Origin of the sequence: Pseudomonas sp. NPDC077451 (assembly GCF_044543345.1) — a bacterium.
Classification (GTDB): domain Bacteria; phylum Pseudomonadota; class Gammaproteobacteria; order Pseudomonadales; family Pseudomonadaceae; genus Stutzerimonas.
The window spans coordinates 113,442-164,845 of sequence record NZ_JBITVX010000010.1; the positions used below are offsets into that span (position 1 = coordinate 113,442).

Annotated in this window: 61 protein-coding genes, 4 tRNA genes and 1 rRNA gene (1 of these 66 only partly in view); 6 read left to right on the plus strand and 60 right to left on the minus strand. The window is 57.8% G+C overall.

Features of this window, described 5'->3' with window-relative positions:
• Positions 1 to 158, minus strand: partial view of a hypothetical protein gene (locus ACIGHL_RS16390; protein ID WP_128120949.1) — the beginning only. Its footprint begins 184 nt before the window's first position; 158 of the gene's 342 nt are visible here — the first part of the coding sequence; it begins with the start codon at positions 156 to 158; its stop codon lies beyond the left edge, outside the window.
• Positions 159 to 264: 106 nt separating this feature from the next.
• On the opposite strand from ACIGHL_RS16390, the gene ACIGHL_RS16395 reads away from it, so the two are divergent.
• From ACIGHL_RS16395 to ACIGHL_RS16410, 4 genes are all read left to right on the plus strand, one after another.
• Positions 265 to 855, plus strand: coding sequence for a DUF2796 domain-containing protein (locus ACIGHL_RS16395; protein WP_128120950.1), 591 nt, complete (start codon positions 265 to 267; stop codon positions 853 to 855).
• 70 nt (positions 856 to 925) lie between these two features.
• On the plus strand, positions 926 to 1,633 hold the full coding sequence (locus ACIGHL_RS16400; RefSeq protein WP_128120951.1) for an ABC transporter ATP-binding protein: 708 nt from the start codon (positions 926 to 928) through the stop codon (positions 1,631 to 1,633).
• Positions 1,634 to 1,636: 3 nt separating this feature from the next.
• Entirely contained in the window at positions 1,637 to 2,902 is a 1,266-nt protein-coding gene (locus ACIGHL_RS16405) for an ABC transporter permease (protein WP_128120952.1), read from the plus strand.
• A gap of 8 nt (positions 2,903 to 2,910) precedes the next feature.
• The gene (locus ACIGHL_RS16410; RefSeq protein WP_128120953.1) at positions 2,911 to 3,423 is read left to right on the plus strand and encodes a DUF3299 domain-containing protein; all 513 of its coding nucleotides are present in this window, start codon (positions 2,911 to 2,913) and stop codon (positions 3,421 to 3,423) included.
• Positions 3,424 to 3,688: 265 nt separating this feature from the next.
• Here the strand turns inward: ACIGHL_RS16410 and ACIGHL_RS16415 are convergent, their stop codons facing one another.
• Genes ACIGHL_RS16415 through ACIGHL_RS16440 form a run of 6 tightly spaced genes read right to left on the minus strand, consistent with a single transcriptional unit; the run spans position 3,689 to position 8,567 of the window.
• Entirely contained in the window at positions 3,689 to 4,780 is a 1,092-nt protein-coding gene (locus ACIGHL_RS16415) for a tetratricopeptide repeat protein (protein ID WP_128120954.1), read from the minus strand.
• Between the two features lies 1 nt (position 4,781).
• Entirely contained in the window at positions 4,782 to 5,492 is a 711-nt protein-coding gene (locus tag ACIGHL_RS16420) for an energy transducer TonB (protein ID WP_216706982.1), read from the minus strand.
• The gene (locus ACIGHL_RS16425; RefSeq protein ID WP_128120956.1) at positions 5,492 to 5,905 is read right to left on the minus strand and encodes an ExbD/TolR family protein; all 414 of its coding nucleotides are present in this window, start codon (positions 5,903 to 5,905) and stop codon (positions 5,492 to 5,494) included. Before ACIGHL_RS16425 ends, ACIGHL_RS16420 begins: the two co-directional genes overlap by 1 nt.
• 10 nt (positions 5,906 to 5,915) lie before the next feature.
• Positions 5,916 to 6,461: a MotA/TolQ/ExbB proton channel family protein gene (locus ACIGHL_RS16430; RefSeq protein ID WP_128120957.1), complete on the minus strand. Its 546-nt coding sequence runs from the start codon at positions 6,459 to 6,461 to the stop codon at positions 5,916 to 5,918.
• Positions 6,454 to 7,800: a MotA/TolQ/ExbB proton channel family protein gene (locus ACIGHL_RS16435; protein WP_128120958.1), complete on the minus strand. Its 1,347-nt coding sequence runs from the start codon at positions 7,798 to 7,800 to the stop codon at positions 6,454 to 6,456. The genes ACIGHL_RS16430 and ACIGHL_RS16435 overlap by 8 nt, the downstream gene beginning before the upstream one ends.
• Positions 7,797 to 8,567, minus strand: a complete 771-nt coding sequence (locus ACIGHL_RS16440) for a DUF3450 domain-containing protein (protein WP_128120959.1) — start codon at positions 8,565 to 8,567, stop codon at positions 7,797 to 7,799. Before ACIGHL_RS16440 ends, ACIGHL_RS16435 begins: the two co-directional genes overlap by 4 nt.
• A 198-nt stretch (positions 8,568 to 8,765) precedes the next feature.
• Between ACIGHL_RS16440 and ACIGHL_RS16445 the strand changes: the two genes are divergently transcribed.
• Positions 8,766 to 9,452, plus strand: coding sequence for an OmpW/AlkL family protein (locus tag ACIGHL_RS16445; protein WP_046163951.1), 687 nt, complete (start codon positions 8,766 to 8,768; stop codon positions 9,450 to 9,452).
• Positions 9,453 to 9,525: 73 nt separating this feature from the next.
• Here the strand turns inward: ACIGHL_RS16445 and ACIGHL_RS16450 are convergent, their stop codons facing one another.
• The 4 genes from ACIGHL_RS16450 to ACIGHL_RS16465 form a co-directional block, all read right to left on the minus strand.
• Positions 9,526 to 10,455, minus strand: coding sequence for an NAD-dependent epimerase/dehydratase family protein (locus ACIGHL_RS16450; protein WP_128120960.1), 930 nt, complete (start codon positions 10,453 to 10,455; stop codon positions 9,526 to 9,528).
• Positions 10,448 to 11,332 carry a sugar nucleotide-binding protein gene (locus ACIGHL_RS16455; protein WP_128120961.1) on the minus strand — a complete coding sequence of 295 codons (885 nt, stop codon included), beginning with the start codon at positions 11,330 to 11,332 and terminating at the stop codon, positions 10,448 to 10,450. Before ACIGHL_RS16455 ends, ACIGHL_RS16450 begins: the two co-directional genes overlap by 8 nt.
• 10 nt (positions 11,333 to 11,342) lie before the next feature.
• A complete protein-coding gene (locus ACIGHL_RS16460; protein ID WP_216706983.1) occupies positions 11,343 to 11,843 on the minus strand; it encodes a single-stranded DNA-binding protein in 501 nt (166 codons plus the stop codon).
• 165 nt (positions 11,844 to 12,008) lie between these two features.
• Positions 12,009 to 13,376, minus strand: a complete 1,368-nt coding sequence (locus ACIGHL_RS16465; protein WP_128120962.1) for an MFS transporter — start codon at positions 13,374 to 13,376, stop codon at positions 12,009 to 12,011.
• Positions 13,377 to 13,507: 131 nt separating this feature from the next.
• Here ACIGHL_RS16465 and uvrA point away from each other — a divergent pair, with 131 nt between their 5' ends.
• Positions 13,508 to 16,345, plus strand: a complete 2,838-nt coding sequence (gene uvrA, locus ACIGHL_RS16470) for an excinuclease ABC subunit UvrA (protein ID WP_128120963.1) — start codon at positions 13,508 to 13,510, stop codon at positions 16,343 to 16,345.
• A 483-nt stretch (positions 16,346 to 16,828) separates the two neighbouring features.
• Here uvrA and rplQ read toward each other — a convergent pair whose 3' ends face one another.
• The 49 genes from rplQ to rrf form a co-directional block, all read right to left on the minus strand.
• Positions 16,829 to 17,215: a 50S ribosomal protein L17 gene (gene rplQ / locus ACIGHL_RS16475; protein WP_025240355.1), complete on the minus strand. Its 387-nt coding sequence runs from the start codon at positions 17,213 to 17,215 to the stop codon at positions 16,829 to 16,831.
• Positions 17,216 to 17,260: 45 nt separating this feature from the next.
• On the minus strand, positions 17,261 to 18,262 hold the full coding sequence (locus ACIGHL_RS16480) for a DNA-directed RNA polymerase subunit alpha (protein ID WP_019339960.1): 1,002 nt from the start codon (positions 18,260 to 18,262) through the stop codon (positions 17,261 to 17,263).
• A 22-nt stretch (positions 18,263 to 18,284) separates the two neighbouring features.
• Complete coding sequence (gene rpsD / locus ACIGHL_RS16485; RefSeq protein ID WP_045430555.1) at positions 18,285 to 18,905, minus strand: 30S ribosomal protein S4; 621 nt, start codon at positions 18,903 to 18,905, stop codon at positions 18,285 to 18,287.
• A 17-nt stretch (positions 18,906 to 18,922) separates the two neighbouring features.
• Positions 18,923 to 19,312, minus strand: coding sequence for a 30S ribosomal protein S11 (rpsK, locus tag ACIGHL_RS16490; RefSeq protein ID WP_014854207.1), 390 nt, complete (start codon positions 19,310 to 19,312; stop codon positions 18,923 to 18,925).
• 30 nt (positions 19,313 to 19,342) lie between these two features.
• Positions 19,343 to 19,699, minus strand: coding sequence for a 30S ribosomal protein S13 (rpsM, locus tag ACIGHL_RS16495; protein WP_073301056.1), 357 nt, complete (start codon positions 19,697 to 19,699; stop codon positions 19,343 to 19,345).
• Between the two features lie 131 nt (positions 19,700 to 19,830).
• On the minus strand, positions 19,831 to 19,947 hold the full coding sequence (gene rpmJ / locus ACIGHL_RS16500; RefSeq protein ID WP_014854209.1) for a 50S ribosomal protein L36: 117 nt from the start codon (positions 19,945 to 19,947) through the stop codon (positions 19,831 to 19,833).
• Between the two features lie 30 nt (positions 19,948 to 19,977).
• Positions 19,978 to 21,306 carry a preprotein translocase subunit SecY gene (gene secY, locus ACIGHL_RS16505; RefSeq protein ID WP_046164402.1) on the minus strand — a complete coding sequence of 443 codons (1,329 nt, stop codon included), beginning with the start codon at positions 21,304 to 21,306 and terminating at the stop codon, positions 19,978 to 19,980.
• Positions 21,307 to 21,741, minus strand: a complete 435-nt coding sequence (gene rplO / locus ACIGHL_RS16510; protein WP_045430567.1) for a 50S ribosomal protein L15 — start codon at positions 21,739 to 21,741, stop codon at positions 21,307 to 21,309.
• 3 nt (positions 21,742 to 21,744) lie between these two features.
• Positions 21,745 to 21,924, minus strand: coding sequence for a 50S ribosomal protein L30 (gene rpmD, locus ACIGHL_RS16515; RefSeq protein WP_003281818.1), 180 nt, complete (start codon positions 21,922 to 21,924; stop codon positions 21,745 to 21,747).
• Between the two features lie 2 nt (positions 21,925 to 21,926).
• Complete coding sequence (rpsE, locus tag ACIGHL_RS16520) at positions 21,927 to 22,427, minus strand: 30S ribosomal protein S5 (RefSeq protein ID WP_019339966.1); 501 nt, start codon at positions 22,425 to 22,427, stop codon at positions 21,927 to 21,929.
• A gap of 3 nt (positions 22,428 to 22,430) precedes the next feature.
• The gene (gene rplR / locus ACIGHL_RS16525) at positions 22,431 to 22,781 is read right to left on the minus strand and encodes a 50S ribosomal protein L18 (protein ID WP_019339967.1); all 351 of its coding nucleotides are present in this window, start codon (positions 22,779 to 22,781) and stop codon (positions 22,431 to 22,433) included.
• Positions 22,782 to 22,791: 10 nt separating this feature from the next.
• The gene (gene rplF / locus ACIGHL_RS16530; RefSeq protein WP_128120964.1) at positions 22,792 to 23,325 is read right to left on the minus strand and encodes a 50S ribosomal protein L6; all 534 of its coding nucleotides are present in this window, start codon (positions 23,323 to 23,325) and stop codon (positions 22,792 to 22,794) included.
• Positions 23,326 to 23,337: 12 nt separating this feature from the next.
• Positions 23,338 to 23,730: a 30S ribosomal protein S8 gene (gene rpsH, locus ACIGHL_RS16535; RefSeq protein ID WP_003281824.1), complete on the minus strand. Its 393-nt coding sequence runs from the start codon at positions 23,728 to 23,730 to the stop codon at positions 23,338 to 23,340.
• A gap of 185 nt (positions 23,731 to 23,915) precedes the next feature.
• Entirely contained in the window at positions 23,916 to 24,221 is a 306-nt protein-coding gene (gene rpsN, locus ACIGHL_RS16540; RefSeq protein WP_046164401.1) for a 30S ribosomal protein S14, read from the minus strand.
• Positions 24,222 to 24,234: 13 nt separating this feature from the next.
• Entirely contained in the window at positions 24,235 to 24,774 is a 540-nt protein-coding gene (gene rplE, locus ACIGHL_RS16545; RefSeq protein ID WP_019339970.1) for a 50S ribosomal protein L5, read from the minus strand.
• Positions 24,775 to 24,793: 19 nt separating this feature from the next.
• Positions 24,794 to 25,108 carry a 50S ribosomal protein L24 gene (gene rplX, locus ACIGHL_RS16550; RefSeq protein WP_019339971.1) on the minus strand — a complete coding sequence of 105 codons (315 nt, stop codon included), beginning with the start codon at positions 25,106 to 25,108 and terminating at the stop codon, positions 24,794 to 24,796.
• Positions 25,109 to 25,119: 11 nt separating this feature from the next.
• Complete coding sequence (gene rplN, locus ACIGHL_RS16555) at positions 25,120 to 25,488, minus strand: 50S ribosomal protein L14 (protein WP_003289207.1); 369 nt, start codon at positions 25,486 to 25,488, stop codon at positions 25,120 to 25,122.
• Between the two features lie 23 nt (positions 25,489 to 25,511).
• Positions 25,512 to 25,778 carry a 30S ribosomal protein S17 gene (rpsQ, locus tag ACIGHL_RS16560; protein WP_025240347.1) on the minus strand — a complete coding sequence of 89 codons (267 nt, stop codon included), beginning with the start codon at positions 25,776 to 25,778 and terminating at the stop codon, positions 25,512 to 25,514.
• A 2-nt stretch (positions 25,779 to 25,780) separates the two neighbouring features.
• Positions 25,781 to 25,972, minus strand: a complete 192-nt coding sequence (rpmC, locus tag ACIGHL_RS16565) for a 50S ribosomal protein L29 (RefSeq protein WP_003289209.1) — start codon at positions 25,970 to 25,972, stop codon at positions 25,781 to 25,783.
• Positions 25,972 to 26,385 (minus strand): 50S ribosomal protein L16, encoded by a 414-nt coding sequence (gene rplP, locus ACIGHL_RS16570; RefSeq protein ID WP_003176421.1) that lies wholly within the window; start codon positions 26,383 to 26,385, stop codon positions 25,972 to 25,974. Before rplP ends, rpmC begins: the two co-directional genes overlap by 1 nt.
• A 12-nt stretch (positions 26,386 to 26,397) precedes the next feature.
• Positions 26,398 to 27,084, minus strand: coding sequence for a 30S ribosomal protein S3 (gene rpsC / locus ACIGHL_RS16575; protein ID WP_046164400.1), 687 nt, complete (start codon positions 27,082 to 27,084; stop codon positions 26,398 to 26,400).
• Positions 27,085 to 27,097: 13 nt separating this feature from the next.
• Positions 27,098 to 27,430, minus strand: a complete 333-nt coding sequence (gene rplV / locus ACIGHL_RS16580) for a 50S ribosomal protein L22 (RefSeq protein WP_007924194.1) — start codon at positions 27,428 to 27,430, stop codon at positions 27,098 to 27,100.
• A 13-nt stretch (positions 27,431 to 27,443) separates the two neighbouring features.
• Entirely contained in the window at positions 27,444 to 27,719 is a 276-nt protein-coding gene (gene rpsS / locus ACIGHL_RS16585; protein WP_021209376.1) for a 30S ribosomal protein S19, read from the minus strand.
• A gap of 16 nt (positions 27,720 to 27,735) precedes the next feature.
• The gene (gene rplB, locus ACIGHL_RS16590) at positions 27,736 to 28,557 is read right to left on the minus strand and encodes a 50S ribosomal protein L2 (protein ID WP_128120965.1); all 822 of its coding nucleotides are present in this window, start codon (positions 28,555 to 28,557) and stop codon (positions 27,736 to 27,738) included.
• Positions 28,558 to 28,571: 14 nt separating this feature from the next.
• Positions 28,572 to 28,871, minus strand: coding sequence for a 50S ribosomal protein L23 (gene rplW, locus ACIGHL_RS16595; protein ID WP_021209378.1), 300 nt, complete (start codon positions 28,869 to 28,871; stop codon positions 28,572 to 28,574).
• Positions 28,868 to 29,470: a 50S ribosomal protein L4 gene (gene rplD / locus ACIGHL_RS16600; protein ID WP_046164399.1), complete on the minus strand. Its 603-nt coding sequence runs from the start codon at positions 29,468 to 29,470 to the stop codon at positions 28,868 to 28,870. Before rplD ends, rplW begins: the two co-directional genes overlap by 4 nt.
• A 12-nt stretch (positions 29,471 to 29,482) precedes the next feature.
• Positions 29,483 to 30,118: a 50S ribosomal protein L3 gene (rplC, locus tag ACIGHL_RS16605; protein ID WP_045430590.1), complete on the minus strand. Its 636-nt coding sequence runs from the start codon at positions 30,116 to 30,118 to the stop codon at positions 29,483 to 29,485.
• Between the two features lie 81 nt (positions 30,119 to 30,199).
• Positions 30,200 to 30,511, minus strand: coding sequence for a 30S ribosomal protein S10 (gene rpsJ / locus ACIGHL_RS16610; RefSeq protein ID WP_003186070.1), 312 nt, complete (start codon positions 30,509 to 30,511; stop codon positions 30,200 to 30,202).
• Between the two features lie 148 nt (positions 30,512 to 30,659).
• Positions 30,660 to 31,853, minus strand: coding sequence for an elongation factor Tu (gene tuf / locus ACIGHL_RS16615; protein ID WP_025240334.1), 1,194 nt, complete (start codon positions 31,851 to 31,853; stop codon positions 30,660 to 30,662).
• 30 nt (positions 31,854 to 31,883) lie between these two features.
• Positions 31,884 to 33,986, minus strand: coding sequence for an elongation factor G (fusA, locus tag ACIGHL_RS16620; protein WP_128122054.1), 2,103 nt, complete (start codon positions 33,984 to 33,986; stop codon positions 31,884 to 31,886).
• Positions 33,987 to 34,016: 30 nt separating this feature from the next.
• Positions 34,017 to 34,487: a 30S ribosomal protein S7 gene (gene rpsG / locus ACIGHL_RS16625; RefSeq protein ID WP_045430600.1), complete on the minus strand. Its 471-nt coding sequence runs from the start codon at positions 34,485 to 34,487 to the stop codon at positions 34,017 to 34,019.
• 97 nt (positions 34,488 to 34,584) lie between these two features.
• On the minus strand, positions 34,585 to 34,956 hold the full coding sequence (rpsL, locus tag ACIGHL_RS16630; RefSeq protein WP_003291416.1) for a 30S ribosomal protein S12: 372 nt from the start codon (positions 34,954 to 34,956) through the stop codon (positions 34,585 to 34,587).
• Positions 34,957 to 35,096: 140 nt separating this feature from the next.
• Entirely contained in the window at positions 35,097 to 39,296 is a 4,200-nt protein-coding gene (gene rpoC, locus ACIGHL_RS16635; RefSeq protein WP_216706984.1) for a DNA-directed RNA polymerase subunit beta', read from the minus strand.
• A 65-nt stretch (positions 39,297 to 39,361) separates the two neighbouring features.
• Positions 39,362 to 43,432 carry a DNA-directed RNA polymerase subunit beta gene (gene rpoB, locus ACIGHL_RS16640; RefSeq protein ID WP_128122055.1) on the minus strand — a complete coding sequence of 1,357 codons (4,071 nt, stop codon included), beginning with the start codon at positions 43,430 to 43,432 and terminating at the stop codon, positions 39,362 to 39,364.
• A 220-nt stretch (positions 43,433 to 43,652) separates the two neighbouring features.
• Positions 43,653 to 44,021: a 50S ribosomal protein L7/L12 gene (gene rplL, locus ACIGHL_RS16645; RefSeq protein ID WP_128122056.1), complete on the minus strand. Its 369-nt coding sequence runs from the start codon at positions 44,019 to 44,021 to the stop codon at positions 43,653 to 43,655.
• Between the two features lie 79 nt (positions 44,022 to 44,100).
• Entirely contained in the window at positions 44,101 to 44,601 is a 501-nt protein-coding gene (gene rplJ / locus ACIGHL_RS16650; RefSeq protein ID WP_128122057.1) for a 50S ribosomal protein L10, read from the minus strand.
• 209 nt (positions 44,602 to 44,810) lie between these two features.
• Positions 44,811 to 45,506 (minus strand): 50S ribosomal protein L1, encoded by a 696-nt coding sequence (gene rplA / locus ACIGHL_RS16655; RefSeq protein ID WP_128122058.1) that lies wholly within the window; start codon positions 45,504 to 45,506, stop codon positions 44,811 to 44,813.
• Complete coding sequence (rplK, locus tag ACIGHL_RS16660) at positions 45,506 to 45,937, minus strand: 50S ribosomal protein L11 (RefSeq protein ID WP_019342057.1); 432 nt, start codon at positions 45,935 to 45,937, stop codon at positions 45,506 to 45,508. The genes rplA and rplK overlap by 1 nt, the downstream gene beginning before the upstream one ends.
• Positions 45,938 to 46,048: 111 nt before the next feature.
• Positions 46,049 to 46,582, minus strand: a complete 534-nt coding sequence (nusG, locus tag ACIGHL_RS16665; protein WP_019342058.1) for a transcription termination/antitermination protein NusG — start codon at positions 46,580 to 46,582, stop codon at positions 46,049 to 46,051.
• A 9-nt stretch (positions 46,583 to 46,591) separates the two neighbouring features.
• Positions 46,592 to 46,960, minus strand: a complete 369-nt coding sequence (gene secE, locus ACIGHL_RS16670; protein WP_128122059.1) for a preprotein translocase subunit SecE — start codon at positions 46,958 to 46,960, stop codon at positions 46,592 to 46,594.
• 42 nt (positions 46,961 to 47,002) lie between these two features.
• A tRNA-Trp gene (locus ACIGHL_RS16675) sits at positions 47,003 to 47,078 on the minus strand.
• A 52-nt stretch (positions 47,079 to 47,130) separates the two neighbouring features.
• A complete protein-coding gene (gene tuf, locus ACIGHL_RS16680) occupies positions 47,131 to 48,324 on the minus strand; it encodes an elongation factor Tu (protein ID WP_025240334.1) in 1,194 nt (397 codons plus the stop codon).
• 83 nt (positions 48,325 to 48,407) lie between these two features.
• A tRNA-Thr gene (locus ACIGHL_RS16685) sits at positions 48,408 to 48,483 on the minus strand.
• A 26-nt stretch (positions 48,484 to 48,509) separates the two neighbouring features.
• Positions 48,510 to 48,583: transfer RNA gene (locus ACIGHL_RS16690), tRNA-Gly, on the minus strand.
• Positions 48,584 to 48,608: 25 nt separating this feature from the next.
• Positions 48,609 to 48,693: transfer RNA gene (locus ACIGHL_RS16695), tRNA-Tyr, on the minus strand.
• Between the two features lie 139 nt (positions 48,694 to 48,832).
• Positions 48,833 to 49,495: an SPOR domain-containing protein gene (locus ACIGHL_RS16700; protein WP_128122064.1), complete on the minus strand. Its 663-nt coding sequence runs from the start codon at positions 49,493 to 49,495 to the stop codon at positions 48,833 to 48,835.
• Between the two features lie 10 nt (positions 49,496 to 49,505).
• Positions 49,506 to 50,246 (minus strand): type III pantothenate kinase, encoded by a 741-nt coding sequence (locus ACIGHL_RS16705; protein WP_128122065.1) that lies wholly within the window; start codon positions 50,244 to 50,246, stop codon positions 49,506 to 49,508.
• Positions 50,236 to 51,201, minus strand: a complete 966-nt coding sequence (gene birA / locus ACIGHL_RS16710; RefSeq protein WP_128122066.1) for a bifunctional biotin--[acetyl-CoA-carboxylase] ligase/biotin operon repressor BirA — start codon at positions 51,199 to 51,201, stop codon at positions 50,236 to 50,238. The genes ACIGHL_RS16705 and birA overlap by 11 nt, the downstream gene beginning before the upstream one ends.
• Before the next feature lie 114 nt (positions 51,202 to 51,315).
• Positions 51,316 to 51,404 (minus strand): 5S ribosomal RNA (rrf, locus tag ACIGHL_RS16715); the annotation flags it as partial.

Sequence of the window (51,404 nt, forward strand, 5' to 3'; positions counted from 1 at the left end):
CAATGAGGATCGACGGTAGCCTTGTCGGCGGGTTGCGACGGGGCAGCCGTAACCTGTGCAGCGGGCATCTGACGTGCCAACTGCGCCCAGTCGTGATCGTCCATTTCAATGCTGAGGTCCACTGCTAGATCGCCCACATGGCCGCGAATTCGAACCATCGCCACTCTCCTGAAAAACTAGATCGCATGCTCCCATGGGAGGTGAAGGCTGGCCAGACGTTACGCACGTTTGTTATAACGTAACCCTAAACCATAGGAGATCACCATGCGCCGTCTGCTGCTTGCCCTGCCCTTCGCCTTACTGCCCGGTTTTGCTCTGGCTGCTGAACACGATCACGACCATGCGCACCACGACAGTCTCAGCGCCCACGAGCATGGCGCTGCGGAACTGGATGCGGCGCTGGACGGCTCCACGCTGGAAATCGAGCTGCGCAGCCCGGCGATGAATCTGGTGGGCTTCGAGCATGCGCCGAGCAGCGAAGCGGACACGCGCAAGATTGCCGACGCTCGCAAACAGCTGGAACAACCGAACAGCCTGTTTGGCCTGCCTGCAGCAGCTGGCTGCACCCTGGCTGAAACTGAGCTCGAAAGTCCGCTATTCGAAGGCGAGGCCCATGACCATGGCGAAGAGCACGAGCACGAGCACGAGCACGACGAAGATCATGAAAGCCAGCACAGCGAAATTCACGCGCACTACCGCTTCGATTGCGCCACGCCCCAAGCGCTGCAGGTGCTCGATCTGCAAGGTTTGTTCAAGGCGTTCCCCGGCACTCAGAAAATTCAGGTACAGCTGATCGGTCCAAAGGGTCAACGGGGCGTGCAACTCACCGCGGACCAGCCGCGCGCGACGTTCTGATCCGATCCCGTCTGCCGCCGCCTGGCCCGACGCAGTAAACTCACCGGCTCGCCTGATACGGATCATCTCGATGACCGCACCGCTGCTCGAACTGCACCAATTGGGTTTCGCCTGGCCGAGCCAGGCGGAGCTGCTCGACATCCCCAGCTTCACGCTGGCGCGCAACCAGAGCCTGTTTCTCAAGGGTCCGTCGGGCAGCGGCAAGACGACCCTGCTCGGACTGATTGGCGGCGTACAGAAAGCGCAACGCGGGACGGTTCGCCTGCTCGGCAGCGATCTCGCGGCGCTCTCTGCCGGTGCACGGGATCGCTTCCGGGTCGATCACACCGGCTACATCTTCCAGCAGTTCAACCTGCTGCCCTTTCTTTCGGTGGCCGAAAACGTCGGCCTGCCTTGCCATTTTTCCAGGACAAGAGCCGAGCGCGCCCGCCAGCGGCATGGCAGCGTTGCGCAAGCGTCGGCAAGCCTGCTCCAGCATCTTGGCATTCCGAAAAGCCTGCTCGATCGACGTGCCGAAGCGCTGTCGATTGGACAGCAACAGCGCGTCGCCGCGGCGCGCGCACTGATCGGGCAGCCGGAACTGGTGATCGCCGACGAACCCACCTCTGCCCTCGACGCCGATAGCCGAGAAGCTTTTTTGCAGTTGCTGTTTGCCGAATGCGAACAGGCCGGCTCGAGCCTGTTGTTCGTCAGCCACGATCAAAGCCTGGCGCCACTGTTCGACCGTAGCCTCTCATTGGCAGACCTCAATCGCGCCGCTCGCGCCCCGGAGTTATAGGCCATGTACCTGTTGCGTCTGGCCTTGGCGAGCCTGAACAACCGCCGTTTCACTGCGCTGCTCACCGTATTCGCCATTGCGCTCTCGGTATGCCTGCTGCTCGCCGTAGAGCGGGTGCGCACCGAAGCCCGCGCCAGCTTTGCCAGCACCATCAGTGGCACCGATCTGATCGTCGGCGCCCGCTCCGGCTCGGTGAATCTGCTGCTGTATTCGGTGTTCCGTATCGGCAATGCCACTAACAACATTCGCTGGGAGAGCTTCGAGCATTTCGCCGAGCATCCGCGAGTCAGCTGGGCGATACCCATTTCGCTGGGCGATTCCCATCGCGGTTATCGAGTGATGGGCACCAGCGGCGCCTATTTCGAACATTACCGTTACGGTCGCAAACAGCTCCTACAACTGGCGCAAGGTCGCCCGTTCGCCGAGGACCCGTTCGACGTGGTGCTGGGCGCCGAAGTGGCCGAGGCGCTGAAATACAAGCTGGACGACAAGTTGGTGCTGGCGCACGGCGTCGCCACGGTCAGCCTGGTCAAACATGACGACAAGCCCTTTCGTGTAGTGGGCATCCTCAAACGCACCGGCACGCCGGTGGACCGCACGCTGCATATCAATCTGGCGGCCATGGAAGCGTTGCATATCGACTGGCAGAACGGCATGCCAGCCCGTGGCGCTGCTCGCATCGATGCGGAGCAGGCGCGCCAGATGGATCTGCAACCCAAACAGATCACCGCGTTCATGCTTGGCCTCAACAGGAAGATCGCGACCTTCACCCTGCAACGCGAAATCAACCAGTTTCGCGGCGAGCCGCTGCTGGCCATTCTGCCCGGCGTGGCGCTGCAGGAGCTCTGGAGCCTGATGGGCACCGCTGAACAGGCACTATTCGTGGTGTCCTTGTTCGTCGTGCTGACCGGATTGATCGGCATGCTCACCGCCATTCTCACCAGCCTCAACGAGCGGCGCCGGGAGATGGCGATCTTGCGTTCGGTTGGTGCGCGGCCTTGGCATATTGCCGGCCTGCTGGTGGTCGAAGCTTTCAGCCTGGCACTTGCGGGTGCACTGTTCGGGCTCTTGCTGTTGTATGTCGCCATTGCGGTCGCGCAAGGGCCGCTGCAAAGTCACTACGGTCTTTATCTGCCGCTGGCGCTGCCAAGCGCCTATGAGTGGTCATTGCTGGCGGGCATACTGCTGGCTGGGCTGTTGATGGGCTGTGTGCCGGCGTGGCGCGCCTATCGGCAGTCGCTGGCCGACGGCCTGTCGATCAGACTATGAGGAATTCCATGTCTCGCCTGCTGCTTGCCACCCTGCTCGCCCTCGCGGCGCCCTTCGCGGTTGCCGATGTTCGTGAGCTGCAATGGTCGGACCTGATCCCGGCAGACGCGCCGCCACCACCACCGCCGGTGGCGCTTCACGACATGTCGCAACTGGCCGATGCGCTCGCTGCGGAAGCGGGTCCGGCAGCGGCTCAGCAATCGCCGGCCGAGCCGGTCATCAAAGAGCTAGATGGCGTTCAGGTCAAGCTGCCCGGCTACATTGTGCCGCTGGACATGAGCGAGGATGGGCGGGTGACGGAGTTTCTGCTGGTGCCCTACTTCGGCGCCTGTATTCACGTGCCGCCACCGCCTTCCAACCAGATCGTGCATGCCACCAGCGAGCTTGGCGTAAAGGTGGACGAGCTGTACCAACCGTTCTGGATTGAAGGCCCGTTAAAAGTCGAACACGCCACCAGCGAACTGGCCGATGCCGGCTATCGCATGGAAGCGCAGAAGATCTACCTCTACGAGCTCGAATAAGGCAGCGGAACCCAGCCTGATCGGCAAGCTGAGCGGCATCGAGCAATACCCCTCCTGACACCAGTTTCTTTCATGCTGGGATCTGATTGCCAAGGATATGGCAGCGGCCAACAACCGTTAACCAAGCTGACGGCGATGCGTGTTATTTGTGCCGAACCGCTCTGTGTCGATCAGCGCTCTATGTCCAGAACGCATACACACGCGCTAGGCCTGATTGGCGCGAAGTTGCCTGGACACCCCTACTCAAACCGTCCAGACAACCCGATCAACGAGTACTGGCGACCTGACGCTGCCGCTCGAAGCTGAGCTCGCCTTCGGCCCACTCACGCCAGGAACGAACCTTGCGCCGTTCGGCGCCTGCGCGCTCGGCCTGTTTCAGCGCATCGAGACCAGCCTGCCAGTGGGCTTGCTCCAGTTCCAGCTGAGCAACGTTCAGCCAGAACTTGGCGCTACCGGATTGAGCCGCGAGATCGCGGTAGATCTGCGCCGCTTCCGAACGCTCGCGTGCCTGCCACCAGAGCATGCCCAGACGCTCACGCCGCTTAGCATCGCTGGCTAGAAGGCGTGACTCAAGCATGCCCTGCAGCAGCTTTGCACCTTGCCAGGGCTGGCCAGCGGCACCGGCAAGCAATACCAGATTGTCCAGCTCGGCTTCGCTGAAGCGCAGCCCCTTGGCATGGGCCGCACGCAGGGTTGCCAACGCCTTGTCCTCATCGCCGGCCATCTGCTGCAAGCCTGCCAATTGCCGCCAGCTCTTGGCCTGATTCGGATGGCGGGCGAGAAGCCTGCTCTGCCAGCGCTCTGCTGTCTCGTAACGCTTCAGCTCAGCGTTACCGGCTACCAGAAACTGCAACCAGGTGTCGGCCGCGTTGGGGTTGGACTGGACATAGCGTTCGGCCAGTGGCAATGCCTTGGCATGTTGCCCGAGCCCCTGATAAGCCTGCACCAGCATCTGCAGGACTTCTTCGCTTGCATTGGCGGGTGAGCCCAGCAGGCTGACGACCTTGGCATAGCGGCGTCCGACCAGGTTGAGTTTCGCCAGATTGAGCCGCTCGTTGGGCAGTATCGACTCGTCAAGCTTGCCACTGGCGATCGCCTTGTCGAGCAGTTCCAGCGCTTGGCGATTGTTGCCTTCAGCCCAGGCCAGATAGGCACGGCTGCGCCACAACAGTGCTTCCTCTGCGCTGCCCGGTTTCGCCTCGGCCTGTTTGAGCGCTCGGTGGGCAGCGCCGTAGTCCCCCTTCTCCTGCGCGCTTTGAGCACGTTCCAGCGCTTTGAACACCGAGGGATCGACGCTCTGCGCCGCTTGAGCCGATACAGCAAACAACAACGAGATCAATAACAGCAAACGGGGCATGTCAGCGTTCTCCTTGCAGGCGGAAATGCAGGGTTTTAACGGCTTCGCGCGATACGGCAGAACCGTTTTCGGTACGCGGTGCGAAACGCCAGCGGGCAGCAGCACGACGGGCCTCGCGATCGAACACGTTCGGCGGCGAAGCCTCCATCACGCGAATATTTTCGACCTTACCGGCGGCGGTGATGGTAAACGCGAGTTTTATATGGCCCTCAATACCGCGCTGACGCGCCCTATAGGGATATTCGGGACGCACATCATTGAGCGGCATGACCTCCTGCTCAGGTCCGGATTGCGATGCCGTCTCGTCCGCTGACGGCGCTGCTGGTGCCGGCGGTGCTGCTGGAGCAGACGCGGCCGTAAGTCCTGCGAGGCTGGGCGCGGGCGCGCTTGCAATCGACACACCGGTATCGATGTTCGGTAAGGGCAGATCAAGCTTCGGCAGATTGGCACTCGGCGTGGCCATGCTCGGTGTCGGCGGCGTTGGGGTCTGGGGTGTCTTGGGTTGAGGCGGTTGCGGTGCCTGCTGCCGCGAGCGGGTCGCAGTGCTTTCGTTGCGGTTGTCCATCCGCACGAAATTGGCGATGGCAACCGGGTCGTCGGTCACCTCGCTACGGGGCGGGTTAACCATGCTCAGCATCAACGCAAACAACAGCAACGCCACCACGCAGGCAGCGATGAAGGACAACCCGACGCGGGTCAGTCCACGAACCATCACTGCACTCCCGAACTGGCGGCCAGAGCCACGTCCTGAACCCCGGCGAGACGTGCCTGATCCATCACCTGGACCACAAGACCGGTGCGCGCATCCTGATCGGCTTGCACCACTACCGCGCCTTCCGGCTGGTCGACACGCATGCGTTCGACATGAGCCCTCACGCTGCGTACATCCACGGCTTGCTTGTCGATCCAGACCTGACCATCGGCCGTCACCGCAATCAGGATGTTGCCTTTGTCCTGCGCGCTGGCGGTGTCAGCCTGTGGCCGCTGAACCTCGACGCCAGACTCCTTGATGAAAGAGCTGGTGACGATAAAAAAGATCAGCATGATGAAGACCACGTCGAGCATCGGCGTCAAGTCGATGCCGGTGTCTTCTTCCTGCTGATAATGATGACGACGCATACGCATCCGTAAATCCTCAATCGTGACGCAGCTGGTCGGCCAGCCGGTCGAGAGCCAGGCGCGAAATACGTTCGAGACGCGCCAGGCTGAACAGTCCAGTAATAGCCAGCACCATGCCGGCCATGGTCGGCAGGGTCGCCTGCCATACGCCCGCTGCCATGCCGCGAGGGTTGCCGGTACCGTTGAGTGCCAACACATCGAACACTGCGATCATGCCGGTCACGGTGCCAAGCAACCCGAGCAACGGATACATTGCAACCATGGTCTTGCTCATCCGCAGCGGGCCGGAAAGCTGTTGCTGCGCCTGAGCGAGCCAGGCACTGCGTACCGCACGCTGCCAGCTGCCAGGTTCGTTGGGCAGCTGCCCCCAGGCCTGGCGACGGGCTTCCACCCAGCGCGGAAACACCCGGCGCATGAACCACAAACGCTCGAAGACCAGCGTCCAATACAGCACGCATAGCGCAGCCAGCGCCCACATCACCGCGCCGCCCGCCGCCATGAAGTCGAGCAGCGCATAACCGCTGTCGACCAGACGCAGCCATTGGCCGTGCAGATCAGTCACGACGCGGAGTCCCCGAAAGATGCAGCGCGATCAGGCCAGCACTTTGCTGTTCGAGCAGCTGGATCAGCGCCTTGCTGCGGCTGGCCAGCAGGCTATGCAGGAACAACAGCGGTATCGCTACAACCAGACCCAACACCGTGGTTACCAATGCCTGGGAAATACCGTCAGCCATCAGCCGAGAGTCACCACCGCCACTCTGCGTAATCGCCTGGAAGGTCACGATCATGCCGGTCACCGTACCCAGCAGGCCGAGCAACGGCGCGACGGCGCTAAGCAACTTGAGCAGTGGCTGACCGCGTTCGAGTGGCGGCGTTTCCTGAAGGATCGCCTCGTCGAGCTTGAGCTCAAGCGTCTCGAGATCGGACAGCTGTGGCTTCGGTCCCAACACGCCGATGATGCGCCCCAGCGGGTTGTCGTCGCGCGGTTGATTGAGCTCGCGCGTCTGCCGGCTTACTGCTCGCCCAACCCGTGCCAGGTAGACCATGCGCCAGATGGCGAGGATCAGGCCGACGGCACCCAAGGCAAGAATCACCCAGCCGACCAGCCCGCCCTGCTGAACGCGGTCCCACAGTTGCGGCTGACGCTGCAGTTGGGCGAGCAACGAGCCGCGGCTCGGGTCGATCGGCAGAGTGGCCAACGCCTCGCTGCTGTCGACATAGTCATTGACCATCCCCATGCCGGCAGGCTGGCGGCTAGGCGCCAGCAATTCGCGGGCGTCACTGTCGTAGCGAAGGAAATCATCGGCAGTGAACGCCGAGAAGTTACCGACCCGCAGGACCGGCTGGGTGGTGCGCTGCCCGTCGACGCCCACTACCGGCAGCTCGACACGCTCTACCTGGCCACTGGCCGTAAGGTCTTCAAGCAGGGTCATCCAGAAGCTGTCCAGATCCTCAGCCGACGGCAGCGTGCGGCTTTCCGCCAATGCCTGCAGACGCTGCAGGCGCTCCGGGTATTGCGCGTTGAGCAGGCTGTCCTGCCATTGCCCGGCGATGTCACCAGCACTCTGCCGCACCACACCGAATAGTTCTCCAAGGTGACCGACGCGCTGCGCCAGCAGCTTTTCCTGCTCGGCCAACTCGGCTTCCTGGCGGTCGAACTCTGTCTTCAGACGCTCGGCTTCGGCTTTCTGCTGCTCAAGCGCGGCGTTGGCTCGCCCCAGCAGTTGGGCTTGCTCGCTGCGATTCTGGATGAAGGCCTGCTCGCGCGCTTGCATGGCGTTGACTTCCGCGGCGCGTTCGCTGCGAATGCGCTGCAGCAGCTGATCAGGACTCAACGGTTCGGCAGTCTGGGCCATTGCCGGCAACAAGCCGATGAGCAACAACGTCAACAAGCGGCTCATTGCGCAGCCTCCTTGGCCAGAGTCTTGATGGGCAGTTCGAGCCAGGTTGGGGCTTGCTGTTGACGAGCGATGGCAATGGCCTTGGTGATTGGCCGACGCGCGCTGCCATCGAGTACTTCCCAGGCGCGGGTCTGCGGATTCCACCATCCGCTTTCGTGAGCATCCAGCGTCTGGTAATACAGCATGGTCCGCCCCAGGCGCAGGAATTCAACGCTGCGGCTGCCACCCTCGACCGGCAGCTCGCCACGCCAGGCTTCCAGGGTGCGGCCGTAGTCGCTCTCGATCTGATAGGCCTCGAGGATGCGACGGTATTTCTCAGCGAGACTGACGTCTGCGCGCGGCTGCATGTCCTGCAGGCTGGCGAGCCGATCGGCGCGCTCGTCGGGGAGGAACGGAAGGTCTGCCGCGATGAACTCCTCGAGCACTTCGATCATCCGCCCCATCTGCGGTGCAACGGCTTCCTGGGTGCGTTCGATGCTGTCCAACTGACGCTGAAAGCCGTCCAGTTCCTTGCGCTGCGCAGCGGTCAGCTCGACCAATTGCTCGCTGTAGGCCTTCAAGGCCTCCGCCTGCTGAACGGCGTTGCGGTATTCGGTGAGCATCTGCCGCGTCGCGTCATCGAGCTGCTCGATACGCGCTTGCGACGCCTTGGCTTCTGCAGCCAGCTGCTGGCTTTCTTCCAGCGCAGCGTCCAGCGGAGCTGCATGGAGCTGCACGCAGCAGGGCAACACGGCGACCGCCAAGAGGCGGGGTATAAGGGCTTGCATTGATGGGTCCTTGCAGACGAAGGTCAGACCAGAAAAGAGAAACATTATCATCTAGATCCGCAAAAGAAGGCAACCCGGGCAATACGTCGCAGCCCGGATAAAGCGGAACGTTTCGTTGAGCTGGATCAAAGTCGGCCGGCCCGCACGCCCTACCATGGCCACCAGTCGCAACACACCATGTCTGGATGGAGTTCCATTATGCGTAAGACCCTGTTTACCGCGTCCGTGCTGGCCGTAGCCCTCGCCTCCCCCTTCGCCCAGGCCCATCAGGCTGGTGATGTGATTGTCCGTGCTGGTGCGATCACTGTTGATCCACGTGAGGAAAGCGGTGACATCTATGTAGGCGCGCTCTCCACGAGCGTTGCAGGGACCAAGGCCACCCTCGATAGCGATACCCAGCTGGGCCTGAACTTCGCCTACATGGTTACCGACAAAGTCGGCATCGAATTGCTCGCCGCTAGCCCTTTCACCCATGACGTCGGTGTTGCTGGCATGCCCGGCGGTTTTGCAGCGTTGAATGGCAAGCTGGGCGAGCTCAAGCACCTGCCGCCGACCCTAAGCGTCGTGTACTACCCGCTCGACAGCAAGTCAGCGTTCCAACCCTACGTAGGCGCTGGCATCAACTACACCTGGTTCTTCGATGACAAGCTCAGCAGCGAAGCCGAGGGCAAGGGCTTCAGCGGTCTGGACATGAAGGACTCGTGGGGCCTGGCTGCACAAGTAGGTATGGATTACATGCTGACCGACAATGTGATGATCAACGCCCAGGTTCGCTACATCGACATCGATACGACAGGCACAACGAACTACGGCGGCGCCAAGGTCAAAGTCGATGTGGACGTCGATCCGATGGTCTACATGGTCGGCCTCGGCTACAAGTTCTGAATCCGTCGGCATTGCCGAATCTCGGACAAGACAAAGGCGCCTCTCGGCGCCTTTTCTATGCCTGCGGATAACGCTACAAACCTAGCAATTTCGCCAGGCCGTCACGCATTCCGGTAGCAGGCTCAGGTAAACGATAGCGCTGCAGCAGCCGCGTATTGTTAGCTCGCGAATGACGGATATCTCCTTGTCGCGCCGCCTGGTAACTCACCTTGGGCAATCCGCCCAGCACATCGCCAACCGCATCGAGCAACTGGTTCAACGAGGTCGCCTGGTTAAGGCCAACATTCACAGCACCCACCTCCACCACAGGCAGCTCTAGCGCCTGCAGCAGTAGCTCTACCAGATCGCCTACGTAGAGGAAATCCCGGGTCTGTTCTCCATCCCCATAAACAGCAATAGGCAATCCCTTCTGTGCCCGCTCGGTAAAAATGCTGATCACACCTGAATAGGGTGAGGATGGATCCTGCCGCGGACCGTAGATATTGAAGAAGCGGAAGACTGCCGGCTCAAGCCCATGCTGACGCCGGTAGAAATCAAGATAGTGCTCACTGGCCAGCTTGTCCGCCGCATATGGAGTCAAGGGCACCTTGGGCGTGTCCTCGTCGATGGGCTGGCCTTCGCCATTGTTGCCGTAAATCGCCGCGCTGGAGGCGAAAACAACCCGGCGTACGCCCGTCTCGCGCATGGCCTCACACAAATTCAGCGTGCCGACCAAATTACTCTGGTGCGTGCCAACCGGGTCATCGACCGAAGCCTGTACCGACGCCACCGCGGCAAGGTGCACAACGGCGCGACATCCCTGAACTGCGCGGCGCATGGCTTGTGCATCCGCCACATCACCCACAATCAGCTCAACGCTCCCATCGTCCGGTAAATTGCCGCGTTTTCCGGTGGACAGGTTGTCCAGCACCCTAACAGGGTAGCCTCGCGCGACAAGCGCATCGATAAGGTTGGAGCCAATGAAACCGGCGCCACCGGTAACCAGAATCGGTAAGTCAGCCATGTCGATAGTAGCGCTCCAGCAGGCTCGGCAGCCCAGTGCGCCAGGCGCGCGGCTTGATGCCGAAGGTATTGAATATTTTCTTGCACGCCAGCACGCCATGCTGCGGCTCGTCCGCTGCATCCGAGCAGGCTGCGTGGGCGATGGGAGTCAGCTTCTCGACCGCCAGCTGGCGATGGTTAGCCGCTTCGGCCAGAAGCGCCTGGCCAACCACCAACGGGGTTGACGCCTCGTGCCCACCATAGTGGTAGGTACCCCACAACGGCGCCTCGCAATCGAGCTGCTTCAACACAGCCAGGATGACCCGCGCAGCATCTTCAACAGGCGTAGGGTTGCCGCGACGATCATCAGCGAGACACAGCTCGTCGTTCTGCTCAAGACGCTGAAGGAACCGACCCAGCAAGCCATCTGAGCTATCGTCAAGCAACCAACCAAACCGTAGCAAAACGTGCCGTGGGCAAAGCGAACGCACACTCTGCTCCACACGCCAAAGGGCACAGCTGCGAGCATCCAGCGGCGCCACCTCGTCTTTTTCGCTGTAGGAGGTGGTTCTGGCCCCATCAAAGACGCGGTAGCTGGACGGCTGCATCAGTACAAACTGATGATGCTGGCCCAGTTCGGCCAGGCGCTCGACTGCGCGCTCTTGACTGGCGAGCACCGCTTCATCGACACGCCCACTCTGGAACCAGTCGAAGTAATAGGCGAGGTTGATCACGATATCCGGGCGGTTATCGTCGAGCAAAGTAGTCAGACTTGGCGCATCCCAGCCCTGGCTGGGCGGGCGTGGCGCGAGGAAGCCGATGTCCTCCTCGGCACCCAGGCGGATAAGCGCCTGACCCAGGGCATTACCGCCGCCCAACAGCATCAGGCGCATTCGCATGGAGTGAACTCTAGAACGGGATATCGTCGTCGAAGCTGTCGTAGTCCGGGGCCGGCTGCTGGGCAGGCTGCGGCTGAGACTGCGGGCGCGATTGTTGTTGCTGTTGCGGCTGGGAGTCACGCTGAGGGCGCGGCTGAGGCTGACGAGGCGCGTCATCGGAGCTGCCACCACGGCCGCCGAGCAGCTGCATGGTGCCGCCCATGTCTACTACCACCTCGGTGGTATAGCGCTTGACGCCATCCTTTTCCCACTCTCGGGTTTGCAGGCGACCCTCGATATAACACTGCGAGCCCTTGCGCAGGTACTCGCCAGCAATCTCGGCAACCTTGCCGAACAGCACAACACGATGCCACTCGGTGCGCTCCTGCTGCTGGCCAGTCTGCTTGTCTTTCCAGCTGTCGGTGGTGGCCAGCGTGATATTGGTCACCGCATTGCCATTGGGCATGTAGCGGGTTTCCGGGTCGCCGCCGACATTGCCGATCAAGATGACTTTATTCACCCCTCTGGCCATGGGTAACTCCTTTGCTGAAACATGAATGTAGTTGGCTGGAATCCTCGTGATCGGGAAACAACCAATGACCGGCAATCTTACCCTACCGCCGGAGGTCGGCCAACCGGTGCGACTGGACGATGCCAAAGCCACAAGTCTGTCGACGGGCAATGTGGCGTCGCTCGATCAGGCCACCAAGTGATCCAGTGCAGCCCGATCCAGCGCTTTCAGGTCCACCTTCACATAAGCAGCGGCCTCCTCGATGATGACCACTGCGTCGGACACACCAGGGACCGCCAGCATCTGCTCGGTGAGTACCGGATTACGCGCTGCCCCAGCCGATAGCGGCAGACGAAGTCCCGTGACATAGGGGGGTTCACGCATACTCCAAGTCACGGCCAACCAGAGCGCGCAGAGCGCTGCACAACCAGCAAATACCAGGCCTAGCCCACCCTGCTGATAGAGCCAACCGCCAAGCACGCCGCCCAGGCCGGAGCCGAGAAACTGACTCGTTGAGTAAATCCCCATTGCCGTTCCCTTACCACCTGCGGGGGCGACCTTGCTAATCAGCGAAGGCAACGAAGCTTCCAGCAAGTTGAAAGCGATGAAGAAGACGATCATGCCGCCGACCAACGACCAGAGCCGATCGCCGAACCACCAGAGGAACAACTCGGAAAGTACCAGCACCGCGACCGCACCCAGGACGATGCGCCTCATCTGACGTTTCTTTTCACCATAGATGATGAAAGGCACCATACCGAAGAAACCTACCACCAGCGCGGTAAGGTACACCCACCAGTGCTCCTCCTTGGGCAAAGCGGCTTCATTCACAAGCGCCAACGGCAACGCCACGAAGCTGGCCATGAGAACGGCATGGAGCGCGAAAATACTGAAATCAAGCCGCAGCAGATCGGGATGGCGAAGCGTTGATCCCAGCGCCTGCCTGGCAACCCCGGATTCGCGGTGCCTGATATGTGCAGGCGCGCGCGGAAGCACGGCTACGACGAGAATGCCTAGCACCGCCATGCCTCCTGTTACCCAAAACAACCCTGAGAGTCCGACTGCGCTTGTCAATAGCGGACCGACAACCATCGCCACCGCGAACGATACGCCGATGCTCATGCCAATCATCGCCATTGCTTTGGTGCGATGCTGTTCCCGAGTCAGGTCGGATAGTAAGGCCATTACCGCAGCCGAAATCGCGCCGGCCCCTTGTAGGACGCGACCGGCGATCACCCCCCAGATGGTGTCGGCCGTTGCGGCGAGCACAGCGCCCGCGGCAAAGATCAGTAGCCCGAAATAGATCACCGGAAGGCGTCCAATTCGATCAGAGATCATTCCGAACGGAATTTGCAGCACCGCTTGGGTCAAACCATAAGCACCAATGGCGAGACCAATGAGTGCCGGCGTTGCGCCCTGCAGATCCATACCATAGGTTGCCAGCACCGGCAGAACCATGAACATGCCGAGCATGCGAAACGCGAAAACCAGGGCTAAGCCGGAGGCTGCACGGGTTTCGCTAGTGCTCATGCCCTCGCTGTAAGGATCATGCATGTGGGGTCTCGCTTGAATTAACCGGCGGCGATTCTAGCAGTCATCCCCTGCTCGGCACAGGCTCGCTACTTTGCCGTGATGTCGCCCCTGGCCGTATACTTTCGGGTTTTCGCCCGCCATGCGAGGCTGCTTTGGACAAGATTCTGATTCGTGGGGCTCGTACCCACAACCTGAAAAACATCGACCTGACCTTGCCGCGCGACAAACTGATCGTGATCACTGGCCTGTCCGGTTCGGGCAAATCCTCGCTGGCCTTCGACACGCTTTATGCCGAGGGCCAGCGCCGCTACGTCGAATCCCTATCGGCATACGCCCGGCAATTTCTCTCGATAATGGAAAAGCCCGACGTCGATACCATCGAAGGGCTCTCTCCCGCCATTTCCATCGAGCAGAAGTCGACGTCGCACAATCCGCGCTCCACTGTCGGCACCATTACCGAGATCTACGATTACCTGCGCCTGCTCTATGCACGCGCGGGCACTCCACGTTGCCCCGACCATGACGCGCCACTGGAGGCCCAGACGGTTAGCCAGATGGTCGACCAGGTGCTGGCACTGCCGGAAGGCCGCAAGCTGATGCTGCTAGCCCCGGTCATTCGTGAGCGTAAGGGCGAGCATTTGGCGGTATTCGACGAGCTGCGCGCTCAGGGCTTTGTACGCGCGCGGGTCAACGGTCGGCTCTACGAACTCGATGAGCTACCCAAGCTGGACAAGCAGAAAAAACATTCCATCGACGTTGTGGTGGATCGCTTCAAGGTCCGAAGCGATCTTCAGCAACGGCTTGCCGAATCATTCGAAACCGCACTGAAGCTCGCCGACGGCATAGCCCTGGTCGCCTCGATGGAAGAGGGCGATGACAGCGATGAGATGATCTTCTCGGCTCGCTTCGCCTGCCCCATCTGCGGGCACTCGATCAGCGAGCTGGAGCCCAAGCTGTTCTCCTTCAACAACCCAGCCGGGGCGTGCCCGACCTGCGACGGCCTCGGCGTCAAACAATTCTTCGATGCCAAACGCCTAGTCAACGGCGAGCTGACGCTGGCTGAAGGTGCTATTCGTGGCTGGGATCGCCGCAACGTCTATTACTTTCAGATGCTCGGCTCACTCGCCTCGCATTACGGGTTCAGTCTCGACGAACCGTTTGACTCACTGCCGCCCGACCAGCAGAAGTTCGTTTTGCGCGGCAGCGGCAAGGAGAATGTTGACTTTCGCTACCTGAACGACCGCGGCGACATCGTCAAACGTTCGCACCCCTTCGAGGGCATCATTCCCAACCTCGAGCGTCGTTACCGTGAAACCGAGTCCAATTCGGTGCGCGAGGAGCTGGCCAAATATCTCAGCACCCAGCCCTGCCCGGAATGTCGAGGCACCCGGCTGCGCCGCGAAGCTCGACATGTCTGGGTCGGGGACAAGACGCTGCCCGCAGTGACCGGGCTGCCTATTGGCGACGCCACCGAGTATTTCGGCGGTCTTACGCTGCCAGGCCGCCGAGGCGAGATTGCCGATAAGATCCTCAAGGAAATCTGCGAGCGCCTCCAGTTCCTGGTGAATGTTGGCCTCGACTACCTGACCCTGGACCGCAGCGCCGACACCCTATCGGGCGGCGAAGCTCAGCGCATCCGCCTGGCGAGCCAGATTGGTGCCGGCCTGGTCGGCGTCATGTACATCCTCGACGAACCTTCCATCGGGCTCCATCAACGGGACAACGAGCGCCTGCTGGGCACGCTTCGCCACCTCCGCGACATCGGCAACACAGTCATTGTCGTCGAGCACGACGAGGACGCAATCCGCCTGGCTGACTACGTAGTCGACATTGGCCCGGGGGCGGGCGTGCATGGCGGGCGGATCGTGGCAGAGGGCACTCCCGATGAAGTCATGTCCAACCCTGCGTCGCTGACCGGCGGTTATTTATCCGGCCGGGTGAAGATTCTCTATCCTGCCGAACGGACACCGCGTAACCCCGACAAGTTACTCAAGCTGAAGGGGGCACGAGGGAACAATCTGCGCAACGTAGATTTAGAAATCCCGGTCGGCCTGCTGACCTGCATCACAGGTGTTTCGGGCTCAGGTAAGTCGACACTGATCAACAACACGCTCTTCCCGATCACCGCCACAGCCTTGAACGGCGCTACTACTCTAGAAGTAGCACCGCACGACTCCTTCGACGGGCTCCAGCATCTGGACAAGGTCGTAGACATCGATCAGAGCCCGATTGGACGAACGCCCCGCTCCAACCCAGCCACCTATACCGGGCTGTTCACCCCCATTCGCGAACTCTTTGCCGGCGTTCCGGAAGCACGGTCGAGAGGCTACGGACCGGGACGGTTCTCCTTCAATGTGAAGGGTGGGCGCTGCGAAGCCTGCCAAGGCGACGGCGTGATTAAGGTAGAAATGCATTTTCTGCCCGACATCTACGTGCCCTGTGATGTGTGCAAAGGCAAACGTTACAACCGCGAAACGCTCGAGGTGAAGTACAAGGGCAAGAGCATTACCGAAGTACTGGGCATGACCATCGAGGAAGCCAGGGAGTTCTTCGATCCAGTGCCCGCTGTAGCGCGCAAGCTGCAAACGCTGATGGATGTCGGGCTCTCCTATATCAAGTTAGGACAGAGCGCGACCACCCTTTCAGGCGGAGAGGCTCAGCGGGTCAAATTGTCACGCGAACTCTCCAAACGCGACACCGGCAAGACGCTCTACATCCTCGATGAACCAACCACTGGGTTGCACTTCGCGGATATCCAGCAACTCCTGGACGTGCTCCACCGCCTTCGCGACCACGGCAATACTGTCGTGGTGATCGAACACAACCTGGATGTAATCAAAACCGCTGACTGGCTAGTCGATCTGGGGCCGGAAGGAGGCTCGAAGGGCGGTCAGATCATCGCAACAGGTACGCCGGAACAAGTGGCCTCAATGCCCCAGTCACATACCGGCCACTTCCTAAAACCCTTGCTGGAGCGCGACAAAGCCTGACAGCATAAAAAAGCCGGGCATAAGCGCCCGGCCTTTAACATCAGCTATCCAGCTATCCCGTCGGGATCAATCCCAGGCCTCTCAAAGTCCGCCCATACGCCAGAATCAGCACCCACGGTATACGGGTGAGCGCAGCTCACGCATTCACTCCGCCTTAGGGTCGTTTACCCTATTGGTGGTCGACAACGTCTCGCCCCCTGCCGCCACAACCGTAACGCGCGCGTCCGCGACACAAAGAGCAGGCACATAGCGGACCCATGACCACGAGCCTAGCGAACTGTGACTAGCAGCAAACGAAGAGCGGATACCTTAAGCAGCCATGTTTTGCTCATGTCATCTTCAGCTGAATGCCTGCGATTGGCCTGGCGTTCTAGAAAGACGCCTTCAAAAAGCCAATACACCAATCAGAGTAGGGTAATAAGGAACCAATCTACCCGCATAAAAAAACCGAGCATAAGCTCGGTTTTTTTAAGCAAGCAAAACTTACTCAGCAGCTTCCACTTCACCGGTGACCGGACGGTCAACAAGCTCAACGTAAGCCATCGGCGCATTGTCTCCGGCGCGGAATCCGCACTTGAGAATACGCAGGTAACCACCCTGACGAGCGGCGTAACGCGGACCTAGATCGTTGAACAGCTTGCCAACAATAGCCTTGGAGCGAGTACGGTCGAAAGCCAAACGACGGTTAGCGACGCTGTCTTCCTTAGCCAGAGTGATCAGCGGCTCGGCTACGCGACGCAGTTCCTTGGCCTTGGGCAGGGTTGTTTTGATCAGTTCGTGCTCGAACAGCGACACAGCCATGTTCTGAAACATGGCCTTGCGGTGAGCGCTTGTGCGGCTGAGATGACGGCCACTTTTACGATGACGCATGATTGAAATTCCTTACCAAACGATCAGTTCGGTGACTATGGTCGATCAGGCCGTAGCCTTATCGTCCTTCTTGAGACTGGCCGGCGGCCAATTGTCGAGGCGCATGCCGAGGGACAGACCACGAGAAGCCAGAACATCTTTGATTTCGGTCAGAGATTTCTTGCCTAGGTTCGGCGTCTTCAACAGCTCGACTTCGGTGCGCTGAATCAGATCACCGATGTAGTAGATGTTTTCTGCCTTGAGGCAGTTCGCCGAACGTACGGTCAGTTCCAAGTCGTCAACTGGACGCAACAGGATCGGATCGATCTCGTCTTCCTGCTCGACCACGACCGGCTCGCTGTCACCCTTAAGGTCGACGAACGCGGCCAACTGCTGCTGCAGAATGGTCGCGGCACGACGGATCGCTTCTTCAGGATCCAGGGTTCCGTTGGTTTCCAGGTCGATAACCAGCTTGTCCAAGTTGGTACGCTGCTCAACACGAGCATTTTCGACAACATAAGCCACGCGACGGACCGGGCTGAAGGTTGCGTCGAGCTGAAGACGCCCAATACTGCGGCTTTCATCTTCATCGCTCTGACGCGCATCAGCCGGCTCGTAGCCACGGCCGCGAGCGACCTTGAGCTTCATGTTGATCGAGCCATTAGCCGCCAGATTGGCGATCAGGTGATCGCCATTGACGATTTCGACATCGTGATCCAGCTGGATATCGGCAGCGGTAACAGCGCCCGCGCCCTTCTTCACCAGGCTCAAGGTCACTTCATCACGGCCGTGCAGCTTGATGGCGATACCTTTGAGGTTCAGCAGGATTTCGATGACATCTTCCTGCACGCCCTCGATAGCGCTGTACTCGTGGAGCACACCGTCGATCTCAGCCTCGACCACAGCACAGCCGGGCATGGAGGACAACAGAATGCGACGCAGCGCGTTGCCCAGGGTATGGCCAAAACCGCGCTCGAGGGGCTCGAGTGTGATCTTGGCACGGGTCGGACTGACCACCTGCACATCGATATGGCGGGGGGTCAGGAACTCATTTACCGAAATCTGCATGGATACACCTATTTTCTAGCCCTTACTTGGAGTAGAGCTCGACAATCAGGTTTTCGTTAATGTCGGCTGACAGATCACTGCGCGCCGGAACATTCTTGAAAACACCGGATTTCTTGTCGGCATCTACTTCGACCCATTCAACGCGACCGCGCTGTACGCACAGTTCAAGGGCTTGGGCGATACGCAGCTGGTTGCGGCATTTCTCACGAACGGCTACCACGTCACCAGCTTTAACCTGGTAAGACGGAACGTTCACAGTCTGACCGTTGACGCTGATCGACTTGTGCGAGACCAGCTGACGCGATTCGGCACGAGTAGAGCCAAAGCCCATGCGATACACGACGTTGTCCAGACGGCACTCGAGCAGTTGCAGAAGGTTTTCACCGGTGGCGCCCTTGCGGCTGGCAGCCTCCTTGTAATAACCGCTGAACTGGCGCTCGAGAACACCATAGATACGGCGGACTTTCTGCTTCTCACGCAGCTGGGTGCCGTAGTCGGACAAACGACCACGACGCTGACCGTGAACACCCGGCGGGGTTTCGATGTTGCACTTCGATTCGAGCGCGCGCACACCACTCTTCAAAAAGAGATCGGTGCCTTCACGACGAGACAGTTTGCACTTGGGACCAATATAACGAGCCATTTCTCACTGTCTCCTGATTACACGCGGCGCTTCTTCGGCGGACGGCACCCGTTGTGCGGGATCGGCGTCACGTCGGTGATGCTGGCGATTTTATAACCACAGCCGTTCAATGCACGAACAGCAGATTCACGGCCCGGACCAGGACCTTTGACATTGACGTCTAGGTTCTTGAGGCCATATTCCAGTGCCGCCTGACCAGCGCGCTCAGCAGCCACCTGGGCAGCGAACGGCGTGCTCTTACGGGAGCCGCGGAAACCGGAACCACCGGAAGTCGCCCAGGACAACGCATTGCCTTGGCGATCAGTGATAGTGATGATGGTGTTGTTAAAGGAAGCATGGATGTGGGCGATGCCATCAACCACCGTCTTTTTTACCTTTTTACGAGGACGAGCAGCAGGTTTTGCCATGATTAGATTCCTGTCGATGCGCTAATGCGATTACTTGCGGATCGGCTTACGCGGACCCTTACGGGTACGAGCGTTGGTCTTGGTACGCTGACCGCGCACTGGCAGACCACGACGATGACGCAGGCCGCGATAGCAACCCAGGTCCATCAAGCGCTTGATCTTCATGTTGACTTCGCGACGCAGGTCACCTTCAACGATGAACTTGCCCACTTCGCCACGCAGCAGTTCAACCTGCTCGTCAGTGAGATCCTTGATTTTTGCTGCCGGGTTTACACCGGTAGCGGCACAGATTGTCTGTGCGCGAGTGCGACCAACACCATAGATGTAGGTCAGCGAGATAACAGTGTGCTTGTTATCCGGAATGTTTACGCCTGCAATACGGGCCATTCAGTGAAACTCCAATTGACAGCTACCCAACGCCCCGGAAGCCAAGAAAAGGGCGCGAGATACTAACGCTGTAATAACAAATAATCAACCCGGCAGCGCACTAGCTGCCGGGCCCGAGCCTTAGCTCACAATCAGCCTTGGCGCTGTTTGTGCCGCGGTTCTGCGCTGCAGATCACTCGAACGACGCCTTCGCGACGAACGATCTTGCAGTTGCGGCACAGTTTTTTGACCGATGCGCGAACTTTCATGACCAACTCCTAGAACCTTACGAGCCGACTTCAGCGAAGCATTCCGCTGCCGTAGCCCTTCAGGTTGGCTTTTTTCATCAGGGAATCGTACTGGTGGGACATCAGGTGTGACTGCACTTGGGACATGAAGTCCATTACAACCACGACCACAATCAGCAACGAGGTCCCGCCAAGGTAGAACGGCACATTTGCGGCTACCACAAGGAACTGAGGAAGCAAGCAAACAGCCGTCATGTACAGGGCACCGAACAAGGTCAAGCGGGTCAGCACACCATCGATATAGCGCGCCGACTGCTCACCAGGACGAATCCCTGGAATAAACGCACCGGACTTCTTCAGGTTTTCTGCGACGTCTTTAGGATTGAACATCAACGCCGTATAGAAGAAGCAGAAGAAGATGATGCCGGCACTGAACAACAGGATATTCAACGGCTGACCGGGAGCAATCGCCTGCGAGATATCAGCCAGCCAGCTCATGCTTTCGGACTGGCCAAACCACTGACCCAACGAAGCCGGGAACAACAGAATGCTGCTCGCAAAGATTGCCGGAATCACACCAGCCATATTGACCTTCAAGGGCAAGTGACTTGTCTGCGCAGCGAAGACCTTACGACCCTGCTGACGCTTAGCGTAGTGCACGGCAATCCGCCGCTGGCCACGCTCAATGAAGACCACGAAACCGATGATCGCAACAGCCAGCAGACCCACCGCCAACAGCGCAATGATATTGACATCACCCTGACGAGCCGACTCGAAGGACTGCCCAAGGGCGCCCGGCAAGCCAGCAACGATACCAGCAAAAATCAACATCGAAATGCCGTTTCCGACACCACGCTCAGTGATCTGCTCGCCCAGCCACATCATGAACATCGCACCCGCCACAAACGTCGTGATAGCGACAAAATAGAAGCCGAAGTCACTGCTGAATGCGACGCCTTGGCCGGCCAGCCCGACGGACATGCCAATAGCCTGCACGATCGCCAGAACGAGCGCTAGATAGCGCGTGTACTGGCTAATCTTGCGGCGACCGGCCTCGCCTTCCTTTTTCAACTGCTCAAGCTGCGGACTGACAGCTGTCATGAGCTGCATGATGATCGATGCCGAAATGTACGGCATGATCCCCAAAGCAAAGATACTCATGCGCTCCAGCGCACCACCTGAAAACATGTTGAACAGGCTAAGGATGGTCCCTTCGTTCTGACGGAACAGCTCGGCCAACCTGTCGGGATTGATCCCCGGCACCGGGATGTGCGCCCCTATCCGATAGACGATAATCGCCATCAGCAAAAAGCGCAGACGAGCCCAGAGTTCAGACAGCCCGCCATTACTCAGCGCGGAGAGAGCACCTTGCTTAGCCATTTATTCCTCGAACTTGCCGCCAGCTGCTTCGATAGCCGCACGCGCACCTTTGGTGGCGGCGATGCCTTTCAGGGTCACAGCGCGACCAACCTCACCGGACAGCATGACTTTCACACGCAGTACGTTCTGGTTGATGACATTGGCATCCTTGAGGCTCTGCACGGAAACGACGTCGCCTTCGACCTTAGCCAGCTCGGATGTACGCACTTCTGCGCGATCCATGGCTTTTAGCGAAACGAAGCCGAACTTCGGCAGACGACGATGCAGAGGCTGCTGGCCGCCCTCGAACCCGGGAGCAATCTTGCCACCGGAACGGGAAGTCTGACCCTTGTGACCGCGGCCACCGGTCTTACCCAGGCCGCTACCGATACCACGACCCACACGCAGTTTTTCGCGACGGGCACCCGGCGCAGAACGCAAATCGTTCAGTTGCATGGCTTAGCCCTCCACACGGAGCATGTAATAAGCCTTGTTGATCATGCCCCGATTTTCAGGAGTGTCCTGAACTTCGACGGTGTGACCAATGCGACGAAGGCCAAGGCCCTTAACGCACAGCTTGTGATTGGGGATACGGCCACTGACGCTTTTAATCAGCGTGACCTTGACGGTGTTAGCCATGATCAGGAAATCTCCTCGACGCTCTTGCCACGCTTGGCAGCGATCGACTCGGGCGACTGCATGGCTTTCAAACCCTTGAACGTGGCATGAACCACGTTCACAGGGTTAGTGGAGCCATAGCACTTAGCCAGAACGTTCTGCACGCCAGCAACTTCAAGAATGGCGCGCATGGCACCACCAGCGATCACGCCAGTACCTTCGGAAGCAGGCTGCATGTAGACCTTGGAAGCGCCATGCGCCGCCTTGGTAGCGTACTGCAGCGTGGTGCCGTTCAGATCAACCTGGATCATGTTGCGGCGAGCCGCCTCCATGGCCTTCTGAATAGCAGCCGGTACTTCACGGGACTTGCCGCGACCGAAACCTACACGGCCCTTACCATCACCGACCACGGTCAACGCGGTGAAAGTGAAGATACGACCACCTTTTACAGTCTTGGCGACGCGGTTAACTTGAACCAGCTTCTCAATGTAGCCTTCGTCGCGCTTTTGCTCGTTATATGCCATAACTTAGAACTCCAGCCCGCCTTCACGAGCAGCATCAGCCAGTGCCTTCACACGACCGTGGTACTTGAAGCCAGAACGGTCGAACGCCACCTGGGTGACACCTGCGGCCTTAGCGCGCTCAGCGACCAGCTGACCAACTTTCTTGGCAGCGTCGACGTTGCCAGTGGCACCGCCACGCAGTTCTTTGTCCAGTGTCGAGGCGCTGGCCAGGACCTTGCCGCCGTCGGCCGAAAGGACCTGGGCGTAGATGTGCTGGGAAGAGCGGTACACACAAAGGCGTACGGTTTCCAGCTCGCGCATCTTCAGGCGTGCCTTGCGAGCGCGACGCAGACGAGTAACTTTCTTTACGCTCATTTGCTATGCCCTACTTCTTCTTAGCTTCTTTACGACGGACCACTTCGTCCGAGTAACGCACGCCTTTGCCCTTATAAGGCTCGGGGCGGCGGAAGTCGCGGATTTCAGCAGCCACCTGACCGACCAGTTGCTTATCGACACCCTTAATCAGGATATCGGTCTGACTGGGGGTCTCAGCGGTAACGCCTTGCGGCAGTTCATATTCCACCGGATGCGAGAAGCCGAGAGCCAGGGACAGCACTTGACCTTTGGCTTGCGCCTTGTAACCAACACCAACCAGCTGAAGCTTACGCTCAAAGCCTTGACTGACACCGATCACCATGTTGTTAACCAGTGCACGGGTAGTACCGGCCATGGCGCGATTCTGCTGATCGCCATTGCGAGCAGCGAAACGCAACTCACCAGCCTCGTGAATCACTTCCACGGACGAGTGCACATTCAGTTCCAGAGCGCCCTTGGCACCCTTTACCGAAAGCTGCTGGCCGGATATGTTGAATTCAACACCAGCGGGCAGCTTGACGGGGTTCTTAGCAACGCGAGACATGCTTATCCCCCCTTAGAACACTGTGCAGAGCACTTCGCCGCCAACGCCAGCAGCGCGGGCAGCTCGATCAGTCATCACACCTTTGTTGGTGGACACGATCGAAACACCCAGACCGCCGCGAACCTTCGGCAACTGATCAACGGATTTGTACTGGCGAAGGCCAGGACGGCTTACGCGCTTCAGCTCCTCGATGACCGGACGGCCCTCGAAATACTTAAGCTCGATAGACAGCTGCGGCTTGGCGTCGCTGCTGACGTTGTATCCTGCGATATAGCCTTCACCTTGAAGAACGTTGGCTACTGCCACCTTCAGAGTGGAAGACGGCATGCTTACGACGGACTTTTCAGCCATCTGGGCATTACGGATACGAGTTAGCATGTCCGCTAACGGGTCCTGCATACTCATGGGCTCTTGGCTCCTAATACAAAAAAATAAGCCCGCGAAGGCTCGTGTCGCCTGCTAGAAGAGCGAACGCCAAAGGCGTGGCTCGGGCGAGCCGGACATTCTAGAGATAGTCTAGAAACGAATCAAGCCCCATAGGGGCTTGATTTTGGAACAGCCAGCCCGACAGGAACGCCGGGCTACCATTCTTACCAGCTAGCTTTGACCAGACCTGGTACGTCGCCACGCATAGCGGCCTGACGCAACATGTTACGCGCAAGACCGAACTTGCGATAAACACCGTGCGGACGACCGGTCAAACGGCAGCGGTTACGCAGGCGCGAAGCGCTTGCATCACGAGGCTGCTTCTGCAGAGCCACCTGAGCTTCCCAGCGCGCTTCCGGAGTGGACTCCGGATTGGCGATGGTTGCTTTCAGCGCGGCACGCTTCTGGGCGTACTTAGCAACCGTTTGCTGACGCTTCAGCTCGCGGTTCTTCATGCTTTGCTTAGCCATGTGCCTACTCCAATCAGTTACGGAACGGGAAGTTGAATGCACGCAACAGCGCGCGACCCTCTTCATCCGTCCGAGCAGTAGTGGTCAGAGTGATGTCCAGACCACGCAGGGCATCGATCTTGTCGTAATCGATTTCCGGGAAGATGATCTGCTCTTTCACGCCCATGCTGTAATTGCCGCGGCCGTCGAACGACTTGGCATTCAGGCCGCGGAAGTCGCGAACCCGAGGCAGGGAGATCGACAACAAGCGATCCAGGAACTCGTACATACGATCACTGCGCAACGTCACCTTGACACCGATCGGCCAGCCTTCACGGACCTTGAAGCCAGCGATAGACTTGCGAGCGTGAGTCACAACGACCTTCTGGCCGGTGATTTTCTCAAGATCGGCAACCGCGTTATCGATGATTTTCTTATCACCGATTGCCTCGCCAATACCCATGTTGAGGGTGATCTTGGTAATGCGCGGAACTTCCATCACGTTACCAAGCTGAAGCTCTTCTTTCAGCTTGGGAGCGATCTGCTTCCGATAAACTTCTTTTAGTCGTGCCATGGTTATCTACCTAGCAGTCTCAAGCTTCAACCGGCTTTTGGGTCGACTTGAAGACACGAATTTTCTTGCCGTCTTCAACCTTGAACCCAACGCGGTCAGCCTTGTTGGTTTCGCCATTGAAAATAGCGACGTTAGAGGCGTGCAGTGGCGCCTCCTTCTCGACGATACCGCCCTGAACGCCCGACATCGGGTTCGGCTTGGTATGACGCTTCACCAGGTTGATACCACCAACAACCAAGCGGTCGTCAGCGAGAACCCGGAGCACCTTACCGCGCTTACCCTTGTCTTTGCCGGCGATGACGATGATCTCGTCGTTGCGACGAATCTTTTGCATGCGGCTTCTCCTTACAGCACTTCAGGCGCGAGCGAGACAATCTTCATAAACTTCTCTGAACGAAGTTCACGCGTCACCGGCCCGAAAATACGGGTGCCGATTGGCTCCTGCTTGTTGTTCAACAAAACAGCAGCATTGCCATCGAAGCGGATGATGGAGCCGTCTGGACGACGAACACCGTGACGGGTACGGACTACTACAGCAGTCATTACCTGGCCTTTTTTGACCTTGCCACGTGGAATCGCTTCCTTCACGGTAACCTTGATGATGTCGCCGATGCCGGCATAACGGCGGTGCGAACCGCCGAGAACCTTGATACACATGACGCGACGAGCGCCACTGTTATCAGCGACATCGAGCATTGATTGAGTCTGAATCATATAATTTCTCCGACCCTTAGCCCTTAGACTTCGACGGCACGTTCGACGACATCAACCAACATCCAGCACTTGGTCTTCGCCATAGGACGAGTCTCGCGAATCGTGACCTTGTCGCCGATACGGCACTGGTTGGTTTCGTCGTGGGCGTGCAGTTTGGTCGAACGCTTCACGTATTTACCGTAGATCGGGTGCTTGACGCGACGCTCGATCAGAACGGTGATGCTTTTGTCCATCTTGTCGCTGACGACGCGGCCAGTCAGCGTGCGGACAGTTTTTTCAACTTCAGCCATGATCACTTACCTGCCTGCTGGTTGAGCACAGTCTTGACACGAGCGATGTCGCGCTTGACTTGCGAGAGCAGGTGAGACTGCCCCAACTGGCCAGTTGCTTTCTGCATACGCAGATTGAACTGGTCGCGCAGCAGCTCGAGCAATTGCTCATTTAGCTGCTGAGCGGATTTTTCACGAAGTTCATTCGCTTTCATCACATCACCGTCCGCTTAACAAAGGAGGTGGCGAGCGGCAGCTTTGCAGCAGCCAGGGCGAATGCCTCACGCGCCAGCTCTTCGGAAACACCCTCGATCTCGTAGAGCACTTTGCCCGGCTGAATCTGGGCTACCCAGTACTCGACGTTGCCTTTACCTTTACCCATCCGCACTTCAAGCGGCTTTTTGGAGATAGGCTTGTCGGGGAAAACACGGATCCAGATCTTTCCGCCACGCTTCACGTGACGAGTCAACGCACGACGTGCGGACTCAATCTGACGCGCAGTTAAACGACCACGAGCGACAGACTTCAGAGCGAATTCGCCGAAGCTGACTTTGCTACCGCGCTGAGCCAAGCCACGGTTGTGACCAGTCATTTGCTTGCGGAATTTTGTACGCTTTGGTTGCAACATTTGGCGTACTCCTTACTTGGTAGCTTTTTTACGAGGCGCAGGCGCTTGAGGCTTGAGCTCTTCATGGCGACCACCAATTACTTCGCCTTTGAAGATCCAGACCTTGACGCCGATCACACCGTAGGTGGTGTGCGCTTCGTAGGTGTTGTAGTCAATATCGGCACGCAGGGTGTGCAGCGGCACACGACCTTCCCGATACCATTCTGTACGAGCAATTTCAGCCCCACCCAGACGACCGCTCACCTGGATCTTGATGCCCTTGGCACCAATACGCATTGCGTTTTGTACCGCGCGCTTCATGGCGCGGCGGAACATTACGCGACGCTCCAGCTGCTGAGCGACGTTCTGTGCTACCAGCATTGCATCGAGCTCCGGCTTGCGGATTTCTTCGATGTTGATGTGCACAGGCACACCCATTCTCTTGGTCAGGTCCTGACGCAGCTTCTCAACATCCTCACCCTTCTTGCCGATCACGATGCCGGGACGAGCGGTGTGGATGGTGATGCGTGCGGTTTGAGCCGGACGATGGATGTCGATACGGCTTACGGACGCGCTTTTTAATTTGTCTTGGAGGTACGCACGCACGTTCAGATCTGCAAGCAGATAATCGGCGTATGTACGACCGTCTGCATACCAGACGGAAGTGTGCTCCTTGACGATTCCCAGGCGTATGCCAGTGGGATGTACTTTCTGACCCATCTGATCGACTCCGTTACTTGTCCGCAACCTTGACAGTGATATGGCAAGACCGCTTGACGATGCGATCAGCGCGGCCTTTGGCACGCGGCATGATGCGCTTAAGCGAACGCCCCTCGTTGACGAAGACCGTAGAGACCTTCAGGTCATCCACGTCAGCGCCTTCGTTGTGCTCGGCGTTGGCTACAGCCGACTCCAGCACTTTTTTCATGATCTCGGCGGCTTTCTTACTGCTGAAAGCCAGCAGGTTGAGCGCTTCGCCCACCCTCTTCCCGCGGATCTGGTCGGCGACCAGGCGGGCTTTCTGGGCGGAGATGCGAGCGCCCGACAACTTAGCGGCTACTTCCATCTTTCCTTACCCCTTAGCGCTTGCCTTTCTTGTCCGCTACGTGCCCGCGATAAGTGCGGGTACCAGCGAACTCGCCGAGTTTGTGACCGACCATATCTTCGCTCACGAGAACGGGGACATGTTGACGGCCGTTATGCACAGCGATGGTCAGACCGACCATTTGTGGCAGGATCATCGAACGACGCGACCAGGTTTTAACCGGCTTGCGATCATTCTTTTCCATCGCCACTTCGACCTTCTTCAATAGGTGAAGATCGATAAAAGGACCTTTTTTCAGAGAACGCGGCACTGTCGTATCCCTCTAGTTACTTGCGACGACGGACGATCATGTTATCGGTGCGCTTGTTAGAGCGAGTCTTCGCGCCCTTGGTCGGGAAGCCCCATGGCGACACCGGATGACGACCACCGGAGGTACGACCCTCACCACCACCGTGGGGGTGATCGACCGGGTTCATTGCCACACCGCGAACGGTCGGACGGACACCGCGCCAGCGCTTAGCACCCGCCTTACCGAGCGAACGCAGGCTGTGCTCGGAGTTCGAGACTTCACCCAGGGTCGCACGGCATTCAGCCAGTACCTTGCGCATCTCGCCGGAGCGAAGACGCAGAGTAACGTAGGCACCTTCACGAGCAACCAGCTGAGCCGAAGCACCAGCCGAACGCGCGATCTGGGCACCTTTGCCCGGCTTGAGCTCAACACCGTGAACGGTCGAACCCAGCGGAATGTTACGCAGCGGCAGGCTGTTGCCAGCCTTGATTGGCGCATTGACGCCAGAGAGCAGCTGATCGCCAGCAGTTACACCCTTGGGTGCGATGATGTAGCGACGCTCGCCGTCCGCGTACTTCAGCAGCGCGATGTGTGCAGTACGGTTCGGGTCGTATTCAACGCGCTCAACGACGGCTGGGATGCCATCCTTGTTGCGACGAAAATCGACCAGACGATAATGCTGCTTATGACCACCACCGATGTGACGAGTGGTGATACGGCCGTTGTTGTTACGGCCACCAGTCTTCGACTTCTTCTCGAGCAGCGGAGCATAAGGAGCGCCTTTGTGCAGCTCCTGATTGACCACCTTGACCACGAAACGGCGGCCCGCGGAAGTCGGTTTGCATTTAACGATTGCCATGATGCACCCCTTCCTTACTCAGCGTTGCCGGAGAAATCGAGATCCTGGCCTGGCTGAAGGGCGATATACGCCTTCTTCCAGTCGTTACGCTTGCCCAGGCCGCGAGCGGTGCGTTTGGTCTTACCCTGAACATTCAGGGTGCTGACCTTGGCGACCTTCACGTTGAACAGGCTTTCGACGGCCTTCTTGATTTCCAGCTTGGTTGCATCAGTAGCAACCTTGAAAACGAACTGGCTCTTGCTGTCAGCCAGCATGGTTGCCTTCTCGGAGACGTGCGGACCAAGCAGGACTTTGAATACGCGTTCCTGGTTCATCCCAGCAGCTCCTCGAATTTCTTCACAGCCGACACGGTGATCAACACCTTGTCATAGGCGATCAGGCTGACGGGATCGGAACCCTGAACGTCACGAACATCGACGTGCGGCAGGTTGCGGGCCGCCAGATACAGGTTCTGATCGACAGCATCGGAAACGATCAGTACGTCACTCAGACCCATGCCAGTCAGCTTATTAGCAAGCAGCTTGGTCTTGGGACTGTCGACGGCGAAATCTTCAACAACAACCAAACGCTCGGAACGAACCAATTCGGAAAGAATGGAACGCAACGCTGCGCGGTACATCTTCTTGTTGAGCTTCTGCTCATGGTTCTGCGGACGAGCAGCGAAAGTTACGCCACCGCCACGCCAGATCGGACCACGCGAGGTACCAGCACGCGCGCGGCCAGTGCCCTTCTGGCGCCAGGGGCGCTTACCGCCACCGGAGACGTCGGAGCGAGTCTTCTGCTGCTTGCTACCCTGACGACCGCCAGCCATGTAGGCGACGACTGCCTGGTGCACCAGCGTCTCGTTGAACTCACCACCAAAGGTTTGCTCGGAGACTTCGATGGCTTGTGCGCCATTAACATTCAATTGCATGTGAACTCCCCCTTACCCGCGAGCCTTGGCAGCCGGACGCACGACAACGTCACCACCAGTGGCGCCGGGCACTGCACCCTTGACCAACAGGAGATTACGCTCGGCATCGACACGCACGATTTCCAGGGACTGCACGGTTACGCGCTCGGCGCCCATGTGCCCGGACATCTTCTTGCCCTTGAAAACACGGCCTGGTGTCTGGCATTGGCCAATCGAACCCGGGACGCGGTGGGATACGGAGTTACCGTGAGTATTGTCCTGACCACGGAAATTCCAGCGCTTAATGGTACCGGCAAAGCCTTTACCCTTGGACTGACCGGTGACATCCACCATCTGCCCAGCCTGAAAAATCTCAGCCTTGATCTGGTCACCAACCTGGAATTCCTCGCCATCGAGACGGAACTCCCAGACACCACGACCAGCAGCTACATTCGCCTTAGCGAAATGACCAGCCTGAGCCTTGGTGACACGGGACGCACGACGCTCGCCGACAGTGACCTGCACAGCGCGATAGCCATCGCTTTCTTCATTCTTGAACTGAGTGACACGATTCGGCTCGATCTCAATGACCGTAACCGGAATAGAGACACCATCTTCGGTGAAAACGCGGGTCATTCCGCATTTACGACCGACTACACCAATAGTCATGTTGTAACCTCTTGAGTGTACGGGGCTTTCACCCGCTATGGCCGCCCATTTCAGAGCGTTACACGACTAAAACTCCAGGTTTTAGCCGAGGCTGATCTGCACTTCCACGCCAGCCGCAAGATCAAGCTTCATCAGCGCATCGACAGTCTTGTCGGTCGGCTGGACGATATCCAGCACACGCTTATGAGTACGGATCTCATACTGGTCGCGCGCATCTTTGTTGACGTGCGGAGAAACCAGAACAGTGAACCGCTCTTTGCGGGTCGGCAGTGGAATCGGACCACGCACCTGAGCACCAGTACGTTTCGCGGTTTCCACGATTTCCTGGGTTGATTGATCGATCAGGCGATGGTCAAAAGCCTTCAACCGAATACGGATTTGTTGGTTTTGCATTTTGACCTCAGACTCCAATTAGCCATCCCTACCAAACGCAATACGCCCGGTAAAAGGAGGCGCAATTGTACGGATGCGTCCAGAGGGTGTCAATAAATGATCAGCAATAGAAAAAGGGCCCCGAAGGGCCCTTTTCGACACCGAACGATTATTCGATGATCTTGGCAACCACGCCGGCACCAACGGTACGGCCACCTTCGCGAATCGCGAAACGCAGACCGTCTTCCATGGCGATCGGAGCGATCAAGGTAACAACCATCTTGATGTTGTCGCCCGGCATCACCATCTCAACGCCTTCGGGCAGCTCGCAGTTACCGGTCACATCAGTCGTACGGAAGTAGAACTGCGGACGGTAGCCTTTGAAGAACGGAGTATGACGACCGCCTTCTTCCTTGCTCAGTACGTAGACTTCGCCTTCGAACTTGGTGTGCGGCTTGATGGTGCCCGGCTTGGCCAGAACCTGACCACGCTCAACGTCATCACGCTTGGTGCCGCGCAGCAGGACGCCGACGTTCTCACCCGCACGACCTTCGTCGAGCAGCTTACGGAACATTTCGACGCCGGTGCAGGTAGTCTTGGTCGTGGCACGAATACCAACGATCTCGATCTCTTCCTGAACCTTGACGATGCCGCGCTCAACACGACCAGTCACAACAGTGCCGCGACCAGAGATCGAGAACACATCCTCGATCGGCATCAGGAACGGCTTGTCGATTGCACGCTCAGGCTCTGGGATGTAGCTGTCCAGAGTCTCGACCAGCTTACGCACGGCCGATACGCCCATCTCGTTGTCGTCCTGGCCGTTCAGAGCCATCAATGCAGAGCCGATGATGATCGGAGTGTCGTCGCCCGGGAAGTCGTAAGTCGACAGCAGGTCACGCACTTCCATCTCAACCAGCTCAAGCAGCTCAGCGTCGTCAACCATGTCAGCCTTGTTCAGGAAGACAACGATATAAGGAACGCCAACCTGACGGGACAGCAGGATGTGCTCACGAGTCTGCGGCATCGGGCCGTCAGCAGCGGAGCAAACCAGGATCGCGCCGTCCATCTGCGCAGCACCGGTGATCATGTTCTTCACATAGTCAGCGTGACCAGGGCAGTCAACGTGAGCGTAGTGACGGATCGAGGAATCATATTCAACGTGGGAGGTGTTGATGGTGATACCACGAGCCTTCTCTTCCGGCGCGTTGTCGATCTGCGAGAAGTCACGCGCAGAGCCGCCCCAAGTCTCAGCACAGACCTTAGTCAGAGCTGCGGTGAGCGTGGTCTTGCCATGGTCGACGTGACCAATGGTACCGACGTTCAGGTGCGGTTTGTTACGTTCGAATTTTTCTTTAGCCACGACAGTAAACCTCTTACTTAAAGGGCTGAATCAACCTTGTTTTTTAACGATAGCTTCGACGATGTTCGACGGAGCCTCGGAGTATTTTGAGAATTCCATGGAGTAGCTGGCGCGACCCTGAGACATGGAGCGGACATCGGTTGCATAACCGAACATCTCACCCAACGGAACCTCGGCACGAATAACCTTACCGGAGACCGTATCTTCCATACCCTGGATCAGACCGCGACGACGATTCAGGTCGCCCATCACGTCACCCATGTAGTCCTCGGGCGTCACAACCTCGACTTTCATGATCGGCTCAAGCACTACAGCGCCACCCTTCTGGGACAGCTGCTTGGTCGCCATGGAAGCCGCAACCTTGAACGCCATCTCGTTGGAGTCGACGTCATGGTAGGAACCATCGAACACTGTCGCCTTCAGGCCGATCAGCGGATAGCCGGCGACTACGCCGTTCTTCATCTGCTCTTCGATGCCTTTCTGAATGGCGGGGATGTATTCCTTCGGAATCACACCACCAACCACCTCGTTAACGAACTGCAGACCCTCTTGCCCCTCATCTGCAGGCGCAAAACGCACCCAGCAATGACCGAACTGACCGCGACCGCCGGACTGACGAACGAACTTGCCCTCGATCTCACAGGACTTAGTGATTTTCTCACGATAAGACACCTGAGGCTTACCGATGTTGGCTTCGACATTGAACTCGCGACGCATACGGTCGACGAGAATATCGAGGTGCAACTCACCCATACCCGAGATAATGGTCTGACCAGTCTCTTCGTCGGTCTTGACGCGGAATGAAGGGTCTTCCTGAGCAAGTTTGCCCAGCGCGATACCCATCTTTTCCTGGTCATCCTTGGTCTTAGGCTCAACCGCAACCGAAATCACCGGCTCCGGGAAATCCATACGGACCAGGATGATCGGCTTGTCCAGAGCACAAAGCGTGTCACCAGTCGTGACGTCCTTCATACCGATCAGGGCAGCGATGTCGCCTGCACGAACCTCCTTGATTTCTTCACGGCTGTTCGCGTGCATCTGCACCATACGACCGACACGCTCTTTCTTGCCCTTTACCGAGTTCAGAACGCCGTCACCGGAATTCAGGACACCGGAATAGACACGAGCAAAGGTCAGCGTACCGACAAAGGGGTCCGTCGCAATCTTGAACGCAAGCGCAGAAAACGGCTCGCTATCATCTGCGTGGCGCTCCATCTCGATGGTTTCATCGTCGATATCGGTGCCCTTGATCGCCGGAATATCGGCTGGCGCTGGCAGATAATCGATAACAGCATCGAGAACCAGGGGCACGCCCTTGTTCTTGAAGGAAGAACCACAAACAGCCAACACGATCTCACCAGCGATAGTGCGCTGACGCAGAGCCGCCTTGATCTCCTCAGTAGTGAGCTCTTCACCTTCGAGGTACTTGTTCATCAGCTCTTCGGTTGCCTCGGCTGCCGCCTCGACCATGTTGCTGCGCCACTCTTCAGCCAGATCCTGAAGCTCGGCAGGGATCTCTTCCTCGCGGAAGGTCATACCCTTGTCGTCATCGTTCCAGTAGATGGCTTTCATCTTGACCAGATCAATCTGGCCCTGGAAGTTATCTTCAGCACCAATAGCAAGCTGGATAGGCACAGGCGTGTGCCCCAGGCGCTGCTTGATCTGCGCAACCACACGCAGGAAGTTAGCACCAGCGCGGTCCATCTTGTTGACATAGACCAGACGCGGGACACCGTATTTGTTGGCCTGACGCCATACGGTTTCCGATTGCGGCTCAACACCCGAAGTACCGCAGAACACTACGACCGCACCATCGAGTACGCGCAGCGAGCGCTCCACTTCAATGGTGAAGTCAACGTGACCGGGGGTATCGATGATATTGAAACGATGCCTATCGAACTGCTTCTCGGAACCAGCCCAGAAAGCGGTGGTGGCAGCGGAGGTAATGGTAATACCACGCTCCTGCTCCTGCACCATCCAATCCATGGTCGCGGCGCCGTCGTGCACCTCGCCCATTTTATGGTTTACGCCGGTGTAAAAGAGGACGCGCTCGGTGGTGGTGGTTTTACCAGCATCCACGTGAGCAACGATACCAATGTTACGGTAGCGGTTAATCGGGGTAGTACGAGCCATAAAGCCCTCGCAAGTTGATGACGCTGAAAATTAGAAGCGGTAGTGCGAGAAGGCCTTGTTGGCTTCAGCCATACGGTGCACGTCTTCACGCTTCTTCACAGCAGCGCCTTTACCTTCAAATGCATCCGACAGCTCACCCGCCAAGCGCAGAGCCATGGATTTCTCACCACGCTTACGCGCAGCATCTACCAACCAACGCATGGCCAGCGCGTTACGACGGGACGGACGAACTTCGACCGGAACCTGGTAAGTCGCACCACCTACGCGGCGGGACTTCACTTCGACCAGCGGAGCGATGGCGTCGAGTGCTTTCTCGAAGATTTCCAGGGGATCGCTGTTCTTGCGTTCCTTGACCTTTTCCAAGGCCCCATAAACGATACGTTCGGCGACGGCTTTCTTGCCGCTTTCCATCACGTGGTTCATGAACTTGGCGAGGATCAGACTTCCGTATTTCGGATCGTCAAGGATCTCGCGCTTGGCTGCTACACGACGTCTTGGCATTGATAAGCCCTCAAACGGTCTTCAGGTTAGCCCGGGACTATAACGATGAGGTTACGCCCGACCTTACTCTTATCGACTCAGATAAATATAAATACGATTACTTCGGACGCTTGGCGCCGTACTTCGAACGACCCTGCTTACGATCCTTGACACCCGAGGTATCCAGCGAACCGCGCACGGTGTGATAACGCACGCCCGGAAGGTCTTTTACACGACCACCACGGATCAGCACGACACTGTGCTCTTGCAGGTTGTGGCCTTCACCGCCGATATAAGAGGCGACTTCAAAACCATTGGTCAGGCGAACACGGCATACCTTACGCAGTGCAGAGTTCGGTTTCTTTGGCGTGGTGGTGTACACACGAGTGCACACGCCACGGCGTTGCGGGCAGTTCTGCAGCGCAGGGACGTCGCTTTTCTCGACGACGCGCTTGCGCGGCTGGCGTACCAGCTGGTTGATCGTTGCCATCTACTAGCTCCACTGTTGTCTTTCGACACAAACGAAAAATGGCAGGGCGCAAAGCCCCGCCAAATTAGGGGTACAAGAGTCTAAAGAGCTTCCTGCCCACCGTCAAGGCGCGCCCCGACTTACGCCGGGGCAGACACCAATCAGTTACCGCTCGAATTGAGCGCCTCGGTCAGCGCCGCTTCGACTTCATCGGCGCTCACACGAACCGGCTTTTCAGCTTCACGCTTGCGCTTGCGCTCACTGTGATACTGAAGTCCGGTACCGGCCGGGATCAGTCGACCCACGACCACGTTTTCTTTCAGGCCGCGCAGATAATCGCGCTTGCCCGTCACTGCGGCCTCGGTGAGGACGCGAGTGGTCTCCTGGAAGGACGCCGCCGAGATGAACGACTCAGTAGACAGCGAGGCCTTGGTGATACCCAGCAGCACGCGGATGTACTTTGATCCGAACTTGTCGTCCGCAGAGAGACGCTCGTTCTCCTCAAGAACATGAGTGAGCTCCATCTGGTCGCCCTTGATGAAACTCGAATCGCCGGATTCCGCCACTTCAACCTTGCGCAGCATCTGACGCAGAATCGTCTCGATGTGCTTGTCGTTGATCTTCACACCCTGCAGACGATAAACGTCCTGAATCTCGTTGACGATGTACTTGGCCAGCGCACTCACGCCCAGCAGACGCAGGATGTCGTGCGGGTTGCTCGGACCGTCCGAGATAACCTCACCCTTGTTCACCTGCTCGCCTTCGAACACGTTGAGGTGACGCCACTTCGGAATCAGCTCCTCGTACGGGTCGGTACCATCGGTCGGAGTGATCACCAAGCGACGCTTGCCCTTGGTTTCCTTGCCGAAGGAGATTGTGCCGCTGATTTCAGCCAGGATCGAAGGCTCTTTCGGACGACGCGCCTCGAAGAGGTCGGCGACGCGTGGTAGACCACCAGTAATGTCACGGGTTTTCGAGGTTTCCTGCGGGATACGTGCGATAACGTCACCCACATTGATCTCGGCACCGTCAGCCACACCTACCAGGGCGTTAGCTGGCAGGAAATACTGAGCCGGTACGTCGGTACCCGGCAGCAGCAACTCCTTGCCATTCGAGTCGACCATCTTGATCGCCGGACGAATATCCTTGCCCGATGCCGGACGGTCCTTCGGATCCATCACCTCGATGTTGGTCAGACCGGTGAGTTCATCGGTCTGGCGCTTGATGGTGATGTTCTCTTCCATACCGACGAAGGTCACGACACCCTTCATCTCGGTGACGATCGGGTGGGTGTGCGGGTCCCACTTGGCAACCACAGCGCCGGCGTCGACTTTGTCGCCTTCCTTGATCGAGATAACTGCACCGTAAGGCAGCTTGTAACGCTCGCGCTCACGACCGAAGTCGTCGGCAACCGCCAGCTCACCGGAACGGGACACCGCAACCAGCGCGCCGTCAGCACGCTCTACATGCTTGAGGTTATGCAGGCGGATGGTGCCGCCATTCTTGACCATGACGTTGTCGACCGCAGAAGTCCGGCTAGCCGCACCACCGATGTGGAACGTACGCATCGTCAGCTGAGTACCGGGCTCACCAATCGATTGCGCAGCAATAACGCCCACTGCCTCACCGATGTTGACCTGGTGCCCGCGAGCGAGATCGCGACCGTAGCACTTCGCACAAATGCCATAGCGCGTTTCACAGCTAATCGGCGAGCGAACCACGACTTCGTCAATGCTGTTGAGCTCGATGAAGTCGACCCACTGCTCGTCAACCAATGTCCCGGCCGGAACCAATATCTCTTCGCTGCCCGGCTTGAGTACATCACGCGCAATGACACGGCCCAGCACGCGCTCGCCTAGCGGCTCGACCACGTCGCCGCCCTCGATGTGCGGAGTCATGAACAGACCCTGCTCAGTACCGCAGTCGACCTCGGTAACCACCAGATCCTGTGCCACGTCAACAAGACGACGGGTCAGGTAACCGGAGTTCGCGGTTTTCAAAGCGGTATCCGCCAGACCCTTACGAGCACCGTGGGTAGAGATGAAGTACTGCAGTACGTTCAAACCTTCACGGAAGTTCGCGGTGATCGGCGTCTCGATGATCGAGCCGTCCGGCTTGGCCATCAGGCCACGCATACCTGCGAGCTGGCGAATCTGGGCGGCAGAACCACGCGCACCGGAGTCGGCCATCATGTACATCGAGTTGAACGAATCCTGCTCGGCCTCGTTGCCGTCGCGGTCGATGACCTTCTCTTTCGAGAGGTTGGCCATCATCGCCTTGGAGACTTCGTCGTTGGCCTTGGACCAGAGGTCGATCACCTTGTTGTACTTCTCGCCCTGAGTTACCAGGCCAGAGGCGTACTGCGACTCGATTTCCTTCACTTCCTCGGTCGCGGCGTCGATGATGCGCGCCTTCTCATCCGGGATGACGAAATCGTTCACACCGATCGACACGCCCGAAATGGTCGAGTATGCGAAACCGGTGTACATCAGCTGGTCGGCAAAGATGACGGTATCTTTCAAGCCGACCGTGCGGTAGCACAGGTTGATCAGCTTGGAGATCGCCTTCTTCTTCATCGGCTGATTGACCACATCGAACGGCAGACCTGCTGGAACCACCTGGAACAGCAGCGCGCGGCCGACAGTGGTGTCGACGATACGAGTGTTCTTGGTGATGCTACCGTCGCGATCCTTGATGGTCTCGTTGATACGCACCTTGACGCGGGCGTGCAGTGACGCTTCGCCGCCGCGGAATACGCGGTCGACTTCCTGCAGGTCAGCGAATACGCGACCTTCGCCCTTGGCATTGATGGCTTCGCGGGTCATGTAGTACAGACCCAGGACCACGTCCTGCGATGGCACGATGATCGGCTCGCCGTTGGCGGGCGAGAGAATGTTGTTGGTCGACATCATCAGCGCGCGCGCTTCGAGCTGCGCTTCCAGCGTCAGCGGCACGTGCACGGCCATTTGGTCGCCGTCGAAGTCAGCGTTGTACGCGGCACAGACCAGCGGGTGCAGCTGGATCGCCTTGCCTTCAATCAGGACCGGCTCGAACGCCTGGATGCCCAGACGGTGCAACGTCGGTGCACGGTTGAGCAACACGGGATGTTCGCGGATGACTTCAGCCAGGACGTCCCAGACTTCAGGCAGTTCGCGCTCGACCATTTTCTTGGCGGCCTTGATGGTGGTCGCCATGCCACGCATTTCCAGCTTGCCGAAAATGAACGGTTTGAACAGCTCGAGGGCCATCTTCTTCGGCAGACCGCACTGGTGCAGTCGCAGGGTCGGACCGACGGTGATAACCGAACGACCGGAATAGTCCACACGCTTTCCGAGCAGGTTCTGACGGAAACGCCCCTGCTTACCCTTGATCATGTCAGCCAGGGACTTCAGCGGACGCTTGTTCGAGCCAGTGATGGCGCGACCGCGGCGACCGTTGTCGAGCAGCGCGTCGACGGCTTCCTGCAGCATACGCTTTTCGTTGCGCACGATGATATCCGGCGCCGACAGGTCGAGTAGGCGCTTCAGACGGTTGTTGCGGTTGATCACGCGACGATAGAGATCGTTGAGATCCGAAGTCGCGAAACGGCCACCGTCCAGCGGGACCAGCGGACGCAGGTCGGGCGGCAGAACAGGCAGAACGGTCAAGACCATCCACTCCGGCAGGTTACCCGAACCGAAGAAGGCTTCCATCAGCTTCAGACGCTTGGACAGCTTCTTGATCTTGGTCTCGGAGTTGGTTTGCGGAATCTCTTCGCGCAGGCGGCCAATCTCGTGCTCCAGGTCGATTTCGTGCAGCAGCTCGCGCACGGCCTCGGCACCCATGCGGGCGTCGAAGTCGTCACCAAACTCTTCCAGTGCCTCGAAGTACTGCTCGTCATTGAGCAGCTGTCCCTTCTCGAGCGTGGTCATACCCGGATCGATCACGACATAGCTCTCGAAATAGAGCACGCGCTCGATGTCACGCAGGGTCATGTCCAGCAGCAAGCCGATACGGCTCGGCAGCGACTTCAGAAACCAGATGTGGGCGACCGGCGAGGCCAGCTCGATGTGCGCCATGCGCTCACGACGCACTTTGGCCAGCGCAACTTCAACGCCGCACTTCTCACAGATCACGCCACGGTGTTTGAGGCGCTTGTACTTACCACACAGGCATTCATAATCTTTGACCGGGCCAAAGATCTTGGCGCAGAACAGGCCGTCGCGCTCGGGCTTGAACGTCCGGTAGTTGATGGTCTCTGGCTTCTTGACTTCACCAAAGGACCAGGAACGGATCATCTCGGGCGAAGCCAATGCAATCTTGATGGCATCGAACTCTTCGATTTGACCCTGGTTTTTCAACAGATTCAGCAAGTCTTTCAAGGCCTTTCCTCCTCACGGACCTGCGACGACCGGCTGATGCCGGAGGTCGCATAGGCGGTGCGTGGTTATTCGGTTTCCAGATCGATGTCGATACCGAGCGAGCGGATCTCTTTGATCAACACGTTGAAGGATTCCGGCATACCGGGCTCCATACGGTGATCGCCGTCCACGATGTTCTTGTACATCTTGGTCCGCCCGTTCACGTCGTCCGACTTGACCGTGAGCATTTCCTGCAGGGTGTAGGCGGCACCATAGGCTTCCAGTGCCCAGACCTCCATCTCCCCGAAACGCTGGCCACCGAACTGTGCCTTACCACCCAGCGGCTGCTGGGTAACCAGGCTGTAGGAACCGGTGGAACGCGCGTGCATCTTGTCGTCGACCAGGTGGTTCAGCTTGAGCATGTACATGTAGCCAACCGTGGTGGTGCGCTCGAACTTGTTACCGGTACGACCATCGAACAGCTGCATTTGCCCGCTCTCTGGCAGATCCGCCAGCTTCAGCATGGCCTTGATCTCGCGCTCTTTGGCACCGTCGAAGACCGGCGTCGCCATTGGCACGCCACCGCGCAGGTTCTTCGCCAGATCGAGGATTTCTTGGTCGCTGAAGCTTTCCAGGTTTTCCTGACGACCACCGATCTCGTTATAGATTTCGGTGAGGAACTTACGTAGCTCAGCGACCTTACGCTGCTCTTCCAGCATGCGGTTGATTTTCTCACCCAGCCCCTTGGCTGCTAGGCCCAGGTGGGTTTCGAGAATCTGACCGACGTTCATACGAGATGGTACGCCCAGCGGGTTCAATACAATGTCGACCGGCGTGCCATGCACGTCGTGCGGCATGTCTTCGACCGGCATGATGACCGAGACGACACCCTTGTTACCGTGACGACCTGCCATCTTGTCGCCCGGCTGGATACGACGCTTGATTGCCAGGTAGACCTTAACGATCTTCAGAACGCCAGGCGCCAAGTCATCGCCCTGCTGCAGCTTGCGCTTCTTGTCTTCGAACTTGTCGTCGAGCAGCTGACGGCGGTCGGAAATGTAGGCCTGGGCCTTTTCCAGCTGCTCGTTCAGTGCATCTTCGGCCATGCGCAACTTGAACCACTGTCCGTGCTCGAGACCATCGAGCATCTCGTCAGTGATGACGGCGCCTTTCTTCAGCCCGGCCCCACCCTCGACAGTCGCGGCAACAAGAGCGGAGCGCAGACGTTCAAAAGTTGCACCCTCGACGATACGGAACTCTTCGTTCAGATCCTTACGAATCTCGTCCAGCTGCATCTTCTCGATGGCCAGCGCACGGGAGTCACGCTCGACACCATCACGGATAAAGACCTGAACGTCGATGACGGTACCCTTGGTGCCAGTCGGCACACGTAGGGAGGTGTCCTTCACGTCGGACGCCTTCTCACCGAAGATCGCACGCAGCAGCTTCTCTTCCGGCGTCAGCTGGGTTTCACCTTTAGGCGTGACCTTGCCGACCAGGATGTCACCTGCACCCACCTCAGCACCCACGTAAACGATGCCCGCCTCGTCCAGCTTGTTCAGCGCCGCTTCACCCACGTTCGGGATGTCAGCGGTGATTTCCTCTGGGCCAAGCTTGGTATCGCGGGATACGCAGGTCAGTTCCTGGATATGGATGGTGGTGAAACGGTCTTCTTGGACCACACGCTCCGACAGGAGGATGGAGTCTTCGAAGTTGTAGCCGTTCCACGGCATGAACGCGACGCGCATGTTCTGCCCGAGCGCCAGTTCACCCATGTCGGTGGACGGGCCGTCGGCCATGATGTCGCCACGCTCGACCACATCACCCTTGCTCACCAGCGGACGCTGGTTGATACAGGTGTTCTGGTTGGAACGGGTGTACTTGGTCAGGTTGTAGATGTCGACGCCCGCTTCACCGGTTTCGACTTCTGCGTCATGCACACGCACAACCACACGACTGGCGTCGACTGAGTCGATCACGCCGCCACGACGGGCAACCACGCAAACACCGGAGTCGCGCGCTACGTTGCGCTCCATCCCGGTGCCAACCAGAGGCTTGTCCGACCGCAGCGTCGGTACGGCCTGACGCTGCATGTTCGAACCCATCAATGCACGGTTGGCGTCGTCGTGCTCGAGGAACGGGATCAGCGAGGCAGCAACGGAGACAACCTGCTTCGGCGAAACGTCCATCAGGGTTACGTCTTCCGGCGCCTTGACCGTGAACTCGTTCTGATGACGAACAGCAACCAGCTCGTCGACCAGCTTGCGCCCTTCCAGCTTGGCGCTGGCCTGTGCAATGACGTGATCAGCTTCTTCGATCGCCGAGAGGAATACGATCTCGTCGGTGACTTCGCCTTCCTTGACCACACGGTACGGGCTTTCCAGGAAACCGTACTGGTTGGTACGGGCATAGGCAGCCAGCGAGTTGATCAGACCGATGTTCGGACCTTCTGGCGTTTCAATCGGACAGACACGACCATAATGGGTCGGGTGTACGTCACGCACTTCGAAGCCTGCACGCTCACGCGTCAGACCGCCCGGGCCGAGCGCCGAAACACGACGCTTGTGGGTGATCTCCGACAGCGGATTGTTCTGGTCCATGAACTGCGACAGCTGGCTGGAACCGAAGAACTCCTTGACCGCCGCGGCAACCGGCTTGGCGTTGATCAGGTCCTGCGGCATCAGCCCTTCGCTTTCTGCCATCGACAAACGTTCTTTGACCGCACGCTCAACACGCACCAGACCTACACGGAACTGGTTCTCGGCCATTTCACCCACGCAGCGTACGCGACGGTTGCCCAGGTGGTCGATATCGTCGACGACGCCTTTGCCGTTACGGATGTCGACCAGGGTCTTCAGCACCGCAACGATGTCCTCGCGGCTCAACACCCCGGAACCCTCGATCTCGGTCCGACCGATACGGCGGTTGAACTTCATCCGACCTACGGCCGACAGGTCGTAGCGCTCCGACGCGAAAAACAGATTGTTGAACAGCGTCTCGGCAGCGTCCTTGGTTGGCGGCTCGCCAGGTCGCATCATGCGGTAGATCTCAACCAGCGCTTCGAGCTGATTGGTAGTCGAGTCGATCTTCAGCGTGTCGGAAATGAACGGGCCGCAATCGATGTCGTTGGTGTACAACGTCTCGAAGCGAACCACCTGCGCCTTGACCAACTTGGCCAATACTTCGACGGTCAGCTCGGTGTTGCACTCGGCAATGATCTCCCCAGTCGCCGGGTGCACGATGGCCTTTGCCGTGGTGCGGCCCAGGACGTAGTCCATCGGCATATCGAGCGCTTTGATGCCGGACTTGTCGAGCTGATTGATATGGCGCGCGGTAATCCGGCGACCTTGCTCGACGATGACCTTGCCGTTCTCGTCGGTGATATCGAACGAGGCGATCTCGCCGCGCAGCCGCTGCGGAACCAGCTCCAGACTCAGCGCTTCGCCCTTAACGTGGAACACGTTGGTGTCGTAGAACGCATCAAGGATTTCTTCGGTGCCGTAATTCAGCGCGCGCAGAAGCACCGACGCCGGCAGCTTGCGGCGACGGTCGATACGCACGAAGACGGCATCTTTCGGATCGAACTCGAAGTCCAGCCAAGAGCCACGGTACGGAATGATACGAGCGGAATACAGCAGCTTGCCCGAACTGTGGGTCTTGCCCCGATCGTGATCGAAGAAAACGCCAGGCGAGCGGTGCAGCTGAGACACGATGACGCGCTCAGTACCGTTGATGATGAAGGTACCGTTCTCGGTCATCAGGGGGATTTCCCCCATGTAGACTTCCTGCTCCTTGATGTCCTTGATCGCCTTGCTCGACGATTCCTTATCAAAAATGATCAGGCGGACTTTTACCCGCAGCGGCACGGCGAAGGTCACGCCGCGCAACACGCATTCCTTAACGTCGAAAGCCGGGTCGCCCAGGCGATAGCCGACATACTCCAGCGCCGCATTGCCGGAATAGCTGATTATCGGAAAAACGGATTTGAAGGCTGCATGCAAGCCAATATCGCGGAATTGATCCTTGGTCGCTCCCGCCTGCAGGAATTCGCGGTACGAATCCAGCTGGATGGCCAAAAGATACGGCACGTCCATCACGTGCGGTAACTTGCTAAAGTCCTTGCGGATTCGTTTTTTCTCAGTGTATGAGTAAGCCATCAGCGTTCCCCAGCTTGGTCACCTGCTTGTTTGGCTTCTCCCGACGGGAGCAGCCAGAAAATCTTGCGAATCCTGTGATTCGCACCGCCCACCGGAGCGGTTGTTTCCATTCGAACTGCCAGATGATCAACAGGCAGCTACAACGGAAAAAGGCCGGTGGCAAAAGCCACCAGCCACCAGCCTTACGCGAGTCGCTTCGGCTGTAGACGCAAGGTCGCGCTTACTTGAGCTCGACTTTGGCGCCTGCTTCTTCCAGGGCTTTCTTGGCAGCTTCGGCTTCGTCCTTGGACACGCCTTCCTTGACCACGCCAGGAGCGCCGTCGACGACTGCCTTGGCTTCTTTCAGACCCAGACCGGTCAGTTCACGAACTGCCTTGATCACGTTCACCTTCTTCTCGCCAGCTTCCAACAGCATGACGTTGAATTCGGTCTGCTCTTCAACCACAGCAGCAGCGGCGGCCGGGCCGGCAGCAGAAGCAGCAGCGGCAGTAACGCCAAACTTCTCTTCCATTGCCTTGATCAGTTCAACAACCTGCATCACGGACATTTCGGAAACGGCGTTGATGATGTCTTCGTTGCTCAGAGCCATGACTCTAAATTCCTGTATAGATGACGGCCTGCGGCCATCTGATTCAAAAATAAAATCGAAAGATGCTTCGTGCGTGCCGTTAGGCCGCTGCAGCTTCTTTCTGGTCGCGAACGGCCGCCAGAGTACGAGCCAGCTTGCTGGTAGCGCCTTGAATCACGCTCATCAGCTGCGAAATTGCCTCGTCATAGGTCGGCAGGGTTGCCAAAGCGTCGATCTGGTTGGCTGCAATGAACTGACCCTCAAATGCAGCAGCCTTGATCTCGAACTTGTCCTGACCCTTCGCGAATTCCTTGAAGATACGAGCAGCAGCGCCCGGGTGTTCGTTGGAAAAAGCGATAAGGGTAGGGCCTTTGAACACGTCGTTGAGCACATCATACTGAGTGCCTTCAACAGCGCGGCGCAGCAGGGTATTACGTACTACACGCACGTATACGCCAGCTTCGCGGGCCTCTCTCCGCAGTCCGGTCATGGCTCCCACAGTCACGCCACGGGCATCAGCCACGACAGCGGACAGGGCAGCTTTGGCAGCCTCGTTGACTTCAGCGACGATGGCCTTCTTGTCTTCGAGTTTGATTGCCACGGGTTTTTACTCCTGCTTGTTACCGGTTCGTCCAGTCGAAACCGGACGGGTTTTGGTGTCTGATTCGGTACGAATCGGGAGCACCTCTGCGTAGGCCTGTAAAAGCTAACCTTCTACGGTTTAAGACTCACGTCGCCTACGGTCTTGGATAGCCCCCGCCAGGCAGGGACCCCAATGTGTCGCACCCTGCCAAGCAGGGCGCTGAATGTTTACGCCTCGAGCGACGCCTGATCGATGACCAAGCCAGGGCCCATGGTGGTGCTCAGGGTTACGCGCTTGACATAAATGCCTTTGGAAGTGGACGGCTTCAAACGCTTGAGGTCCGACAGCAGCGCTTCGACGTTCTGCTTCAGCTGACCAGCCTCGAAACCAACCTTACCGACTGAAGTATGAATGATACCGTTCTTGTCGGTACGGAAGCGCACCTGACCTGCCTTGGCGTTTTTGACGGCAGTCGCAACGTCCGGCGTCACAGTACCGACCTTCGGGTTAGGCATCAGACCGCGCGGACCAAGAATCTGGCCCAGCTGACCAACAACACGCATTGCATCCGGAGAAGCAATAACGACGTCGTAGCTCAGATCCCCACCCTTCATTTCAGCAGCTAAATCGTCCATGCCGACGCGATCCGCACCCGCAGCAAGTGCCGCTTCGGCCGCCGGGCCCTGAGTGAACACCGCCACCCGAACGCTTTTACCAGTACCATTGGGCAGAACAGTAGCACCACGCACAACTTGATCAGATTTACGCGGATCAACGCCAAGGTTAATGGCGATATCGAAGGACTCAGTGAACTTCACCGCCGACAGCTGAGCCAACAGCGTCGCGGCATCTTCGAACGAATACTGCTTGCCAGTTTCGATTTTTTCAGCGAAAGCCTTCTGGCGCTTGGTCAACTTAGCCATTACACACCCTCCACGTTCAGGCCCATGCTACGAGCGGAGCCGGCGATAGTACGCACGGCCGCATCGAGATCAGCGGCGGTAAGATCAGCATTCTTCGTCTTGGCGATCTCTTCCAGCTGCGCACGGGTAACAGTGCCGACCTTCTGGGTGTTAGGACGAGCAGAACCACTAGTAATGCCAGCGGCTTTCTTCAACAGAACGGCAGCAGGCGTACTTTTGGTCTCGAAAGTGAAACTGCGGTCGCTATAGACGGTGATGATTACCGGCGTTGGCAGACCTGGCTCCTGACCTTGCGTACGAGCGTTGAACGCCTTGCAGAACTCCATGATGTTCACACCATGCTGCCCTAGCGCCGGGCCGACTGGCGGCGACGGATTGGCCTGGCCGGCCTTTACCTGAAGCTTGATATAAGCTTGAATCTTCTTAGCCATAAGTACTCCATTCTGGGTATTAGCGCCTTGCGGCTCCCCTGTTCACTTGAATATCCCAGTGACGACAAAACCCCGCAGCCATCAGCTGCGGGGTGTGGGATGCTTTTTCAGCTAGACCTTTTCGACCTGACTGAACTCCAACTCTACCGGCGTTGATCGACCAAAAATCAATACCGCGACCTGGATGCGACTCTTTTCGTAATTAACTTCTTCAACCACGCCATTGAAATCAGCAAACGGGCCGTCAGCCACACGCACGACTTCACCCGGCTCGAACAATGTTTTGGGCTTAGGCTTATCACTACCGTCAGCAACGCGACGCAGAATGGCTTCAGCCTCTTTATCCGTGATCGGCGCAGGCTTATCAGCGGTACCACCAATGAAACCCATCACGCGAGGCGTATCCTTAACCAGGTGCCAAGCGCCTTCGGCCATATCCATCTGAACAAGAACGTAACCCGGGAAAAATTTGCGCTCACTTTTGCGCTTCTGCCCGTTACGCATCTCAACCACTTCTTCAGTGGGAACTAGAATCTCGCCGAAATGATCTTCCATGCCGGCAAGCTTGATGCGCTCAATCAATGAACGCATGACATGCTTCTCGTAACCCGAGTAAGCATGAACGACATACCAACGCTTAGCCACGGGACACCCTTAACCTACAATCATGGAAACCAGCCAACCGAGCAGAGAATCAAGACCCCACAACAGCAGCGCCATAACCAGCACGACCGCGACGACAATAAGCGTGGTCTGAGTGGTCTCTTGACGGGTCGGCCAAACGACTTTACGAATCTCGACGCGCGCCTCTTTCAGTAGAACGAAAAAGGAACGACCTTTAGACGTCTGTAGCGCAACAAACGCTGCAACCACAGCAAATACGAGCAGCGCAAGAACCCTGTACAGAATAGGCTCGGCAGCGTAATACTGATTACCCACCACAGCCACAACAACCAAAGCAGCCACAACAAGCCACTTCACCAGATCGAAGCGCGAGTCTTTGGCTTCTGCTTTGACATTCATCTGCTAGAACCCTGTAAATACTGCCAAATTCGATATTGAATTTGGCAGGCCAGGAGGGAATCGAACCCCCAACCTGCGGTTTTGGAGACCGCCGCTCTGCCAATTGAGCTACTGGCCTAACAAGAGTCAGGCCGACTATTATGCCGGCCCGAATGAATCAGATCAATCGATTATTCGATGATCTTGGCAACCACGCCGGCACCAACGGTACGGCCACCTTCGCGAATCGCGAAACGCAGACCGTCTTCCATGGCGATCGGAGCGATCAAGGTAACAACCATCTTGATGTTGTCGCCCGGCATCACCATCTCAACGCCTTCGGGCAGCTCGCAGTTACCGGTCACGTCAGTCGTACGGAAGTAGAACTGCGGACGGTAGCCTTTGAAGAACGGAGTGTGACGACCGCCTTCTTCTTTGCTCAGTACGTAGACTTCGCCTTCGAACTTGGTGTGCGGCTTGATGGTGCCCGGCTTAGCCAGAACCTGACCACGCTCAACGTCATCACGCTTGGTGCCGCGCAGCAGGACGCCGACGTTCTCACCCGCACGACCTTCGTCGAGCAGCTTACGGAACATTTCGACGCCGGTGCAGGTAGTCTTGGTCGTGGCACGAATACCAACGATCTCGATCTCTTCCTGCACCTTAACGATGCCGCGCTCAACACGACCAGTCACAACAGTACCGCGACCAGAGATCGAGAACACGTCCTCAATCGGCATCAGGAACGGCTTGTCGATTGCACGCTCAGGCTCTGGAATGTAGCTGTCCAGAGTCTCGACCAGCTTACGCACGGCCGATACGCCCATCTCGTTGTCGTCCTGGCCGTTCAGGGCCATCAATGCAGAGCCAATGATGATCGGAGTGTCGTCGCCCGGGAAGTCGTAAGTCGACAGCAGGTCACGCACTTCCATCTCAACCAGCTCAAGCAGCTCAGCATCGTCAACCATGTCAGCCTTGTTCAGGAAGACAACGATATAAGGAACGCCAACCTGACGGGACAGCAGGATGTGCTCACGAGTCTGCGGCATCGGGCCGTCAGCAGCGGAGCAAACCAGGATCGCGCCGTCCATCTGCGCAGCACCGGTGATCATGTTCTTCACATAGTCAGCGTGACCAGGGCAGTCAACGTGAGCGTAGTGACGGATCGAGGAATCATATTCAACGTGGGAGGTGTTGATGGTGATACCACGAGCCTTCTCTTCCGGCGCATTGTCGATCTGCGAGAAGTCACGCGCAGAGCCGCCCCAAGTCTCAGCACAGACCTTAGTCAGAGCTGCGGTGAGCGTGGTCTTCCCATGGTCGACGTGACCAATGGTACCGACGTTCAGGTGCGGTTTGTTACGTTCGAATTTTTCTTTAGCCATCGAGACCGTCTCCCATCGTTGAATTGAGCTAGTCACGCCACCATTAAAACAAAGGCAGATATTTACATATCTGCCTTTGAGATTGGAGCTCATGAGCGGATTTGAACCGCTGACCTCACCCTTACCAAGGGTGTGCTCTACCAGCTGAGCTACATGAGCGTATCGTATTTGCGTGAGCAAAAACCTGGAGCGGGTAGCGGGAATCGAACCCGCATCATCAGCTTGGAAGGCTGAGGTTCTACCACTAAACTATACCCGCGGTAGCCTAGGCCGACGCTATAAACTGGTGGAGGGGGAAGGATTCGAACCTTCGAAGTCGATGACGTCAGATTTACAGTCTGATCCCTTTGGCCGCTCGGGAACCCCTCCAAAACGAGGCGGCATTTTCAATGCCATCCTCCTAGCTGTCAAGCAATTTCTCATTAAAATCCTGAGGTTAGCTTTCGTGACAGCTCTCCTCAAACAACCCAAAGGGCTGCGCGACGGAGCGGGCGCCATTCTATGAAAACTATTCTACGTTTGCAATGCTTGAACACGGCATTTGTTGATGCCCCAGCTTGGGGAAATCTCTTATGAGCTCGCCAAGCAATGAGTCGGTCAGGAGGCGCTGCTGAATGCCCCTCACCTGAATCCAGTAGCTACGGTGTGTTCTCGGCAACTCGCGTATGGACGCCATATAATTAATAGCTTGTAATCGACTTACAACGCTTTCAGCGGAGTCCTTACGAGAGAATATCCCTAGTGATATTCCATTAGACAGATCGCCGACGGTAATTATGTAACTGTCAATATTGCGAGATTGGAGCTCTTTCAGCTGCCGTAGCGATGCTTGCCGCGAAACCAGCGGTGGCAGATATACCCAATAGTCAGTGCCAGCAGCCTCATCGATAGGCTTGACGCTGGCATCAATATCAAGACTTAGCAAACGCTGCTCAACGTCTAGCGCAACCGATTCTTGGTCGAAACCACCCAAATATACGCAAACACTCCCCTCGTGGCCTGAAGGACCACGAGGCTCCAATGGCTTGGTTTCGCTAAGCAACTGGATATCGGCCTCCTCGGAAGCGGAAGGCGTCACGAGCTCACCCGCCACCTTAGGAGGCTGCTTGTTGATGTGATGGAGGTAAAATAAAAGATTTAGCACTACCAGCAGCATTAAAAGCCAGCGCATGGATACCTCGTTAGGGGCAGGCTATCGCCAGCCCCCTGAAAACCAAATCAGGAACGCATCTAACCCTAGGGATATCTGCAACCAGTGCTGCATCTCCACCGGTAACATAGATGGTGAAGTTTTTACCCAGATGATCTTCAGCGATGCCAATCTGGCTTGTAACGTAGCTTCGCAGCATGATTAAACAACCTCGCTCGACACCCTCGGCGGTGTCTCTGCCAGGTGTGATATCACTCAACGCAACCGAGGATAGCGCAGGGTCGTATTGGATGCGCCGAGTGTGAGCAAGCAGCTGCCCACGCAGAAGCGCTAAACCTGGCGCTATATAACCACCCAAGTGCGCGCCGTTACAATCGACTAAATCTATAGTGACCGCAGTGCCGAGGTCGATAATCAAACACGGTCCTTTGCACATTTCATAAGCGGCGATGATAGCTAACCACCGATCCAAACCTAGTCGGTCCTGTTCCTTATAGCCATTAACAACGCCGGCGACGCGCTTGGCTGGAATCACCTTAAGCACCTCCACCCCCAGCTCACCAGACAGCACGTCTGTTAATGCGCTGGTTTCCACATCGTCTCTGACGCTCACCATGCGGCAACGGGTAATTGTGCTGATATCTGCATTGTGCAAGTCTTGAAGCAGGTCCACCGCCAGCGCTGCGATACCCCCCACTACCAACGCGCCATCAGCATCGGAAACAACCCGCCACTTGATGAAACTATTACCGCAATCGAGCTCAAGAATCATCGTCTAGCCTCAAGCTTAATTCTCCACCACTGAAACACCGCTCACCCTGCCCTTCGATCCAAAGGCGTAGCGCACCCTGCTCGTCTAGCCCTTTCATCAATCCTTTAACCTGTTGGGTGCCGGTGCTTAACGTACAGCGTCGCCCGCGCCAGATATTGTGTGCCTCCCACTCGTCTCGTAATGAGGAAAATCCCTCACGGGCATGCCTTTCCAAATAGTGAGATAAGGCCTCACTGACAAAGCGCACTAGATCATCCCGGCTCGCCAGCATTCCGGTCTGCTCACGCACCGACGTCCAGGCCTGACCGATGCCCTGGGTGCTCGGCGCCATATTCACGTTGACTCCAATCCCGATAATCACATGACATACGTCCGCCGGATCGCCATTGAGCTCTAATAGAATGCCCGCTATTTTTCTGCCGCCTGCATATACATCGTTGGGCCACTTTAGCCCCGCACTTTCGATACCGGCCCGATGAAGCGCACGGAGAACAGCCAGCCCAACGACTAAACTCAACCCAGACAGTCCCTGGAGGCCATTCGAAACCTTCAGCACCAAGGTGTAATATATATTTTGTGCCGGCGGGCTCGTCCACACACGCCCTCTACGGCCCCTCCCATGAGTTTGACCCTCAGCCAATACCACGAATGGCGCAGCTACGCCCGACTGTAGCAACCTCAACGCCTCTGCATTAGTGGAGTCGGTTGACTCTCGAAGATAGAGCTGCCAGCCCAGCGGAGCCAACACAGCGGCGTTGTCCTCATAATTCAGTAGCGAAAGTGGCTCTGCCAAGCGATACCCTTTCCCTGGCACTTTGAATAGTTCGATACCGCATTCATCCTCAAGTCCCTGTAGGTATTTCCACACAGCACTCCGACTTACACCGAGAGCCCTTCCCAACTCTTCGCCAGAATGAAAACGACCGTCACCGAGCAACCGTAGCAAGCTATTCATAACCCCTCCAGGCTTCGGCCAGACATAATCGATGCTGTTGAACACATTCGAGTTTTCCATCCCCCAAAGACAAACCCCCGATCCTCTTACGAGGATCGGGGGTTTGGGGTAGAAGCTTGACGATGACCTACTCTCACATGGGGAAACCCCACACTACCATCGGCGATGCGTCGTTTCACTACTGAGTTCGGGATGGGATCAGG

Excerpts from the sequence above, each read along its gene's own strand:
- ACIGHL_RS16395 (WP_128120950.1), top strand. The coding sequence starts at position 265 with ATGCGCCGTCTGCTGCTTGCCCTGCCCTTCGCCTTACTGCCCGGTTTT.
- ACIGHL_RS16400 (WP_128120951.1), top strand. The coding sequence starts at position 926 with ATGACCGCACCGCTGCTCGAACTGCACCAATTGGGTTTCGCCTGGCCG.
- ACIGHL_RS16405 (WP_128120952.1), top strand. The coding sequence starts at position 1,637 with ATGTACCTGTTGCGTCTGGCCTTGGCGAGCCTGAACAACCGCCGTTTC.
- ACIGHL_RS16410 (WP_128120953.1), top strand. The coding sequence starts at position 2,911 with ATGTCTCGCCTGCTGCTTGCCACCCTGCTCGCCCTCGCGGCGCCCTTC.
- ACIGHL_RS16415 (WP_128120954.1), bottom strand. The coding sequence starts at position 4,780 with ATGCCCCGTTTGCTGTTATTGATCTCGTTGTTGTTTGCTGTATCGGCT.
- ACIGHL_RS16420 (WP_216706982.1), bottom strand. The coding sequence starts at position 5,492 with ATGGTTCGTGGACTGACCCGCGTCGGGTTGTCCTTCATCGCTGCCTGC.
- ACIGHL_RS16425 (WP_128120956.1), bottom strand. The coding sequence starts at position 5,905 with ATGCGTATGCGTCGTCATCATTATCAGCAGGAAGAAGACACCGGCATC.
- ACIGHL_RS16435 (WP_128120958.1), bottom strand. The coding sequence starts at position 7,800 with ATGAGCCGCTTGTTGACGTTGTTGCTCATCGGCTTGTTGCCGGCAATG.
- ACIGHL_RS16440 (WP_128120959.1), bottom strand. The coding sequence starts at position 8,567 with ATGCAAGCCCTTATACCCCGCCTCTTGGCGGTCGCCGTGTTGCCCTGC.
- ACIGHL_RS16445 (WP_046163951.1), top strand. The coding sequence starts at position 8,766 with ATGCGTAAGACCCTGTTTACCGCGTCCGTGCTGGCCGTAGCCCTCGCC.
- ACIGHL_RS16450 (WP_128120960.1), bottom strand. The coding sequence starts at position 10,455 with ATGGCTGACTTACCGATTCTGGTTACCGGTGGCGCCGGTTTCATTGGC.
- ACIGHL_RS16455 (WP_128120961.1), bottom strand. The coding sequence starts at position 11,332 with ATGCGAATGCGCCTGATGCTGTTGGGCGGCGGTAATGCCCTGGGTCAG.
- ACIGHL_RS16460 (WP_216706983.1), bottom strand. The coding sequence starts at position 11,843 with ATGGCCAGAGGGGTGAATAAAGTCATCTTGATCGGCAATGTCGGCGGC.
- ACIGHL_RS16465 (WP_128120962.1), bottom strand. The coding sequence starts at position 13,376 with ATGCATGATCCTTACAGCGAGGGCATGAGCACTAGCGAAACCCGTGCA.
- rplQ (WP_025240355.1), bottom strand. The coding sequence starts at position 17,215 with ATGCGTCATCGTAAAAGTGGCCGTCATCTCAGCCGCACAAGCGCTCAC.
- ACIGHL_RS16480 (WP_019339960.1), bottom strand. The coding sequence starts at position 18,262 with ATGCAGATTTCGGTAAATGAGTTCCTGACCCCCCGCCATATCGATGTG.
- rpsD (WP_045430555.1), bottom strand. The coding sequence starts at position 18,905 with ATGGCTCGTTATATTGGTCCCAAGTGCAAACTGTCTCGTCGTGAAGGC.
- rpsK (WP_014854207.1), bottom strand. The coding sequence starts at position 19,312 with ATGGCAAAACCTGCTGCTCGTCCTCGTAAAAAGGTAAAAAAGACGGTG.
- rpsM (WP_073301056.1), bottom strand. The coding sequence starts at position 19,699 with ATGGCCCGTATTGCAGGCGTAAACATTCCGGATAACAAGCACACTGTT.
- rpmJ (WP_014854209.1), bottom strand. The coding sequence starts at position 19,947 with ATGAAAGTTCGCGCATCGGTCAAAAAACTGTGCCGCAACTGCAAGATC.
- secY (WP_046164402.1), bottom strand. The coding sequence starts at position 21,306 with ATGGCTAAGCAAGGTGCTCTCTCCGCGCTGAGTAATGGCGGGCTGTCT.
- rplO (WP_045430567.1), bottom strand. The coding sequence starts at position 21,741 with ATGCAACTGAACGATTTGCGTTCTGCGCCGGGTGCCCGTCGCGAAAAA.
- rpmD (WP_003281818.1), bottom strand. The coding sequence starts at position 21,924 with ATGGCTAACACCGTCAAGGTCACGCTGATTAAAAGCGTCAGTGGCCGT.
- rpsE (WP_019339966.1), bottom strand. The coding sequence starts at position 22,427 with ATGGCATATAACGAGCAAAAGCGCGACGAAGGCTACATTGAGAAGCTG.
- rplR (WP_019339967.1), bottom strand. The coding sequence starts at position 22,781 with ATGAGCGTAAAGAAAGTTACTCGTCTGCGTCGCGCTCGCAAGGCACGC.
- rplF (WP_128120964.1), bottom strand. The coding sequence starts at position 23,325 with ATGTCTCGCGTTGCTAAGAACCCCGTCAAGCTGCCCGCTGGTGTTGAA.
- rpsH (WP_003281824.1), bottom strand. The coding sequence starts at position 23,730 with ATGAGTATGCAGGACCCGTTAGCGGACATGCTAACTCGTATCCGTAAT.
- rpsN (WP_046164401.1), bottom strand. The coding sequence starts at position 24,221 with ATGGCTAAGCAAAGCATGAAGAACCGCGAGCTGAAGCGTCAGCAAACG.
- rplE (WP_019339970.1), bottom strand. The coding sequence starts at position 24,774 with ATGGCACGACTAAAAGAAGTTTATCGGAAGCAGATCGCTCCCAAGCTG.
- rplX (WP_019339971.1), bottom strand. The coding sequence starts at position 25,108 with ATGCAAAAGATTCGTCGCAACGACGAGATCATCGTCATCGCCGGCAAA.
- rplN (WP_003289207.1), bottom strand. The coding sequence starts at position 25,488 with ATGATTCAGACTCAATCAATGCTCGATGTCGCTGATAACAGTGGCGCT.
- rpsQ (WP_025240347.1), bottom strand. The coding sequence starts at position 25,778 with ATGGCTGAAGTTGAAAAAACTGTCCGCACGCTGACTGGCCGCGTCGTC.
- rpmC (WP_003289209.1), bottom strand. The coding sequence starts at position 25,972 with ATGAAAGCGAATGAACTTCGTGAAAAATCCGCTCAGCAGCTAAATGAG.
- rplP (WP_003176421.1), bottom strand. The coding sequence starts at position 26,385 with ATGTTGCAACCAAAGCGTACAAAATTCCGCAAGCAAATGACTGGTCAC.
- rpsC (WP_046164400.1), bottom strand. The coding sequence starts at position 27,084 with ATGGGTCAGAAAGTACATCCCACTGGCATACGCCTGGGAATCGTCAAG.
- rplV (WP_007924194.1), bottom strand. The coding sequence starts at position 27,430 with ATGGAAGTAGCCGCTAAGTTGTCGGGCGCTCGCATCTCCGCCCAGAAA.
- rplB (WP_128120965.1), bottom strand. The coding sequence starts at position 28,557 with ATGGCAATCGTTAAATGCAAACCGACTTCCGCGGGCCGCCGTTTCGTG.
- rplW (WP_021209378.1), bottom strand. The coding sequence starts at position 28,871 with ATGAACCAGGAACGCGTATTCAAAGTCCTGCTTGGTCCGCACGTCTCC.
- rplD (WP_046164399.1), bottom strand. The coding sequence starts at position 29,470 with ATGCAATTGAATGTTAATGGCGCACAAGCCATCGAAGTCTCCGAGCAA.
- rplC (WP_045430590.1), bottom strand. The coding sequence starts at position 30,118 with ATGACTATTGGTGTAGTCGGTCGTAAATGCGGAATGACCCGCGTTTTC.
- rpsJ (WP_003186070.1), bottom strand. The coding sequence starts at position 30,511 with ATGCAAAACCAACAAATCCGTATTCGGTTGAAGGCTTTTGACCATCGC.
- fusA (WP_128122054.1), bottom strand. The coding sequence starts at position 33,986 with ATGGCTCGTACTACCCCGATTAACCGCTACCGTAACATTGGTATCGTT.
- rpsG (WP_045430600.1), bottom strand. The coding sequence starts at position 34,487 with ATGCCAAGACGTCGTGTAGCAGCCAAGCGCGAGATCCTTGACGATCCG.
- rpsL (WP_003291416.1), bottom strand. The coding sequence starts at position 34,956 with ATGGCAACGATCAACCAGCTGGTACGCCAGCCGCGCAAGCGCGTCGTC.
- rpoB (WP_128122055.1), bottom strand. The coding sequence starts at position 43,432 with ATGGCTTACTCATACACTGAGAAAAAACGAATCCGCAAGGACTTTAGC.
- rplL (WP_128122056.1), bottom strand. The coding sequence starts at position 44,021 with ATGGCTCTGAGCAACGAAGACATCATCAACGCCGTTTCCGAAATGTCC.
- rplA (WP_128122058.1), bottom strand. The coding sequence starts at position 45,506 with ATGGCTAAGTTGACCAAGCGCCAGAAGGCTTTCGCTGAAAAAATCGAA.
- rplK (WP_019342057.1), bottom strand. The coding sequence starts at position 45,937 with ATGGCTAAGAAGATTCAAGCTTATATCAAGCTTCAGGTAAAGGCCGGC.
- secE (WP_128122059.1), bottom strand. The coding sequence starts at position 46,960 with ATGAATGTCAAAGCAGAAGCCAAAGACTCGCGCTTCGATCTGGTGAAG.
- tuf (WP_025240334.1), bottom strand. The coding sequence starts at position 48,324 with ATGGCTAAAGAAAAATTCGAACGTAACAAACCGCACCTGAACGTCGGT.
- ACIGHL_RS16700 (WP_128122064.1), bottom strand. The coding sequence starts at position 49,495 with ATGCGCTGGCTTTTAATGCTGCTGGTAGTGCTAAATCTTTTATTTTAC.
- ACIGHL_RS16705 (WP_128122065.1), bottom strand. The coding sequence starts at position 50,246 with ATGATTCTTGAGCTCGATTGCGGTAATAGTTTCATCAAGTGGCGGGTT.
- birA (WP_128122066.1), bottom strand. The coding sequence starts at position 51,201 with ATGAATAGCTTGCTACGGTTGCTCGGTGACGGTCGTTTTCATTCTGGC.